This is a genomic window from Parasphingorhabdus sp. (assembly GCF_036964565.1).
Taxonomy (GTDB): Bacteria; Pseudomonadota; Alphaproteobacteria; order Sphingomonadales; family Sphingomonadaceae; genus Parasphingorhabdus.
In genome coordinates, this window is sequence record NZ_JBALTN010000011.1 from 57,672 (window position 1) to 113,604 (window position 55,933).

General features: G+C 61.7%; 56 protein-coding genes and 1 tRNA gene (2 of these 57 only partly in view). 20 read left to right on the top strand and 37 right to left on the bottom strand.

The window, feature by feature from the left end:
- From hflX to dusB, 7 genes are all read right to left on the bottom strand, one after another.
- On the bottom strand, window positions 1-913 hold the 5' portion of the coding sequence (gene hflX / locus V7650_RS14995) for a GTPase HflX (protein ID WP_335657054.1). The gene continues 386 nt to the left of window position 1, outside the view; only the first 913 of its 1,299 coding nucleotides appear in the window; it begins with the start codon at window positions 911-913; the stop codon falls past the left edge of the window.
- Window positions 910-1,404, bottom strand: coding sequence for an RNA chaperone Hfq (hfq, locus tag V7650_RS15000; protein ID WP_335657055.1), 495 nt, complete (start codon window positions 1,402-1,404; stop codon window positions 910-912). The genes hflX and hfq overlap by 4 nt, the downstream gene beginning before the upstream one ends.
- A gap of 136 nt (window positions 1,405-1,540) precedes the next feature.
- Window positions 1,541-2,923 carry a nitrogen assimilation response regulator NtrX gene (ntrX, locus tag V7650_RS15005; protein ID WP_335657056.1) on the bottom strand — a complete coding sequence of 461 codons (1,383 nt, stop codon included), beginning with the start codon at window positions 2,921-2,923 and terminating at the stop codon, window positions 1,541-1,543.
- Window positions 2,924-2,939: 16 nt separating this feature from the next.
- Window positions 2,940-5,231, bottom strand: a complete 2,292-nt coding sequence (locus V7650_RS15010; RefSeq protein ID WP_442955313.1) for a sensor histidine kinase — start codon at window positions 5,229-5,231, stop codon at window positions 2,940-2,942.
- Between the two features lie 96 nt (window positions 5,232-5,327).
- On the bottom strand, window positions 5,328-6,749 hold the full coding sequence (locus V7650_RS15015; protein WP_335657057.1) for a sigma 54-interacting transcriptional regulator: 1,422 nt from the start codon (window positions 6,747-6,749) through the stop codon (window positions 5,328-5,330).
- Window positions 6,750-6,764: 15 nt separating this feature from the next.
- On the bottom strand, window positions 6,765-7,838 hold the full coding sequence (locus V7650_RS15020; protein ID WP_335657058.1) for a two-component system sensor histidine kinase NtrB: 1,074 nt from the start codon (window positions 7,836-7,838) through the stop codon (window positions 6,765-6,767).
- The gene (gene dusB / locus V7650_RS15025) at window positions 7,838-8,833 is read right to left on the bottom strand and encodes a tRNA dihydrouridine synthase DusB (protein ID WP_335657059.1); all 996 of its coding nucleotides are present in this window, start codon (window positions 8,831-8,833) and stop codon (window positions 7,838-7,840) included. The genes V7650_RS15020 and dusB overlap by 1 nt, the downstream gene beginning before the upstream one ends.
- A gap of 92 nt (window positions 8,834-8,925) precedes the next feature.
- On the opposite strand from dusB, the gene V7650_RS15030 reads away from it, so the two are divergent.
- Genes V7650_RS15030 through V7650_RS15040 form a run of 3 tightly spaced genes read left to right on the top strand, consistent with a single transcriptional unit; the run spans window position 8,926 to window position 11,154 of the window.
- Window positions 8,926-10,104 (top strand): bifunctional 2-C-methyl-D-erythritol 4-phosphate cytidylyltransferase/2-C-methyl-D-erythritol 2,4-cyclodiphosphate synthase, encoded by a 1,179-nt coding sequence (locus V7650_RS15030; RefSeq protein ID WP_335657060.1) that lies wholly within the window; start codon window positions 8,926-8,928, stop codon window positions 10,102-10,104.
- Window positions 10,101-10,619, top strand: coding sequence for a hypothetical protein (locus V7650_RS15035; protein ID WP_335657061.1), 519 nt, complete (start codon window positions 10,101-10,103; stop codon window positions 10,617-10,619). The genes V7650_RS15030 and V7650_RS15035 overlap by 4 nt, the downstream gene beginning before the upstream one ends.
- A 19-nt stretch (window positions 10,620-10,638) precedes the next feature.
- Window positions 10,639-11,154: a CinA family protein gene (locus V7650_RS15040; RefSeq protein WP_335657062.1), complete on the top strand. Its 516-nt coding sequence runs from the start codon at window positions 10,639-10,641 to the stop codon at window positions 11,152-11,154.
- Here V7650_RS15040 and V7650_RS15045 read toward each other — a convergent pair.
- Window positions 11,103-11,588, bottom strand: a complete 486-nt coding sequence (locus V7650_RS15045; protein WP_335657063.1) for a type II toxin-antitoxin system RatA family toxin — start codon at window positions 11,586-11,588, stop codon at window positions 11,103-11,105. The two genes, V7650_RS15040 and V7650_RS15045, sit on opposite strands and share 52 nt — an antisense overlap.
- A complete protein-coding gene (gene lipA / locus V7650_RS15050; RefSeq protein ID WP_335657064.1) occupies window positions 11,575-12,528 on the bottom strand; it encodes a lipoyl synthase in 954 nt (317 codons plus the stop codon). The genes V7650_RS15045 and lipA overlap by 14 nt, the downstream gene beginning before the upstream one ends.
- A gap of 64 nt (window positions 12,529-12,592) precedes the next feature.
- Between lipA and V7650_RS15055 the strand changes: the two genes are divergently transcribed.
- From V7650_RS15055 to putP, 4 genes are all read left to right on the top strand, one after another.
- A complete protein-coding gene (locus tag V7650_RS15055; protein ID WP_335657065.1) occupies window positions 12,593-13,234 on the top strand; it encodes a carbonic anhydrase in 642 nt (213 codons plus the stop codon).
- 32 nt (window positions 13,235-13,266) lie between these two features.
- The gene (locus V7650_RS15060) at window positions 13,267-13,857 is read left to right on the top strand and encodes a pyridoxamine 5'-phosphate oxidase family protein (RefSeq protein WP_335657066.1); all 591 of its coding nucleotides are present in this window, start codon (window positions 13,267-13,269) and stop codon (window positions 13,855-13,857) included.
- Between the two features lie 85 nt (window positions 13,858-13,942).
- On the top strand, window positions 13,943-14,704 hold the full coding sequence (locus V7650_RS15065) for an NYN domain-containing protein (RefSeq protein ID WP_335657067.1): 762 nt from the start codon (window positions 13,943-13,945) through the stop codon (window positions 14,702-14,704).
- A 436-nt stretch (window positions 14,705-15,140) separates the two neighbouring features.
- Window positions 15,141-16,616, top strand: coding sequence for a sodium/proline symporter PutP (gene putP / locus V7650_RS15070; RefSeq protein WP_335657068.1), 1,476 nt, complete (start codon window positions 15,141-15,143; stop codon window positions 16,614-16,616).
- A 15-nt stretch (window positions 16,617-16,631) separates the two neighbouring features.
- Here putP and V7650_RS15075 read toward each other — a convergent pair whose 3' ends face one another.
- Entirely contained in the window at window positions 16,632-17,027 is a 396-nt protein-coding gene (locus V7650_RS15075; protein WP_335657069.1) for a metallopeptidase family protein, read from the bottom strand.
- 279 nt (window positions 17,028-17,306) lie between these two features.
- Between V7650_RS15075 and V7650_RS15080 the strand changes: the two genes are divergently transcribed.
- Window positions 17,307-17,654, top strand: coding sequence for an endonuclease domain-containing protein (locus V7650_RS15080; protein WP_335657070.1), 348 nt, complete (start codon window positions 17,307-17,309; stop codon window positions 17,652-17,654).
- Window positions 17,655-17,852: 198 nt separating this feature from the next.
- Here V7650_RS15080 and ettA read toward each other — a convergent pair whose 3' ends face one another.
- A complete protein-coding gene (gene ettA, locus V7650_RS15085) occupies window positions 17,853-19,532 on the bottom strand; it encodes an energy-dependent translational throttle protein EttA (RefSeq protein ID WP_335657071.1) in 1,680 nt (559 codons plus the stop codon).
- A gap of 186 nt (window positions 19,533-19,718) precedes the next feature.
- Between ettA and V7650_RS15090 the strand changes: the two genes are divergently transcribed.
- Window positions 19,719-21,095 carry a M28 family peptidase gene (locus V7650_RS15090; RefSeq protein WP_335657072.1) on the top strand — a complete coding sequence of 459 codons (1,377 nt, stop codon included), beginning with the start codon at window positions 19,719-19,721 and terminating at the stop codon, window positions 21,093-21,095.
- On the top strand, window positions 21,092-21,334 hold the full coding sequence (locus V7650_RS15095; protein ID WP_335657073.1) for a hypothetical protein: 243 nt from the start codon (window positions 21,092-21,094) through the stop codon (window positions 21,332-21,334). The genes V7650_RS15090 and V7650_RS15095 overlap by 4 nt, the downstream gene beginning before the upstream one ends.
- Here V7650_RS15095 and V7650_RS15100 read toward each other — a convergent pair.
- From V7650_RS15100 to V7650_RS15110, 3 genes are all read right to left on the bottom strand, one after another.
- On the bottom strand, window positions 21,331-22,734 hold the full coding sequence (locus V7650_RS15100) for a sensor histidine kinase (protein WP_335657074.1): 1,404 nt from the start codon (window positions 22,732-22,734) through the stop codon (window positions 21,331-21,333). The two genes, V7650_RS15095 and V7650_RS15100, sit on opposite strands and share 4 nt — an antisense overlap.
- Window positions 22,731-23,450, bottom strand: a complete 720-nt coding sequence (locus tag V7650_RS15105; RefSeq protein WP_335657075.1) for a response regulator — start codon at window positions 23,448-23,450, stop codon at window positions 22,731-22,733. Before V7650_RS15105 ends, V7650_RS15100 begins: the two co-directional genes overlap by 4 nt.
- Before the next feature lie 109 nt (window positions 23,451-23,559).
- Window positions 23,560-24,147 carry a hypothetical protein gene (locus V7650_RS15110; protein WP_335657076.1) on the bottom strand — a complete coding sequence of 196 codons (588 nt, stop codon included), beginning with the start codon at window positions 24,145-24,147 and terminating at the stop codon, window positions 23,560-23,562.
- A gap of 621 nt (window positions 24,148-24,768) precedes the next feature.
- Between V7650_RS15110 and V7650_RS15115 the strand changes: the two genes are divergently transcribed.
- The 3 genes from V7650_RS15115 (at window position 24,769) to V7650_RS15125 (ending at window position 27,592) form a co-directional block, all read left to right on the top strand.
- On the top strand, window positions 24,769-25,005 hold the full coding sequence (locus V7650_RS15115; protein ID WP_335657077.1) for a hypothetical protein: 237 nt from the start codon (window positions 24,769-24,771) through the stop codon (window positions 25,003-25,005).
- Window positions 25,006-25,707: 702 nt separating this feature from the next.
- A complete protein-coding gene (locus tag V7650_RS15120) occupies window positions 25,708-27,180 on the top strand; it encodes a sensor histidine kinase (RefSeq protein ID WP_335657078.1) in 1,473 nt (490 codons plus the stop codon).
- Between the two features lie 19 nt (window positions 27,181-27,199).
- The gene (locus V7650_RS15125) at window positions 27,200-27,592 is read left to right on the top strand and encodes a response regulator (RefSeq protein ID WP_335657079.1); all 393 of its coding nucleotides are present in this window, start codon (window positions 27,200-27,202) and stop codon (window positions 27,590-27,592) included.
- Window positions 27,593-27,677: 85 nt separating this feature from the next.
- Here the strand turns inward: V7650_RS15125 and V7650_RS15130 are convergent, their stop codons facing one another.
- The 4 genes from V7650_RS15130 to V7650_RS15145 form a co-directional block, all read right to left on the bottom strand.
- Window positions 27,678-28,763 (bottom strand): helix-turn-helix transcriptional regulator, encoded by a 1,086-nt coding sequence (locus tag V7650_RS15130; RefSeq protein ID WP_335657080.1) that lies wholly within the window; start codon window positions 28,761-28,763, stop codon window positions 27,678-27,680.
- 519 nt (window positions 28,764-29,282) lie between these two features.
- Window positions 29,283-30,197: a DUF6538 domain-containing protein gene (locus tag V7650_RS15135; RefSeq protein ID WP_335657081.1), complete on the bottom strand. Its 915-nt coding sequence runs from the start codon at window positions 30,195-30,197 to the stop codon at window positions 29,283-29,285.
- 133 nt (window positions 30,198-30,330) lie between these two features.
- Window positions 30,331-30,404: transfer RNA gene (locus tag V7650_RS15140), tRNA-Gly, on the bottom strand.
- A gap of 55 nt (window positions 30,405-30,459) precedes the next feature.
- A complete protein-coding gene (locus tag V7650_RS15145) occupies window positions 30,460-31,971 on the bottom strand; it encodes a glycerol-3-phosphate dehydrogenase (protein ID WP_335657082.1) in 1,512 nt (503 codons plus the stop codon).
- Between the two features lie 115 nt (window positions 31,972-32,086).
- On the opposite strand from V7650_RS15145, the gene glpK reads away from it, so the two are divergent.
- Window positions 32,087-33,556 carry a glycerol kinase GlpK gene (gene glpK, locus V7650_RS15150; protein ID WP_335657083.1) on the top strand — a complete coding sequence of 490 codons (1,470 nt, stop codon included), beginning with the start codon at window positions 32,087-32,089 and terminating at the stop codon, window positions 33,554-33,556.
- Between the two features lie 69 nt (window positions 33,557-33,625).
- Here glpK and V7650_RS15155 read toward each other — a convergent pair whose 3' ends face one another.
- From V7650_RS15155 to petA, 3 genes are read right to left on the bottom strand one after another with little or no spacing between them, the layout of a single operon-like run.
- Complete coding sequence (locus tag V7650_RS15155) at window positions 33,626-34,480, bottom strand: cytochrome c1 (RefSeq protein ID WP_335657084.1); 855 nt, start codon at window positions 34,478-34,480, stop codon at window positions 33,626-33,628.
- Between the two features lie 19 nt (window positions 34,481-34,499).
- Window positions 34,500-35,768 carry a cytochrome b gene (locus V7650_RS15160; RefSeq protein WP_335657085.1) on the bottom strand — a complete coding sequence of 423 codons (1,269 nt, stop codon included), beginning with the start codon at window positions 35,766-35,768 and terminating at the stop codon, window positions 34,500-34,502.
- A 13-nt stretch (window positions 35,769-35,781) separates the two neighbouring features.
- Window positions 35,782-36,345: a ubiquinol-cytochrome c reductase iron-sulfur subunit gene (gene petA, locus V7650_RS15165; protein ID WP_335657086.1), complete on the bottom strand. Its 564-nt coding sequence runs from the start codon at window positions 36,343-36,345 to the stop codon at window positions 35,782-35,784.
- A gap of 175 nt (window positions 36,346-36,520) precedes the next feature.
- Here petA and V7650_RS15170 point away from each other — a divergent pair, with 175 nt between their 5' ends.
- Genes V7650_RS15170 through V7650_RS15180 form a run of 3 tightly spaced genes read left to right on the top strand, consistent with a single transcriptional unit; the run spans window position 36,521 to window position 38,423 of the window.
- Window positions 36,521-36,979 (top strand): tRNA (cytidine(34)-2'-O)-methyltransferase, encoded by a 459-nt coding sequence (locus V7650_RS15170; RefSeq protein ID WP_335657151.1) that lies wholly within the window; start codon window positions 36,521-36,523, stop codon window positions 36,977-36,979.
- A complete protein-coding gene (hemF, locus tag V7650_RS15175; protein ID WP_335657087.1) occupies window positions 36,976-37,833 on the top strand; it encodes an oxygen-dependent coproporphyrinogen oxidase in 858 nt (285 codons plus the stop codon). The genes V7650_RS15170 and hemF overlap by 4 nt, the downstream gene beginning before the upstream one ends.
- Window positions 37,834-37,844: 11 nt before the next feature.
- Entirely contained in the window at window positions 37,845-38,423 is a 579-nt protein-coding gene (locus tag V7650_RS15180; protein WP_335657152.1) for a GNAT family N-acetyltransferase, read from the top strand.
- On the opposite strand, the gene V7650_RS15185 is transcribed toward V7650_RS15180, so the two are convergent.
- Complete coding sequence (locus V7650_RS15185; RefSeq protein ID WP_335657088.1) at window positions 38,416-39,168, bottom strand: hypothetical protein; 753 nt, start codon at window positions 39,166-39,168, stop codon at window positions 38,416-38,418. The two genes, V7650_RS15180 and V7650_RS15185, sit on opposite strands and share 8 nt — an antisense overlap.
- Before the next feature lie 72 nt (window positions 39,169-39,240).
- Between V7650_RS15185 and lipB the strand changes: the two genes are divergently transcribed.
- Both lipB and V7650_RS15195 read left to right on the top strand, forming a co-directional pair.
- Entirely contained in the window at window positions 39,241-39,906 is a 666-nt protein-coding gene (lipB, locus tag V7650_RS15190; protein ID WP_335657089.1) for a lipoyl(octanoyl) transferase LipB, read from the top strand.
- Window positions 39,907-39,940: 34 nt separating this feature from the next.
- A complete protein-coding gene (locus tag V7650_RS15195) occupies window positions 39,941-40,213 on the top strand; it encodes a hypothetical protein (protein ID WP_335657090.1) in 273 nt (90 codons plus the stop codon).
- A gap of 4 nt (window positions 40,214-40,217) precedes the next feature.
- Here the strand turns inward: V7650_RS15195 and queE are convergent, their stop codons facing one another.
- Genes queE through V7650_RS15225 form a run of 6 tightly spaced genes read right to left on the bottom strand, consistent with a single transcriptional unit; the run spans window position 40,218 to window position 45,164 of the window.
- Complete coding sequence (gene queE, locus V7650_RS15200; protein ID WP_335657091.1) at window positions 40,218-40,862, bottom strand: 7-carboxy-7-deazaguanine synthase; 645 nt, start codon at window positions 40,860-40,862, stop codon at window positions 40,218-40,220.
- A complete protein-coding gene (queC, locus tag V7650_RS15205; RefSeq protein ID WP_335657092.1) occupies window positions 40,859-41,545 on the bottom strand; it encodes a 7-cyano-7-deazaguanine synthase QueC in 687 nt (228 codons plus the stop codon). The genes queE and queC overlap by 4 nt, the downstream gene beginning before the upstream one ends.
- A 57-nt stretch (window positions 41,546-41,602) precedes the next feature.
- Window positions 41,603-42,148: a DUF3617 domain-containing protein gene (locus V7650_RS15210; RefSeq protein ID WP_335657093.1), complete on the bottom strand. Its 546-nt coding sequence runs from the start codon at window positions 42,146-42,148 to the stop codon at window positions 41,603-41,605.
- A gap of 6 nt (window positions 42,149-42,154) precedes the next feature.
- Window positions 42,155-43,057: an Hsp33 family molecular chaperone HslO gene (gene hslO, locus V7650_RS15215; RefSeq protein WP_335657094.1), complete on the bottom strand. Its 903-nt coding sequence runs from the start codon at window positions 43,055-43,057 to the stop codon at window positions 42,155-42,157.
- The gene (gene argF, locus V7650_RS15220) at window positions 43,057-43,983 is read right to left on the bottom strand and encodes an ornithine carbamoyltransferase (protein ID WP_335657095.1); all 927 of its coding nucleotides are present in this window, start codon (window positions 43,981-43,983) and stop codon (window positions 43,057-43,059) included. The genes hslO and argF overlap by 1 nt, the downstream gene beginning before the upstream one ends.
- Window positions 43,980-45,164 carry an aspartate aminotransferase family protein gene (locus V7650_RS15225; protein ID WP_335657096.1) on the bottom strand — a complete coding sequence of 395 codons (1,185 nt, stop codon included), beginning with the start codon at window positions 45,162-45,164 and terminating at the stop codon, window positions 43,980-43,982. Before V7650_RS15225 ends, argF begins: the two co-directional genes overlap by 4 nt.
- Before the next feature lie 254 nt (window positions 45,165-45,418).
- Between V7650_RS15225 and katG the strand changes: the two genes are divergently transcribed.
- Window positions 45,419-47,626 carry a catalase/peroxidase HPI gene (gene katG, locus V7650_RS15230; protein ID WP_335657097.1) on the top strand — a complete coding sequence of 736 codons (2,208 nt, stop codon included), beginning with the start codon at window positions 45,419-45,421 and terminating at the stop codon, window positions 47,624-47,626.
- A gap of 81 nt (window positions 47,627-47,707) precedes the next feature.
- Here the strand turns inward: katG and V7650_RS15235 are convergent, their stop codons facing one another.
- The 9 genes from V7650_RS15235 to V7650_RS15275 all read right to left on the bottom strand — a co-directional run.
- The gene (locus tag V7650_RS15235) at window positions 47,708-48,082 is read right to left on the bottom strand and encodes a GFA family protein (RefSeq protein ID WP_335657098.1); all 375 of its coding nucleotides are present in this window, start codon (window positions 48,080-48,082) and stop codon (window positions 47,708-47,710) included.
- Window positions 48,079-48,621, bottom strand: coding sequence for a GDYXXLXY domain-containing protein (locus V7650_RS15240; RefSeq protein WP_335657099.1), 543 nt, complete (start codon window positions 48,619-48,621; stop codon window positions 48,079-48,081). The genes V7650_RS15235 and V7650_RS15240 overlap by 4 nt, the downstream gene beginning before the upstream one ends.
- On the bottom strand, window positions 48,618-49,787 hold the full coding sequence (locus V7650_RS15245; RefSeq protein WP_335657100.1) for a DUF2157 domain-containing protein: 1,170 nt from the start codon (window positions 49,785-49,787) through the stop codon (window positions 48,618-48,620). Before V7650_RS15245 ends, V7650_RS15240 begins: the two co-directional genes overlap by 4 nt.
- Window positions 49,788-49,877: 90 nt before the next feature.
- A complete protein-coding gene (locus V7650_RS15250; RefSeq protein WP_335657101.1) occupies window positions 49,878-50,318 on the bottom strand; it encodes an OsmC family protein in 441 nt (146 codons plus the stop codon).
- A 2-nt stretch (window positions 50,319-50,320) separates the two neighbouring features.
- Window positions 50,321-52,144, bottom strand: a complete 1,824-nt coding sequence (gene glmS / locus V7650_RS15255) for a glutamine--fructose-6-phosphate transaminase (isomerizing) (protein WP_335657102.1) — start codon at window positions 52,142-52,144, stop codon at window positions 50,321-50,323.
- Window positions 52,145-52,259: 115 nt separating this feature from the next.
- A complete protein-coding gene (locus V7650_RS15260; RefSeq protein WP_335657103.1) occupies window positions 52,260-52,901 on the bottom strand; it encodes a hypothetical protein in 642 nt (213 codons plus the stop codon).
- A complete protein-coding gene (glmU, locus tag V7650_RS15265; protein ID WP_335657104.1) occupies window positions 52,898-54,256 on the bottom strand; it encodes a bifunctional UDP-N-acetylglucosamine diphosphorylase/glucosamine-1-phosphate N-acetyltransferase GlmU in 1,359 nt (452 codons plus the stop codon). Before glmU ends, V7650_RS15260 begins: the two co-directional genes overlap by 4 nt.
- 112 nt (window positions 54,257-54,368) lie before the next feature.
- Complete coding sequence (locus V7650_RS15270) at window positions 54,369-55,400, bottom strand: nucleotidyltransferase domain-containing protein (protein ID WP_335657153.1); 1,032 nt, start codon at window positions 55,398-55,400, stop codon at window positions 54,369-54,371.
- A protein-coding gene (locus V7650_RS15275; protein WP_335657105.1) for an HprK-related kinase A crosses the window boundary here: on the bottom strand, window positions 55,400-55,933 show its 3' portion. It continues 339 nt past the right edge of the window; the window shows 534 of its 873 coding nt (coding positions 340-873); its start codon lies beyond the right edge, outside the window; the stop codon is at window positions 55,400-55,402. The genes V7650_RS15270 and V7650_RS15275 overlap by 1 nt, the downstream gene beginning before the upstream one ends.

Consider the following 55,933-nt stretch of genomic DNA (forward strand, 5'->3'; position numbering starts at 1 on the left):
GGGCCTGGGCATCGCTGGCTTCGTGCGAAATGTCGCGGACATGGATGACGATGTCGGCCGCCGTGACTTCTTCGAGCGTGGCGCGGAAGGCGGCGACCAGCTGCGTTGGCAGATCGGAGACGAATCCCACCGTATCCGACAGGATCGCCTTGTCGTAGCCCGGCAGCGAAATTTCGCGCATCGTCGGATCAAGCGTAGCGAACAGCAGGTCCTCGGCAAAGACATCGGCCCCGGTCAGACGGTTGAACAGGGTGGATTTGCCCGCGTTGGTGTAACCGACCAGGGCGATGACCGGCCACGGCGCACGCTGACGGCGGTCGCGGTGCAGAGCGCGGGTCTTGCGCAGATGGGCAAGGTCCTTGCGCAATTTGGCCATGCGGTCCCGGATCATCCGGCGATCCGATTCGATCTGGGTCTCACCGGGGCCGCCCAGAAAGCCAAAACCGCCCCGTTGCCGTTCAAGGTGGGTCCAGCTGCGGACCAGACGCCCGGCCTGATAATCGAGATGCGCGAGTTCGACCTGCAACCGGCCTTCGGCGGTGGCGGCGCGAGCGCCAAAAATCTCGAGAATCAGCCCGGTGCGGTCGATCACCTTGACCTTGAGCGTCTCCTCCAGATTGCGCTGCTGAATAGCGCTCAGACTACCGTCAACGATCAATATCGTGGCCGAATTGTCGACCATCATCTTGCCAATCTGCTCGACCTGACCGGATCCGAACAAAGTCGCCGGCTTGGCCTTGCGCACCGAAAAATAATGGGAAGCCGTTGCGACCAGGCCTATGGCCAGAGCCAGACCAACCGCCTCGGCCAGCCGATGCTCCAGCGCCGTCTGGCTGAGCGAAGCCATGTCGGGATGGACGATGACCGCCCGCCCGCTTTTGGAATCGATGTTTTCCTTCTCAAATGGAATCAATGCGCACCGTCGTCGGCATTGTTATAATCGGCGAGATTCAGCGGACCGCCGGGCTGAACGGTGGATATTGCGTGCTTGTAGACCAGTTGCGACAGACCCTCCCGCTCGAGCAGGATGCAGAACAGGTCATAGGCCGCCACTTCACCCTGCAACATCACTCCGTTGACCAGAAACATGGTCACCGGATCACCGCTATCGCGCACGGCGGACAGGAACACTTCCTGCAGCACCCCAGCGCGGGACTTGGCGTTGTTCATGAGCTCGGCGAAAGGCTTGGTGTCCAGAGCTTCCGACGGCATGATCGTCGAAATGGCATGCTTGTAGACCAGCTGGGACTGTCCGTCGCGGCGGAGCAATACCGAAAAATTGTCGAACCAGGTGACAATGCCCTGAAGCTTGACGCCCTTGACCAGAAACATCGTTACGGGGGTTTTTGATTTCCGGAGGGAATTTAGGAATAAATCCTGTAAATTGTTTGATTTATCGGTCATGTTTGACTCCTATTATTGGCGATCTTGACGATCGCATTTTATGATTTGCCGATGCCATCCCGTGTCTGTCGTCGATGGCCTGCCCCGATATATATATGGGATTTGTATCTCAACGACAACCGCTTAACCTTGTCCTTTATTCGCCGTCGGATTTCTTGCGACCCGCCAGGCCGAGTATCTTCAGTTTCCGGTGCAGCGCCGACCGTTCCATGCCGATGAAATTTGCGGTCTTGGAAATATTGCCGGAGAAGCGGCGGATCTGGACCTTCAGATATTCCCGTTCGAAACTCTCGCGGGCCTCGCGCAGGGGTGAACCCATCAGCGATGCAACGCCCTGATCGAGATCGTCGTTGTTGCCAAGCACCTCGGGAGGCAGCATTTCGACCTCAATGCGGCTGAAATTTTCCTTCGGCGCCAGGATGATGGTCCGTTCGACCACATTGCGGAGCTGCCGGACATTGCCCGGCCAGTCGCATGCCTGAAGCGCTGCCATTGCTTCGTCCGAGATCTCGGGCGGCTGCAAGCGCTGTTCCGCGGCAAAGCGGGCGGCATAATGGTCAACCAGCACCGGGATATCCTCACGCCGCTGATTCAGCGGCGGCAGCACCACCGGGACGACGTTGAGCCGATAGAACAGGTCCTCACGAAACCGCTTCTCGCGGATCTCAACCTCGAGATCGCGCGAGGTGGCGGAGACCACCCGTACGTCGACGCTGACCTTTTGCGAGCCGCCGAGCCGGTTAAAGCTCTGCTCCGTCAGAACCCGCAATATCTTGCCCTGCGTGTCGAGCGGCATGTCGGCGACCTCGTCGATGAACAGGGTCCCGCCATGGGCCTCTTCCATGAGGCCGGTTTTCTCGATCTTGCCGTCGCGTTCGGTCCCGAACAGCTCTTCCTCGACGCTTTCCGGGGACAATCTGGCCGCGCTTATCGTGACGAAGGCCGCATCTGCGCGCGAGCTCCAGTTGTGCATCAGCCGGGCGGCGACCTCCTTGCCGACGCCTGCCGGGCCGGAGATCAGCAACCGGCTGCCGGTTCCGGCAACTCGCTTGAGGGTCGCCCGGACATTGTTCACCGCGGCGGAATTGCCGGTCAGTTCATCGGCAAACCCGACCCGGGCCTTGAGGATCTCGTTTTCCCGGCGGAGCCGGTCGGTTTCGGTCGCACGGGCGACCAGATGCAGCAGATGTTCGGCCTCGAACGGCTTTTCGATGAAGTCGACCGCGCCCTGGGAAATGGCGGCGACCGCCGTATCGATATTGCCATGGCCGGAGATCACGATGATCGGCATCTTGGCATCAAGCTGCTTCAGTTCGGTGAGCAGTTCCAGGCCATCGAGGCGCGAACCTCTCAGCCAGACATCGAGCAGGACCAGCGAGGGGCGCCGCTCGTTGACCGCCGCCAGCGTCTCGTCGCTGTTGGCGGCGACGCGGGTGGTGTAGCCCTCGTCTTCCAATACGCCGGATATCAGTTCACGAATATCGGGCTCGTCGTCGACTACCAGGATATCTAACGCCATGCTGGACCTCTAACTCTCACTTATCGATTTCTGCCATATGTTCATCTGCGCCGTCGTCGTCTGGTCGCGACGGCCCCGCTTCTGTCGCCGAATCATGCGACAGCCGGGCCAGTTTCGCCGGATTGAGCCGGATCGTCACCCGCGTGCCGCCGTCCGCGGCGTCGCTGAATTTCATCTCCCCAAAATGTTCCTCGACGATTTTCTTGACGATCGCCAGGCCAAGCCCGGTGCCGCTGGCCCGGGTCGTCATATAGGGTTCGACGATCCGATCCCGCTCGATCGGCAGGCCGATGCCGTTGTCGGTCAATTCGATGACGACAAACTGGTTCTCTGTCCGCACCGCCAGGTTGATGCTGCCATCCGATACGTGAAAGTCGCTGCTGCTTTCCGCTTTCTGCTGAATGGCTTCGGCGGCATTCTTGATGATGTTGGTCAGCGCCTGCCCCAGTTGCCGCCGGTCGCACACCAGCGAGATGGGCTGGTCGTCCGATTCGAAGTTGAACGTTATCGCGGACCATGCGACGTCCTGCATGAACAGGGCCTGCTTCAGAATGTCGTGGAGGTTCTCGTCGCGGAAAACCGGCTTGGGCATCCGCGCGAAGGACGAAAATTCGTCGACGATATTGCGCAGGTCACCCACCTGCCGGACGATCGTGTTGGTGAGATTCTGGAACACGTCGACATCGTCGCTTATCCGCGGGCCAAAGCGGCGCTGCAGCCGTTCGGCGGCCAGCTGGATCGGGGTCAGCGGATTCTTGATTTCATGCGCGATCCGCCGCGCGACGTCCGACCAGGCCGCCCTGCGCTGGTCGAGCAATTGCTGGGTAATATCCTCGAAGGTGATGACGTGGCCGCTTGGCCCGCCGACGATCTTTACCGCCAGCGTCCGCATGTCGGAATCGGAGGCAAATTCGATGATGCTGTTCTCCACGCCCTCGGCGATCAGCGCCGCAAACTGGGGCGCCGCCTTGCCGATATCGGCTTCCAGAAGATCGTCGAGCGGTTTCGAAAGCAGCGACTGGGCCTGGGAATTGACCAGGCGGATCTCGCCCTTTTCATCGAGGCTGATGATCCCGGCGGTCACCGATTCGAGCACCGCCTCGATAAAGGCGCGCCTGCTGCCCAGTTGCTCGTTTGCCGTGATCAGCGCGGTGGTCTGTGTTTCCAGCCGTTCGGTCATTCGGTTGAACGCGCGTCCGAGCGTCCCGATCTCGTCATTTTCAAAGGTGGTCGGTACGCGCGTCGCCAGATCGCCCTCCGTGACCCGCTTGGCCGCGTGCACGAGGTCGCTGACCGGCCGCACCATGCGGTCCGCCACCAATAGCGCGATCCACAGGACCAGGCCGACAATCAGCAGCGAGATGACGAACAGGGCCACGTTGAACTGGAGCTGCAGGCTCCTGGAGCGGGAAAACAGCTCCTCATAGTCGGCGAGCACGGCCTGCGCGCGTTCCCACTGGCTGAGCGCCAGCATGTCGGAATCCCGCGCCGCGTACAGGAAGATTCGCGAACTCAGATCCAGAGCGGTGACGGCCTCGATCTTGTTGGGCCGGGCCGTGACCACGTAATTCTGGCCTTTCTGAAGCTGTTGCAGGACGGCTTCGGTGATCTTGGGGCGCTGGTCCGCATTGTCGGGGTCGACGGCGGCCGCGGTTCGGGCCACGCCGTCGGCGCCGATCTCGATGATCGCCGATTCGTTCAGCTTGCGCGACAACACCTGAAAGACATAGCCTTCGGCAAATTCCGGGCTTTCGAGATCCGCCTGCTGAAGATAGTTGCGCAGGTCGTTGGCCATGGTGATCGTTTCTTCACCGACTTCCCGCTGATTCTGTTCGTAATAGCCGCGCGCCAGATCATTGGCATTTTCCAGCATCCCCCTCGCGCGATCGGAGAACCAGAATTCCACGCCATATTGGAACAGCAGCGAGGCAAATATCACGACCAGCAGCATCGGTATGCTGGCGACCAGCGAGAACAGGGCGACCAAGCGGACGTGCAGCCGGCCCTTGCTGCCGATCGAGGACCGGGCTGCCCTGCCCTTTGCAATCCGCCGGCCGAACAGCACCAGCAGGGTCATCGCCGGGATCAGGTTGCCGACCAGCAGCGCTGCGGTCAGCGGCGGCGAGATGAAATCGGTCTGGTCGGACTGGCGGCTCAGCAGGAAATAGGTGCCGAGCATGATCGCGCCGAACAGCAGGATCACCACCCATTCCACCCGCCGCATCACGGCTTCCTTCTCCGCCATCAGCGACAGGCGTCGCAGCCAGTTGGGCACGCGCGGATCCGGGGGTTGGTTATACGCCGTCATTGTGCTTTCAATACAACAGTTTCGTTGCGGGAAAAGCACTTATATTGCAAAAATATCACGGTTCAGCCAACCAGACCGTCCGTTCATCGCGCGCGTCTATTTCGAACGGGTCGGATCGATCTGATATTCGTTGAGTTTCTTGCGCAACGTGTTGCGGTTGATCCCCAGCATCCGGGCCGCCTTGATCTGGTTGCCATGGGCGTGGTTCATCATCTCGACCAGCAACGGCTTTTCAAATTTCTCGAGCGCCTGGGCGTAGAGATTTTCCTTCTCCGGTGCCGCCATCAGGCCGAGGACGATGGCCTTGATATGGGCTTCGAACTCCATATTGGCCGATTCCGTCCGGTCCTCCCCGCGTTCCGCTGCCAGTATCTGGCGGATCGCGTCCTCGGACAGGGTTTCCTCCCGTCCGGTAACCACCAGCCGGTAGATCACGTTCTTCAGTTCCCGGACGTTGCCGCGCCAGTAATGGTGGCAGAGCAGGTTCATCCCTTCCTGCGAGATCTGCTTGCGGGGCAGGCCCTCGGTCACCGCCAGCTTGAGAAAATGGCTGGCGAGCGCGGGAATATCGCTGGCCCGCTCGCGCAGCGGCGGCAGCTCGATCGGCACCACGTTGATCCGGTAATAGAGATCCTCGCGAAACTTGCCCTGCTCGATCAGTTCGACAAAATCATGGTTGGTCGCGGCGATGATCCGCACGTCGAGTTTGACCGGCCCCTTGCCGCCGACCCGGTTAATCTCGCCGGTCTGCAGGGCGCGCAGCAGGCGGGTCTGGGCGTGCATCGGCATGTCGCCGATCTCGTCGAGGAACAGGGTGCCGCCCTGCGCCTGCTCGAACTTGCCGGAGGCGCTGGCGACGGCGCCGGTGAAGGCGCCCTTTTCGTGGCCGAACAGCTCCGCCTCGATCAGCTCGGAGGGAATGGCGGCCATGTTGACCGCGATGAACGGTCCGGACTTGCGGTGGCCGAGGCCGTGAATGGCCTCCGCGACCAGCTCCTTGCCGGTGCCGGATTCGCCGAGCACCAGCACCGACAGGTCGTTCTTCAGCAGCCGCGCGATCATCCGGTAGACGTCCTGCATAGCCGGGCTGCGGCCGACCAGCGGCAGGCTTTCCTCGTCCATTGCCGGTTCGGCCGGGTGCTGGCTTTTCGGCTTCAGCGCCTGGCCGACGACCTTGACCAGTTCGTCGAGGTCAAACGGCTTCGGCAGATATTCGAAGGCGCCGGTTTCGGACGCGCGCACCGCGGTGTTCAGCGTGTTCTGGGCGGAAATGATGATGATCGGGATGTCGGGATGGCTCGCCTTGACGCTGTCCAGCGAGGAAATGCCGTCGCCCTCGCCTTCGCCGAGGCCGACGTCGGTCAGCAGCAGGTCGTAGCGGCTGCTCGCCATCAGCGCGTCGCGCTCGGCGATCGACTTGCAATTCTCGACCTCGTAGCCCTCGGCGCGCAGCGCGGTGATGATGACATGGCTGACCGACAGGTCGTCTTCCACCAATATGATCTTTTCCTTGGCCATGCTGTTGTCCTGACGTCAGTTTTTCGGGGCTAGGGGGAGGAACAGGGTGAAGCGGCTGAGCTCCTCCTGGTTTTCGCGGTCGTAGCGGATGCGGCCGTTCATATCGCGCATCAGCTTCTTGACGAGGGCGAGGCCGAGGCCCTGCCCTTCCTTCTTGGTCGAGACGAAGGGCGAGAATATCTCGCGCTCGAGCTCGACCGGCACGCCGGGGCCATTGTCGCAGACCATCACCTGGATCGGCAGGCGGATCGCGGCATTCTCGCCCTGGGCGGAGAGCGAGGCGCCGAAGCTGTAGCGGGTGATGATGCGGATTTCCGGGTTGGCCAGATGGCGGGTGGCGTCGACGGCGTTGGCGAGCAGGTTGGTCAGCACCTGCATCATCGCGTCGGGGTCGATCAGCGCGTCGGGCAGCGACGGGTCGAACTTGTCGCGGATCCTGACCCGCTGGCCGCTCGCTGCCTCGGTCGAGCGGCGGGCGCGGTCGATCAGGCTGTGGATGTTGACGGCGCGGGTCTGGGCCGGCTGGGTCGAGGACAGGGTCTGCATGCGGTCGAGCAGGTTGACCACGCGCTCGACCTCGCCGGTGATCATCTGGGTCAGCGGCTTCTGCGATTCGTCGAGCTGCCGGTCGAGCAATTGCGCGGCGCCGCGGATCGCGGCGAGCGGATTCTTGATCTCGTGGCTGAGGATGTCGGGCGCGCGGATCGCGAGATTGGAGGGATCGCCGGCGTCGCTTTCGAGGATCGGGCCGTCCTGCGGCAGCAGCGACAGCGCGATCAGCCGCCAGGCGGAATCGGAGGCCAGCGGATGGATGTCGAAATCGGCGATGCCGAGCTTGCGCTCGTCGCTCGAGACGACGACGCTGCGGGCGGTGAGGCTGATTTCGGTGTCGGTCAGCGCGGCGTCCAGCCGCGGGTCGGAAAACTGCAATATCTCGCCGATCGGTCGCCCCACGAGATGCTTGGCGCTGGTCCCGAACAGCGCTTCGCCGGCAGGATTGACGCGGGTCACGCAATGCCGCGAATCGATGACGATCAGGGCGTGGCTGAGCCCGGCGAGGATCTGTTCTCCCGAAGGGATGCCGTCCATCAGGCCGCCGCTTTGTTCAGCCAGGGCGCGTAGAATTCCTCGAGCATTTCCAGCACGACATGGGGATCGTTGACGCTGTTGGCGCGGTTGCGGAATTCCGCCGAGCCGGTCAGCCCCTTGGTGTACCAGCCGACATGCTTGCGTGCGACCTTGACCCCGACATCCTCGCCATAAAGCTTCATCATGTCCCGGTAATGCTCGTTGAGAATCGCATATTGGGTGGCGATGTCCGGATCGGGCAGCCGCTCGCCGGTCTTGAACCAGTGCATGAACTGGCCCAGCAGCCAGGGCTTGCCATAGGCACCGCGGCCGATCATCACGCCGTCGGCACCGCTCTGTTGCAGCGCCGTCTCGCCGTCCTCCAGCGTGCAGATGTCACCATTGACGATCACCGGCAGCGACACCGCATCCTTGACCTTGCGGACAAAGGCCCAGTCGGCGCTGTCGCGGTACATCTGGCACCGGGTCCGGCCATGGACGACAATCATCTTGGCGCCCAGATCCTCGGCAATATGGGCCAGTTCCGGCGCGTTCAGGCTCTGGTGGTCCCAGCCCATCCGCATCTTGACCGTGACCGGCACCCCGACCGCCTCCACCGTCGCCTTGATCAGCGACGCGGCGAGCGGCAGATCGCGCATCAGCGCCGATCCGGCATCGCCATTGACCACCTTTTTCACCGGGCAGCCCATGTTGATGTCGATGATCTGCGCGCCGCGGTCCTCGTTGAGCCGCGCGGCCTCGGCCATGGTCACCGGATCGCAGCCGGCCAGCTGCATCGACACCGGTTCCTCGCTCGGGTCCCAGGCGCATTTCTGCAGCGACTGCCGGGTTTCGCGGATCATCGCCTGGCTGGCGATCATTTCGGTGACGTTGAGGCCCGAGCCGAAGCGACGCACGAGCTTGCGGAACGGCAAGTCGGTCACGCCGGTCATCGGTGCCAGCAGCACCGGGCTGTCGATCTTCAGGTCGCCGATAAATATGGGGTCAATTTTCATAGATACTGCCTAAAATTTAAGCAGCCTCTATCGCCAAATCAATTGCGAGGCAAGAATTGCTTCATCTCCATTCTCGGCGTAGATCGCGTGTCATGGACGAAGCCCGCGATCCCTCCGAACAAAATCACGCGCTGATCGTGGCGGCAGGCGCTGGCGCCCGGGCCGGACTGGACCGGCCGAAGCAGTTTGAGCCGGTCGGCGGCAAGCCGATGGTCCGGCACAGCGTCGAGCGGCTTGCCTCCCATCCCCGCATCGATCAGCTGTGGGTGGTCATCGCCGAGGGACAGGAGGATGAGGCCAGGGCCGCCCTGCCCCGTCATCCGACGCTCAACCTTGTCACCGGCGGGGCGACCCGCCGGCAGTCGGTCCGCAACGGCCTCGAGGCGATCCGGCGGGCTGGCGGCGCCAGAAATATTCTAATCCACGACGCGGCGCGGCCCTTTCTTTCCCCGCAGGTGATCAGCCGGCTCCTCGACCGGCTCGAATCCGCATCGGCCGCGATCCCGGTGCTGCCGAGCGTCGACACGATGGTGCAACTGGCGGATGATCATGTGGAGCGCACGGTTGACCGAACCAGTGTCTGGCGCGTGCAAACGCCGCAGGCGTTCGATTTTCACAAGCTGCTGGCGGCGCATGATGCCTTTCCCACCGATCTGGATGCCACGGACGATGCGCAGATATTCCGGGCCGCCGGTCATGTGGTGACGGTGGTCGAGGGCGACGAAGCCTTGAAAAAATACACGCTGCCAGCCGATTTTGGCGGAAAAGGACCGGATAAAATGCGCGAGATACGCACGGGGATGGGATTTGATGTGCACCGGCTTGCCGCGGGCGAGGAATTGTGGCTTGGCGGCGTGAAGATCGAACATGATGCGGGGCTTGTCGGGCACAGTGATGCCGATGTGCTGCTGCACGCGCTGACCGACGCCTTGCTCGGCGCTGCCGCAGCCGGTGATATTGGCGACCATTTCCCGCCGTCCGATCCCCAGTGGCGCGGCGTCGCTTCAGCCCGGTTTGCGGAATTTGCCGTCTCGCTCATCCGCGAGAAAGGTGGCGTGATCCATAATGTGGACATGACCGTGATTTGCGAGGCACCCAAGATCAAACCGCATCGCGATGCGATCTGCGCAACCGTGGCCGATATTCTGGCGATCGATCTCGATCGGGTCAGCATCAAGGCCACGACGACCGAGCGGCTTGGATTTGCCGGTCGCGGCGAAGGCATCGCGGCACAGGCCATAGCCACCATCTCTCTGGAGCAAGAACAATGAAAACCCATTTCGCCATCGGTCTCGCCATGATCGGCCTGACCCAGTCCGCCGTGGCCCAATCCGCCGAAACCGCAGCCTGTCTCAGCGTCGTCCAGGCCGAAGCGCTGGTCACCTATCTTCTGCCCAAGGCGATTGATGCCAGCCGCACGAAATGCGCGGCCAGCCTGACCGCGACGTCGCCGCTGATGGTCCAGAATTCCCGTCGCCTCAGCGAATACCGGGCGGCTTCCGACACGGCATGGCCGCAGGCGAAGCAGGCGGTCAACGTGCTGGCGGGTGAGAGACTTCCTGCCAACATGGACGACGCAATGCTGCGACCGATCGCCGACGCGATGTTCACGCAGCTGATAGGCAATGAGATCAAGCCCAAGGATTGCTCGGTGATCGACAAGATATACGGCGATCTCGAACCGATGCCCTCATCCAATGTGGCGAGCCTGTTGGTGACGATCGTCCAGGTTGCGGCGAAAGACGGCAAGAAGCAGAATATTCCCGTTTGCAAAGCACCAGCCTGATACGCTAACGCGCGGGTCTATGGAAAATCTCCTGCCCCGTGAAATCGTCGATCTGGCTGCAAAGGTGATCGAGAGGAATCGCGCCGCCGGCCGCCGGATCACCGTTGCCGAAAGCTGCACCGGCGGGCTGGTCGCAGCGGCGCTGACCGAGGTTGCCGGCAGCAGCGATGTGTTCGATTGCGGCTTTGCCACCTATTCAAACGGCGCCAAGCAGAGCCTGCTCGGGGTCAGTGGCGACGTGCTGGAGACATTCGGCGCGGTATCGATCGCGGTGGCCTGGGAAATGGCCCAAGGCGCGCTGGCCAAATCCGGCTGCGATGTCGCGGTGGCGGTCACCGGTGTCGCCGGACCGGGCGGCGGAAGCGAAAAGAAGCCGGTCGGAACCGTGGTTTTTGCCAAGGCAGAAAAGAACAAGAGCGCCGAAGATGTGGTTGCCGACCGCAAGGTTTTCGGCGAGGACAAGAGCCGGGCCGAGATCCGCTATCAGGCGGTGCTGGTCGCGCTGGAATTGCTGCTGCCCGAGGACAGCGAGTAGCTGGTTCCGTAGATTTCCTCGGCGCGATCCACGAAGGCGCTGGTCATCTTGTGCAGCGCCTTGGCAAACATCTGGCCGGCCAGTTTTTCGAACATGCGGTTCTTGAACGTGAATTCGACGTAGAAATCGACATGACAGCCGCCGCCATCGCGGGCGCGGAAGCGCCATTCGTTGTGCAGCTGCTTGAGCGGGCCGTCGAGATAGTCGACGTCGATCGACTGGTCCTGCACCTTGAGGACGCGGGAGGAAAATTGCTCCCTCAATCCCTTGAAGCCGACCAGAACGTCGGCCAGCATCTCGGTTTCGCTGTCCGAGCGAACCCGCGTGCCGACCACCCAGGGCAGAAATTCCTGGTAGCGACCGACATCGGCCACCAGCGCGAACATCTGCGCAGCGCTGTACGGGAGGTCCCGGGTTTCCCTATGAACCGGCATTCAGGGCACCCGAACGCGCCAGCTTTTCTTCGCGCGCCTGCCGCATTTTCGCGAAATCCTCGCCGGCATGATAGCTGGAACGGGTCAGCGGACTCGACGCGACCAGCAGAAAGCCTTTTGCCCGGGCGACCGAAGCATAGGCGTCAAAGGCCTGCGGCTTGACGAATTCGTCGACCTTCACATGCTTGGTCGTGGGTTGCAGATATTGGCCCATGGTCAGGAAATCGACGTCGGCGCTGCGCATGTCGTCCATCACCTGATGCACTTCCAGGCGCTGTTCGCTGAGGCCGAGCATGATGCCGGACTTGGTGAAGATCGACGGATCCAGACGCTTGACCTGTTCGAGCAGGCGCAGCGAGGCATAATAGCGCGCGCCGGGACGAATCGTCGGGTAGAGCCGGGGCACCGTTTCCAGATTATGATTGTAGACGTCCGGGCGCGCCGCAACGATCGCCTCGACCGCCGCTTCCGTCTTGTTGCGGAAATCGGGGGTCAGGATCTCGATCGTGGTGTTCGGGGTGGTACGACGCAGCGCCTCAATCACCTTGACGAACTGGCTGGCCCCGCCATCGGCGAGATCATCGCGGTCGACCGAGGTTATCACGATATGCTCCAGCCCCAGCTTGGCGGCGGCGTCGGCCGTATGCTGCGGTTCCAGCGGATCGACGGGCATCGGCATGCCGGTCTTGACGTTGCAGAAGGCGCAGGCCCGGGTGCAGACGTCGCCGAGAATCATCACCGTGGCGTGTTTCTTGGTCCAGCATTCGCCGATGTTCGGACAGGCGGCTTCCTCGCACACGGTGTTGAGCTTGTGTTCGCGCATCAGGGCGCGGGTTTTTTCAAACTCGGTCCCCATTGGCGCCTTGACCCGGATCCAGTCCGGCTTGCGCAGGCGTTCGGGTGGGCTGTCGGGCGGTGCAATTCTGGTGATTTCGTTCATGCCTGCCAAATAGGGTAAGAAAACCACTCTTGCCACCCCCAAAGTCGATGATAAGAACGCAAGCATGACAAAATTCTCCGACCTGCTCGACGGCTATCGCCGCTTCCGTTCCTCCCAGTGGCAGACCCAGCGCGCGCGCTGGGACGAACTGAAGGAAGGCCAGAGTCCCAAGGTGATGATCATCGCCTGCAGTGACAGCCGCGTCGATCCGACGCAGATTTTTGATACCAACCCCGGCGAGACCTTCATCGTCCGCAACGTGGCGGCGCTGGTGCCGCCGTTCGAGACGACGCCAGGCCAGCATGGCGTCTCGGCGGCGCTGGAATTTGCCGTCCAGTTTCTCAAGGTCGACGAGGTCGTCGTCATGGGCCATGGCAGTTGCGGCGGTTGCCAGGCGGCGCTGTCCGAGCAGATGAAGGACATGCCGCACGGCAAGGGCGGCTTTATCGCCGACTGGATCACCCTGCTCGACGATGCCCGCGCCAAGGTCGCGCACGACCATGGCGACCTGAGCGGTCCCGCGGCGCAACTGGCGATGGAACATGAAGGCGTCCGCACCAGCCTGGCCAATCTGCGAACCTTCCCGTGCATTCAGGAAAAGGAAGCCAGTGGCTCGATTCGCCTGATCGGGGCCTGGTTCGCGATTGCCGAGGGCCGGCTGCACGTGCTTGACGAGGCCACCGATGCCTTTTCCGTCGTGGAGTGACCGGAATCACGGACGATCCTTTTTTCAATGACTTGAATCTTTCTCTTGAGGAAGCATGGAAATTGTTGCGCGAGGGGGCGAGCGACCGCCATTCGCCGCTGCACACCCCTTCGGTCGCAACCGTGACCGGCGACGGCGTCCCGAGCCAGCGGGTGATGGTGATGCGTGCGGTCGATCAGCCCGGCCGCCTCCTGCGGTTCAACTGCGATTCGCGCGGTTCCAAAGTCGCCGAAATATCCCGGAAACCGGCCGTGTCCGTGCTCGGCTATCACCCGCAAGCCAAGGTCCAGCTCCGCCTGTCGGGGACAGGCCGGATCCAGTCGTCGGGGCCCGAGGCGGATTCGGCCTGGGAGCAGGCCTCGCTCTATGGCCAGCGCTGCTATCTCGCCGACCCGGCCCCGGGCAGTCCGGTGGCGGCGCCGACCTCGGGCCTTGATCCCGCCATGGAAGGCGTGAAGCCGACTCCGGAGCAGGTTGCCCCTGCCCGTACCCATTTTGCCATATTGCAGATCGCTGTGGACAAGATCGAATGGCTCTATCTCGCCCATAGCGGACACAGGCGGGCGCTGTTCGAATGGAACGGGACCGCGAATCACTGGCACGGGCGCTGGCTGGTCCCCTAGCGCGCCTGGCGGCGACCGGGTCACCGTCGTGCGCGGCGCGCGATTTCCGCTTGAACACCTTCCGCTGTCGGTCCATCTACGCGCGATGAACCAGAATAATGACAATATCGCCCTGCTGATCGATTCCGACAATGCCAGCCACAACGGGATCGACCCGGTGCTGACCGCGCTGGCCGAACTCGGCACCGTCAATATCCGCCGCGCCTATGGCAACTGGCGCAAGCAGTCGCTGAAGGGCTGGGTCGACATCCTGCACAAATATGGCATCGAGCCGCAGCAGCAGTTCGACCTGACCAAGGGCAAGAATGCCACCGACATGAAGATGACGATCGACGCCATGGACCTGCTGTTCCGGGGCAATGTCGGCGGCTTCGGCATCATGTCGAGCGACAGCGACTTCATGCCGCTGGCGATGCGGATCCGGCAGGAGGGCCTGCCGGTCTACGGCTTTGGCAGCGCCAAGACGCCGGAAGGATTCAAGCAGGCGTGCAGCCGCTTCATCGACGTCGACGCGCTGATCCAGGCGGACAAGCGCAACCGCGGCGGCGGCAAGAGTGACGTCAAGGCGGCATCCCGGCCGGAAAGTTCCGGCAACGGCAATGGCGACAGCCGCGGCAAGGTCGACGACGAACTGCTCAACCTGCTGATCGACGCCTATCAGGCGACGAAACGCGACGCGGAGGGCTATGCCAGCCTCAGCGAGGTCGGCAAGATCGCCGGCAACCGGTCGAGCTTCGATGTCCGCAACTATGGTTTCTCCCGGCTGTCCGAGATGTTCGAGACGGTGCCGAATTTCCAGACCAAGCGCGACGACCACGGGCATCTGTTCGTGAAGCGGTTGCGGTAGGTTTTTTCTTCTCCCGTGCGGGAGCCTGGATTGAAGAAGCAGCGTTCCATCGTTCGAGCCTTCTCCCTTGAGGGAGAAGGACGCGCAGACTTGGCAGCTTGCTGCCTGGTCGTAGCTGGATGAGGGTGTCCTGTGCTTCGGGGTGCGGAACACCCTCATCCAAGCGCGGCTAATTCGCTACGCTCATAAGCCTCCCTATCCTTCTCCCTCACGGGAGAAGGGGCATGCGGCAACATCACAGCTCTGCGTCATTGCGAGCGCAGCGAAGCAATCCAGGGCGGCGAGCGACGCTCTGGATTGCCGCGTCGCTTCGCTCCTCGCAATGACGGCGGAAAACGGTGCCTCCCCTTTCATTGCTGCCGAGCGCAGGTCGTTCGATTTTCCTGTCAGAAAACGCAAAAGGTGACTCGCGCGCCAAAATCGCTATGTATGCCGGATGCAGACCGGAGCCCTGATTTCACTCGCCCTTTATTTCATCCTGATGCTGGCCATCGGCTTTTACGCCTGGCGCAAGTCGACCGACAGCAGCGAAGGCTATCTTCTGGGGGGCAGGAACCTCCATCCGGCGGTGGCGGCGCTGTCCGCCGGCGCTTCCGACATGTCGGGCTGGCTGCTGCTCGGCCTGCCGGGCGCGCTCTATGCGGCGGGGCTGGTCGAGGTGTGGATCGGGATCGGGCTGTTTCTCGGCGCGCTGGTCAACTGGATCGTGGTGGCGCCGCGGCTGCGCGAGCAGACCGAACGGATGGGCAACGCGCTGACCATCCCGCAATTTCTGGCCAACCGCTTTCCCGACCGGGCGCTGGCGCTGCGGGTGACCTCGGCGATCATCATCGTCCTGTTCTTCGCGGTCTATACCGCGGCCGGCCTGGTCGGCGGCGGCAAATTGTTCGAGACCAGCTTTGCCGGGCTGTTCGGCGATACCGGGATGAGCGACTATATGACCGGCATCTGGATGACCGCGGGTGTGGTTCTGGCCTATACGATGGTTGGCGGGTTTCTGGCCGTCAGCCTGACCGACTTTGTCCAGGGCTGCATCATGGTGGTGGCGCTGGTGCTGATGCCGATCGTGGTGCTGACCGACGACGGCGGGGCAAGCGCGGTGGCGGCGACGCTGGCCGCGGTCGATCCCGATTTTCTCAGCCTGACCGCGGGGATGTCGGCGATCGGCTTTCTGTCCGCGATCACCTGGGGGCTCGGCTATTTCGGGCAGCCGCACATTATCGTCCGGTTCATGGCGATCCGCTCGGTACCGCAGGTGGCGACGGCGCGCAATATCGGGATGAGCTGGATGGGCGTGGCGCTGCTCGGGGCGATCGGCGTCGGCATCACCGGCCGCGCCTATGTCGAGCGCAACGGGCCGGTGCTCGAGGATCCGGAGACGATCTTCATCCTGCTCGCCAATGCATTGTTCCATCCGCTGATCACCGGATTTCTGCTGGCGGCGCTGCTGGCCGCGATCATGAGCACGATCAGCTCGCAGTTGCTGGTCTCGTCGAGCTCGCTGACCGAGGATTTCTACCGGCTGTTCCTGCGCAAGCAGGCGAGCGAGCGGGAGCTGGTTAATGTCGGGCGGGTCGCCGTCGGTCTGGTGGCGCTGGTCGCGATCTATATCGCGCGCGATCCGGACAGCCAGGTGCTGGGGCTGGTGAGCAACGCCTGGGCCGGCTTTGGCGCCGCCTTCGGGCCGCTGATCCTGCTGTCGCTGACCTGGCCGCGGATGACCGGCACCGGCGCGGTCGCCGGGCTGGTGACCGGGGCCGGCGTGGTGATATTCTGGATTACGATGGGCTGGAACAGCAGCTTCCTGGGCGGGCCCGGGGTCTACGAGATCATTCCGGGCTTCATCGCGGCGATGGCCGCGATTGTCGGGGTCAGCCTGGCGGGCAAGGAATCGCCGACCTACCAGGCCTGATCCGCCCCGGCGCCTTCAGTCCTCGACGCTGTCCTCGATCGCGTGCATGTCGGCATCGCTGAGCCCGAAATGATGGCCGACCTCGTGGATCACGACATGGCGGATCAGTGCGTCGAGCGTGACGCCGGTCTGCGCCATCTCGGCGAGCAGCGGCCGGCGGTAGAGCGTGATCGTGTCCCCCTCCCCGCTCGGCGGCGCCCATTGCGATTTTTCCCCGATCGGTATGCCCTGATAGAGGCCGGTCAATTGATAGGGACTGGTCATTTCGAAATGGTCCAGGATCTCCAGCGCCGGCCAGTCCTCGATCCGCAGCACGATGTCGCCGAGATGCCCGGCGAACGGCGCCGGGATGGTTTCAAACACGCGCCGGGCGATGGTTTCGAAATCGGTGATGGTGGGTGGGTTGGTCATGGTCCTGATATAGGGGTTGTGCTGCTCCGGGAAAAGGGCGGGTTTGGCCTCTTGGAAGCTTGATAGCATCGGACTCTGATCCGAGAAATTATTGCACCCCTGTCCTTCTCCCCTGAGGGAGAAGGATGCGAAGACTTGGCAATTTATTGCCTAGTCGCAGCTGGATGAGGGTGTTCTGCGCTTCAGAGTTCAGAACACCCTCATCCAACGCCGCCTAATCGCTAAAGCGATAAGGCTCTGTATCCTTCTCCCTCACGGGAGAAGGCGAAGGAGGGAGCAGTGGGAGAAAAACGGCTGACCCAGCGAGCCCGCACTCTGCGCCGTGATATGACCGAGGCCGAGCGTGTGCTCTGGTCCCGTCTGCGCAACCGGCAGCTGGAAAATGTGAAATTCCTCAAACAATTTCCCATTGGCTCTTATGTCGCCGACTTTGCCGCGCGGAGTCTCAGGTTGATTATCGAACTCGATGGCGGGCAGCATAGTGAGGCCAAGGATGCCACCCGCACCCGGGTCATCGAGGAGCACGGCTATCGGGTCATCCGGTTCTGGAACAATGAAGTGATGGAGAATATCGACGGCGTGCTGGAAGTTATGATCCGGGAAATAAGAATAGCTCGCGGTGAATAGCCCCTCTCCCTCAAGGGAGAGGGTTGCGCAGACTTGGCAGCTTGCTGCCTAGTCGCAGCTGGGTGAGGGTTTACTGCTGCTAAGGATGCGCGCCAAACTACGCTCAGAACACCCTCATCCAACTCCGGCTAATGCCCCCGGACCAAGTCCGGGGTCATAAGCCTGCGTATCCTTCTCCCTCACGGGAGAAGGAGCGTATTACCTGGTCAGCTTCTTATAAGCCACCCGTGTCGGCCGATCCGCGGCATCGCCCAGACGCCGCCTTTTGTCCTCTTCATAGCTCTCGAAATTGCCTTCGAACCATTCGACATGGCTGTCGCCTTCGAACGCCAGGATATGCGTTGCCAGCCGATCGAGGAAGAAGCGGTCATGGGAGATGACCACGGCGCAGCCGGCGAAGCTTTCGAGGGCGTCTTCGAGCGCGCGGAGGGTTTCGACGTCGAGATCGTTGGTCGGTTCGTCGAGCAGCAGCACGTTGCCGCCCTCCTTCAGCATCTTGGCGAGATGGACGCGGTTGCGTTCGCCGCCGGACAGCTGGCCGACCTTCTTCTGCTGGTCGACACCCTTGAAGTTGAACGCGCCAACATAGGCGCGGGTCTGGACCTCGTTCTTGCCGAAGGTGAAGAAGTCGTGGCCGCCGGAAATTTCTTCCCAGATATTCTTGGATGCGTCGAGCGTGTCGCGGCTCTGGTCGACATAGCCGAGCTTGACCGTTTCGCCGAGTTCGAGCGAACCGCTGTCGGGGGTTTCCTGGCCGGTGATGATGCGGAACAGGGTGGTCTTGCCGGCGCCGTTGGCGCCGATGATGCCGACGATGCCGCCCGGTGGCAGCGAGAATTCGAGGTCCTCGAACAACAGCTTGTCGCCATAGGCCTTGGTCAGGCCCTTGGCCTCGATCACCTTCGATCCGAGCCGTTCGGGCGTCTGGATCAGGATCTGTGCCTTGCCGATCACGCGGTTTTCCTGCGAGGCGACGAGATCGTCGAACGACTTGATACGCGCCTTTGACTTGGTCTGCCGCGCCTTCGGACTCTGCCGCATCCACTGCAGTTCGTTTTCGATCGCCTTCTGGCGGCTCTTGTCCTCGCGTTCTTCCTGCTCCATCCGCTTGGCCTTGGCTTCCAGCCAGTTGGAATAATTGCCTTCGAACGGCAGGCCCTTGCCGCGGTCGATTTCGAGCACCCAGTTGACGACATTGTCGAGGAAGTAGCGGTCATGGGTCACGAGTATGACATTGCCGGCATAGTCGATCAGATGCTTTTCGAGCCAGGCGACGCTTTCCGCATCGAGATGGTTGGTCGGTTCGTCGAGCATGAGGATTTCCGGCTTGTCGAGCAGCAGCCGGCACAAGGCCACCCGGCGCTTCTCGCCGCCTGACAGGTCGGTCACCGGGCTGTCGCCGGGCGGGCAGCGCAAGGCCTCCATCGCGATTTCCAGCTGGTTGTCGAGGGTCCAGCCATCGACGGCATCGATCTTTTCCTGCAGCGTGCCCATTTCCTCCATCAGCGCTTCAAAATCGACGTCTTCCGGCGGATCGCCCATGATGTTCGAGATTTCGTTGAAGCGGTCGACGAGGTCGGCGACGTCGCGGACGCCGTCCATGACATTTTCCTTGACCGTCTTGCTCTCGTCGAGCTGGGGTTCCTGTGCCAGATAGCCGACGCGAATGCCCTCGCCTGCCCAGGCTTCGCCCTGAAACTCGTCATCCTGACCGGCCATGATCTTCATCAGCGTCGACTTACCGGCGCCGTTCTTGCCGATGATGGCGATCTTCGTGCCAGGCAGGAACTGCAGGTGGATATTGTCGAGCACCGGCTTGGGGGCTCCGGGGAAGGTCTTGGTCAGACCCTTCATGACATAGCTATATTGGACGGCCATAGATTCTGCTTTCTTGTCTTGTTGCGCGAGCCCTGAACCTGTCGAAGGGCGCGGTTTGCGGAACCGGCCTCGACAAGCGCAGCATTCACGGAAAATGGGGCTTGTTTGATGGTCCATGTAGCTATTCCGCCCGCCACCCGCAAGAGACCATTGGCAAAGCGCAAAAGGCGGGTTAGTCACTTGATCATGAGAAAAACATCCCAACTGCTCGCTGGCGCGACCGCGCTGTTTCTGTCCACCTCGGCCCTGGCCAATGATCATGATCCGGCCGCGCTGCAGGCCAAGGCACTGCAGGACGATATCGCCTGGGATATCACCGAGGGCCTGACGACCGAAATCGGGCCCCGCCAGGCCGGAACCGAGGCAGAAGCGCGGGCGAGAGCCTGGGCGGTTGCCAAGCTGAACCGGCTGGGCTTCAGTAATGTGCGCAACGAGCCCTATATGATGCCGACCTGGGTCCGCGGACAGGAAACGGCGGTGGTGACCAGTCCGTTTCCGCAAAAGCTGGCGGTGACCGCGCTCGGCAACAGCGCCAGCACCGGCGACAAGGGGCTGACCGCCGAGGTCGCCTATTTCCCGACCCTGCAGGACCTGATCGCGGCGCCGGACGGCAGCCTGGCTGGCAAGATCGCCTTTGTCAGTCATGCGATGAAGCCGACACAGGACGGATCGAGCTACGGTGCCTTTGGCTCCGCCCGGTTTGTCGGACCGAATATTGCCGCGAAAAAGGGCGCTGCGGCGATCGTCATCCGCTCTGCCGGAACCGATTATCATCGCAATCCGCACACCGGCAACACCAATTTCGACGAAGGCGTGACGCCGATTCCGGCGGGCGCGCTATCGATCCCCGATGCGGAAAATCTGGAGCGGATGATCGAGCGCGGCCAGCCGGTCCAGCTCAAGCTGGTGTTGACGCCGAAGAATATCGGCCAGCAGGAATCGGGCAATGTCATCGCCGAACTGCCCGGCAGCGACCCTTCGCTGGGCATGATCGTGATCGCCTGTCATCTCGACAGCTGGGACCTGGGTACCGGCGCGATCGACGACGCGTCGGGCTGCGGGATCATCACCGCGGCGGCGAAACATATCATGACGGCCGGGCAGCCGAAGCGGACCATCCGGTTGCTCTGGGCGGGCGCCGAGGAGGTCGGCATCTGGGGCGGCAAGGCCTATGGCGAGGCGCGCAAGGGCGATCATCATGCGCTGGCGATGGAATCGGATTTCGGCGCGGGCCGGATCTGGCGCGTCGAGTTCAACCTGCCGGAAGCCGCCACGCCGCTGGCGGACGAGATCGCGCAGGCGCTGCAGCCGCTCGGCATCGGACGCGGCCAGCAAAAAGCGGGCGGCGGCGCGGATGTGCAGGCGATCATCAAGAACAACAATCTGGCGATCATCGACCTGCAGCAGGACGGCAGTCGCTATTTCGACCTCCACCACACGCCCGATGACACGCTGGACAAGGTCGATCCGGAAGAATTGCGCCAGAATGTCGCGGCCTGGACCACGGTGCTGTCGATTGTCGGCAATGATGACAGCGACCTGAGCATGCCGGCCCCGGAATGAGGATCGCCGCCCTTTTTGCGCCGCTTGCGCTGATCGTAGCGGGCTGTTCGGAAACCCCTGTCGAGGAGAAGGGCGAAGAGGCGATCGCGGCGCACGAGGAGCAGATCGAGGCAGACGCGCGTACGATGGAGGAGGTCGCTGACGAGGCGGTCAGGGCGCGGGAAGCGGACATCGACGCCGAACTGGCCGCCGATGGCGTCGGCGTACCGGTGGCGGCGCCGGCAAAGGACGAAAACTAGCCCGCGGGCAATACCAGCGTAGCGCGCAAGCCTCCGCCTGCCCGGTTCTTCAGGATGATATCCCCGCCATGGTCGCGCGCGATGGCGCGAGCCAGCGTCAGGCCGAGGCCGGAACCGCCGGTTGCCCGGTTGCGCGAGGCCTCGCCGCGCAGAAATGGTTCGAACATCGATTCGATGGTCGCTTCGGGAATGCCCGGCCCGCTGTCGTCGATATGTATCATCAGCCTGTCACCGGAGTTTTCCACAGAGATATCCGCAGCCTTGCCATATAGCGTGGCGTTTCCGACCAGGTTGCGCAATGCGCGCCGAACCAGCGTCTCGCGTACCAGGGCGCGTTGCTTGTCGCCGCGCTGATAGCGGACGATGTGCCCGAGATCGGTGAATTCATCGACGACGGTTTCGATCAGCGAGCGGATGTCGACCGGCTCGGCCTGGTCCTGTGACCGTCCGAGACGGGCCAGCGAGAGAATGTCGTCCAGCATATGGTCGATATCCTCGATGCCAGCGATCATGCGCTCGCGTTCGGTGGCGTCCTCGACATTCTCGACGCGGACGCGCAGCGCCGCCAGCGGCGTCCGCAGGTCGTGACCGATCGCGCCAAGCATGACATCCTTTTCGCTGATCATCGTGCTGACGCGCGCGCCCATCGCGTTGAACGCGCGGATCAGGTCGCGGGTGTCCGGCGGGCCCTGCTCGGGCAGCGCCGGGGTTTCTCCCGGCCGGAAATCGAGGGCCGTGGCGGTCAGCGATTTCAGCGGGCGGGACACGTAGCGGCCGAGCAGGAACAGCGGGATCAGCATCAGCAGATAGATCATGACCGTCTGGAGCAAGAGCGTCCGCACCATCAGCGGCGAGCGGCCGCGAACGGTGGAGGCGATGCTGACCCATTGACCGTCGGCTTGCCGCGCGGAGATGATCACATAGCCGCGGATTGCGCGCGGTTCGAGCCGACCGCCCATCGAGCGGTTGATCGGACCCTTGCGCCATTCGCCCCGGTTGGCACCGATCAGGTGGCCGGCCATTGCCGGGTCGAGATCGCGGTTGAAGCTCGCCCGGATTTCGGAAAAACCGGTGCCCATATTGGCGAAGGCCTGACCGGCACGGCTTTCCAGCTCAGGCAGGCGCTGCATGTCATCGGTGACGGCGCTTTCGGCGCTGTATTTGAGCTGGCCCCAGCGCCGCGCCCGCATCGAGCCAGCGCGGCGAGCCGGTCGGTCGCTGGCCTGGCGCTCGAGTCCGAAGGCGATCCGGGCAACGGCACCGGTCGAGGCCTCGACCAGATTCTGGGTCTGGGCACCCCGATAGAGGAGAAAGCTGTTGATCGCCTGCGCCAGCAACAGCATCAGCGCGACGAGCAGCAACAATTGGCCGACCAGGCTGCGGGGCCACAGGCGCTTCACAGCGACAGGACCTCGCCGGCCAGCACATAGCCGCCGCCCCACACCGTCTTGATGATCTCGGGGTTTTTCGGATCCGCCTCGATCTTGCGGCGCAGGCGGCTGATCTGGTTGTCGACGGCGCGGTCGAAGGCATGGGCCTCGCGCCCCTGGGTGATGTCGAGCAGCTGATCGCGGTTGAGCACCTTGCCGGCGCGCGAAACCAGCGCCAGCAGCATCTGATATTCGCCGGTGGACAGCGAGATGGTATCGCCATCCGCGTCGACCAGGCTGCGCTTGTCGCATTTCAGCGTCCAGCCGGAAAAGCGGTAGCCGCCCTCCGAGGTGCCGACCTGCCGCGGCGCGCCCTTCTCGGCTCGGCGCAGGACCACCTTGATCCGCGCCACCAGTTCGCGCGGGCTGAACGGCTTGGTGACATAGTCGTCGGCACCGAGTTCCAGACCGATGATCCGTTCGGTTTCCTCGGTCCGGGCGCTGATGAAGATCACGGGGATCTCGGTCTTGTCGGTGACATGACGGCAAAAACTCAGGCCATCCTCGCCTGGCATCATGATGTCGAGCAGGATGATGTCGAAATCATAGGCGTTGAGCAGTGACCGGGCGACGCTGGCGTCGCTTGCCTGCTGGACCTTGTAACCCTGCTTGACGAGATAGTCCGCCAGCGGCTCGCGCAGCGAGGCTTCGTCATCGACCAGCAATATGTGAATCTTGTGCGTCATCCGTTCGCCCTATCACAGGAATTCCAAAAAGAAACGGACCGCCAGCCATCGGGAGGGAGGGGAATGGCTGACGATCCGTTCGCAAAACAGGGGATTCAGGGATTGGCCCCTATTTTTTCCACTGGGCGCGCATCGCCTTCCAGGCCGCCTGACGCTCTTCGCTGGTCAGCTTGCCGTCCTTGTTGGCATCGGCCTGGTCGAAGCGGGCGGTCGCCATCGATGTGAATTCGGCCTTGCTGATCTTCTGGTCGCCATTGCTATCGGCCTTGGCCAGCATTGCCATGCCGCGACCACCGCGGTGTCCGCGCATGCCCTTGCCTTTGCCCTTCTTTGCCATGGCTTCTTCCTGGCTCAGCGTGCCGTTGCCATCCTTGTCGCGACGCTCGAAATGGCGGGCCTCGCGGGCGGCGCGAGCGGCATCCATCTCGGCTTGCGAGACCTGGCCGTCGCCGTTGCTGTCCATCTTGGCGAAACGCTCGGCCTGCTTCGCTTCACGATCTTCCTTGGACAGGAAGCCGTCGCCGTTGACGTCCATGCGGGCGAAGCGCTGGTCGAGCGACTGGGTCAGTTCCGAGCGGCTGACCGCGCCGTCGCCATTGGTGTCGGCGCGCATGCCGCGGTCGCCGGGAGCGGCAACGGCGATGCCGCCGGCCATCAGCATGGCGGTGGCGGTGGAGAATAGGATTGTCTTTTTCATGTCTGTGTTCCTCTTGGTTCAGGCAGACGGTCTTTTTTCCGTCCTGGATGTCCTTCTAGTGGCGACTTGTCGCTGAACTTTGTCAGAACGGCCGAAAATTGTCGCAAATTGTAACGGACGGGCGCGGCGGTTCATGCGCATGACAGGCCGGGGCCGGTGCGGAGTGGCGTGGCGGGCGGGACGGGCGCGGGAATGATATTGTTCTTGTTTGCCGTCCCCTCCTGTCCGCGATCTCTGGCGGCGATGGCGTTGCGCGGGGCGAACGGCCCGACAGGAGGGGGCCGGCCGGCATTGATCTAGGCGAAATACCGGATGGCAGGCTTGTTGTCTGCCGGCAAAACGCGGGCCGGACAAGAACGCTGCCGTTCGCTGGCTGCACTGCGCATTTCGGCGGGATAGCGCGGAAATATGGGGTTGAGGCGAAACAAGAAAGCTGTGGTCTACCGGACTGGGCGGGGCTTATGTCGCTGCGCCGGTGGCGAAATTGGCGGAGCGGCCGACATGGCTGCGGCGGAACAAGAACGTCCCTGTTCTGCTGCCGGTTTCGGCTTGCGACGGGCTGCCAGGGAGGTGTTTTGAGCCGTCCCGGTATCTCGTCGCGAGCGTCGATCACGGGGGAACATGGCCAGGCGCACGCTGACGGGCGGAATCCGGAACAAGAAGCCTGCCGTCCGGGAACAGCAGCTTTGCGGTTCAGGCGGCCTGGCGACCTGCGGGGTGGCGGACGCGCTTGTCCGGGCCGAGCTGGAGGGCCATGGCGATCTGGATGGCGCGGCCCCTGCTGCCCGCCGGGTCCGGATGGAGGGATGGCAAGCCGCTCCCCAAGGGTCCCCGAAAAGCGCAGAAAACTGCGGGTAGTAGCGGTGCTGGCGTCATGATTGCGAGCCGGATGCCGGGCGTTCGTGGCGAGACAAGAGTTTTGCCATTGCCCGCAATGGGACGCGAACAGCAGAATTCTTGTTTGGCTTGGCGGTGCCGGTGCGGGTTCGTGGAAGCGCACCTGGCAGATGCCAGCGGCATTTTTGGCGGATTTGAGCCATTGTGGTTCCCGAACGCCGGGAATCGACGTCGACGGCCCTGGCCGGAGCGTCATGGCCGCATGACGTCACTATGCGCGGGCAAATGGGGGGCCGGGGGCCCTGTCCGGCGGGCTCGAGATCGTGCCGGGCGGCGGGTGAGTGGATGGAGGTCATGCCGGCTGGTGACAATCATACCGGCGGGTCTTCAATATTATATCGCAAATATTACAGATAATATCGCGAATACAACAGGTTGAAAGAGATTAATAATATTTAATCCGAATTCATTGCCTAGGGTGTTTTGAGCTGACGTATCCGCCATATTCTGACGCCAGACCAGCTCCTTAGCGGCTGTTAATCAGTTTTTAACGGAGGATATGGGGCTATTGCAGTATGATCCCTGCCCGCAATCATGTCGCGGTCTGCCTCAGCGGGCGCGCGGTCTCCGCCACTGCGCCCTGCCCTCAGGCCTCTATTAACCCAATGGAATATTGTTATAATTCATGATAGCGGTGACGAATCACGCGAAGAAAGAATCCCGATGTCGAAATTGCAGTCCGGTGAACAGGCACCGGATTATGGGTCAGATCCCCTGATTTTCAAGGAAATGGCCAATAATCTGCCGGTGCTGTGCTGGATGGCGGACAGCGATGGCTATATCACATGGTATAACGAGCGCTGGCACCGCTATTGCGGGACGACGCCCGCCGAGATGGAGGGATGGGGCTGGCAATCGGTCCATGATCCGCAGCGTCTGCCGCATGTCATGGAGGCCTGGACCGGTTCGATCGCGTCGGGAGAGGCGTTCGATATGACCTTCCCGCTGCGCGGCGCGGATGGCGTCTATCGCCCTTTCCTCACCCGCATCACGCCATATCGCGATGCCACAGGCGAGATCACCCACTGGTTCGGCATCAACATCGATGTTACGGAACAGGACGAGACCGCCAGGCGCCTGAAGATAAAAAGCTATGCGCTGGAGCGTGTTCTGGCCGAACGGCAGGCGATCCTGGACCAGCTCGGCGAAGGCGTGATCATCACCGATGCGGGAGGCGAAATCGTCTACATGAACGAACGCGCCCAGATCCTGCACGGGCAGGAACAGCTGGGCGTGTCGCCGGATGACTATACCGCGGCGTTCCAGCTGCTGACGGTGGACCGGGAGCCCTATCCGGTCAATGACCTGCCGCTGACCCGTGCCGTGCGGGACAATGTCACCACGGCCGACAGCGAATGGGTCATCCGTCGCGGGGACGGCTCGGAAATATTGGCAAAGGGCAATGCCAAGCCGGTCTATGACGACAACGGCGAGAAAATCGCGGCGGTGCTGACGATTCGCGACGTCACCAAGAACCGGGCCAACGAGCGCGCGCTAAAGGAAGCGCTCGAAGCGAAGGAAATGCTGCTTTACGAGGTCAACCACCGGGTCAAGAACAGCCTCCAACTGGTAACCTCGCTGTTGTCGCTGCAATCCGGACAGGGTTCGCCAGAGCTGCAGAAGAGCCTGGAGAATGCCCGGGCCCGGATCGGCGTCGTGGCGCGGCTGCACGGCCAGCTCTATCTTACCAGCAGCCATGACCGGATCGCCGCGGGCGCATTTCTCGAAAGCCTGGTCACGGAGACCGTCGATGCGCTGAAACCGAGTGACGGGGTGCGCTGCCACACCGACATTGTTGATGAAGTGGTTCTGCTGCTGGATCAGGCGATACCGCTGGCGATCGTGGTCAGCGAACTGGTTACCAATGCGCTGAAATATGCCTTTGACGAAAAAGCGGAAGGAACCGTCTCGTTATCAGTGCGTAGAATGGATGATGGAAAGATCAGGATCGAGATTGCGGACGACGGCCACGGGTTGCCTTCCGGCTTTGATCCGGCCGCTTCGTCCGGCTTGGGAATGCGCGTTTCCTACGCGCTCGTCCAGCAATTGAGAGGGGAATTGACCTTCTCCTCGTCGGATCAGGGCACGATCTTCTCGATCATGTTTGAACCGATGCCGTTAAAGGCGGAACAGTAAATTGAGTTGGTGTAATACTATGCGTGTCCTGATTGTAGAAGACGAGTTTCTGGTTGCGATGGAAATGGAATCCATCCTCAAAAGCAATGGAATTGCGGTTTCCGGATGTGCCAGCAACATATCCGAAGCGCAGCGAATCGTCCGCGAACAGGAGTGCAATTTTGCCCTCGTCGACATCAATCTAGCAGACGGTGACAGCGGTCTTTCGCTATCGCAATGGCTGGCGGAACAGAAGATACCCTCGCTTCACGTCAGCGGCAATTGCCCGGCTGACCGGGACGCCACGGCAGCGGTAGGATGCCTCAGAAAGCCATTCAGCCCGCACGATCTTATCGGATCGCTCAAAGCCGTACAGGCCGTGCTCGTCGATACGCCTCCCAAGACCCTGCCTTCCGGCCTAGCGCTGTTTTAATCTTAATCAGTCAACGCACGTGAGCCGCCGAACCGCTGTTGCGGTGGTCGGCCGCAGGGTACTGCCAAAGAATGGCAGCTTGTCCTCAACCAGGAATGATCGACCGGACCACAGAGGCAATCTGCGACTGGCGGTTGCAACCCATTTTCGAAGTGATCTGCTTGAGCTGAGTGCGAATGGTTGACAGGGACACCTGACGCGCCTCCGCAAGCTCCTGCAGCGACCTATCGCCACCAATGCCGGCAGCAATTTCGGCTTCGGCAGGGGTAAGTCCAAACAGGCTCGACAATCTTTGCACGAGAACCTTGTCGGGCGGGCGATTCACCCTGAGAAGAAGCATCGCGGCGCGCGTCCCGTTGGGCAGCTTGAGTGGCGATACGGTCGCAATCGCCGGACGGCCGTCGTGATAACCCAATATTATCGCGTCCGCACTCGGCGAGCTTCCTGCCGCTGACGCCAATGCGATTCTCAGCTGCTTTGTCGCCGTTCCCACTGCCTCGATCCGACCATGGGAATGGACGAGCAGCCGATTCTGCCGGATGTAATTTTCCGCGGCAGCATTCATCTGGAGAACGCGGCCTTCTCCGGATACCAAAAGGGCGGCATCTGCCATGGCGTCGATCATGCCCTGCAGAGTCAGGTTTTCACGCTCGAAAGAGGAGAAGCGACCCTGAATTGAAAGCATTCTCCGCAGATGAACGGCATAGTCATCGAGGGCTGCGACATTCGATTCTTCGAAACGATCCTGTGATAGGCCACGATGGACAACCGCCATTCCTGTCCCCCAGGCCGTCTGTATCCGAACACCGACCCCGCGACATGTATCGTCGCCGGACGACCGGATAAAATCATTATAATAGGCTGATTTCTGGTAGGTTTCCAAGGACACGAGATTTTCCATATCCATCGCTGAATTGACGGGCTGGCGCGTCTCTGCAGCCTTGATCCACGGGTCGACCGGAGCGAATTCGGTCGCATAGGCCATCAGTTGCTGATCGGAAAAATAGCCGCAATGCGTAAGCACCTGCATGGATCCGTCATTATGTTGCCACTGGACAAGAGCGGAGCGACCGCCGAGCGCTTCTGCCAAGCGCCGGGGCAATCCTGCCAGGCTTTCGGAATCCAGTGCCGCATCGTAAATTTCTTCGGTACAAAAACCGCGATTTTCCATGAATGCCCCCCTGCATGGTTCATCGGTCGGTACACAAACCGCACAGGGTTCCTGCCTGCTAATAGAGACAGTATCCGGATCAGACTGCGCATCACCCGCCTACCCCAAATGGGGGATGCGAATCGAGATAAAAGCTTTAAAGTCAGGTCACTAGAAGTCAATTAAGCCATTCCCGAAACAGGAAGATACCAGAGCAGCCGCGGCGATTTGTCGCGCGCGATTGCTGTGGCGTGGGACGTTTCGGGAGCGGATTGGTCAGGCTGACGGTCAATATCTTCGGGCAATTTTATACTTCAAGGGACAGATTTTGATGAGCGTGACGGGCATCACGGGTGATGAGCCAGAAGGTGCCGCATTGAAGATCTGCAATTGGGGCCTTCGCTTTATCTAACGAACGCGCGGAACAAAGCGCAATTTGGGGAAAAATTATGAAAAAAATGAATCTGATCGCAGTCGCTGTTCCAGCGTTGCTGCTCGCTGGTTGTGCAACCATGCCTGCCATGCAGAATGTTGCGACCGTCACGGATCCGGTCGCCAGAGAAGCGGCATAACCCAGGCAAACCGCTCCGCGATTGCATCTCGCTGCCCCCTGTCCGGCTTCCATTTTTTCTGGATGAACAGCGCCTGGAGGGTCGGCTTGATAATTTCGCTAAATTTCAAGCTGCTGGGGTTTAGATATTCGTTTCCACAACCGATTTTAGCAGCAGCTTGCCCTGGCGAAGGATCGATCGTTTCTTTCTCGCTCAGCTGCTGCAAAACAAGCGATACAATATCATCATCGAGGAGAGCCATAACACCCCGTCCGGATGTTTTTATAACGGGATGATCGAGCAATGCCGCTCGATCGTGCGCCTCTGCAAATCCGCGCAACTTTTGGTAGCGCGCATCGCCAAGGATTGTCTGGTTGTGAGATATACCGAGTTCATCCAGTGCATCTATTGCATCAGACAAGCTGACGCTCATTGGCGTAACCATGATCTCAAGTGTTTTGATCAACCGCATAAAATCGGCATCTGACCAGCTATCGTCAATTACGGATTCGACGATTTCTGCTTCAATCCCTATTGCATCATGCGGCACCTGCCGGAGGATCCGGTAAGCTGCTGCCATTATTTTATGCAGAGATGGTGGAGTTAAGGTGCTTCCTATTGGAGAATCTTTATGAGCGGTCGCGTGCGCCAGTTCTTCTTTGAGAGCATTTTTGAAGATTGCTTCGCGCTCTTCGATCGTCAATGTGCCGCGCTGGAAATTTGATTGCATGTCCATTTCTGTCTCATCCCATATCACGGCAAGCCGGCTGGCAAGACGGCGCGCCTCGCCTGGATCCGCTGTGCCCAGTGTTATGCTTATAGGACGTATGGACAGTTTTGATTCACAACGCCGACGAAAATGATATCTCGCGCCCTTTCGGATCAGATAGGTCTGCTTACGCATCTCCCCGTCCTGCATAATGAACGCGACCAGTGAACGCACCAAACACGGGGTATTGGATGTGTGAGAAGCTATGGAATACGTCATCGCGAGGCCGCCTTAAAAGTAGCGGTTTTCTGCGGCTAATTGAAAAATGTGGAGCGGGTGAAGGGAATCGAACCCTCGTCGTAAGCTTGGAAGGCTTCTGCTCTACCATTGAGCTACACCCGCATGTCCGGCATCGACCGGATGGGCCGCTATTGCCACCGCTTTTGCGGCTCGTCAATCAGGAAAGGTCGCGGCCGGGCGTGTTGTGCTGTTCAAGCCATGTCGCGACATCCTGCTGCTCGGCATCGCTCATGTGCAGACCCAGCTTCGAGCGCCGCCATAGGATATCTTCGGCGCTACGGGCGAATTCATGTTCGATCAGCCAGCCTATCTCGATTTCATGGAGACCGGCGCCAAAGCACCGGCCGAGGTCGGCAAGATTTCGTGCCCCGTCCAGCATGATCGCCGTGTCGGTGCCGTAGGCGCGGACCAGGCGATGGATGAGCGGGCGATCGAGAAACGTCCACCGGCCCGCATATTCGTCGACCAGCGCCGCGAAGCCGCCGGGCGCAAAATCACCGCCCGGCAGATGCGCGTCCCTGGTCCAGTCGTCGCCGTCGATGGCGAGCGCGTCGGACAAGGTCCGCATCGCCTGCAGCGCCAGCACCCGATAGGTGGTGATCTTGCCGCCGAAGATCGACAGCACCGGGGCACCCTTATCATGGTCATAGTCGAAGACGAAGTCGCGGGTGACGGTGGCGGCGCTGCGGCTGTGGTCGTCGAACAGCGGGCGGACGCCGGAATAGGTCCATTCGACATCGTCCGGGGTGACGGCCACATCGAAATATTCGCTAGCGGCGTCGCACAGATAGCGGATTTCGCCGTCGCTGATCCGTGCGTCGCCTTCGGCATAGCTCCTCGGCTCGTCGGTGGTGCCGATCAGGGTATGATCGCCTTCGTAGGGGATGGCGAAGATGATCCGGCCGTCGCGGTTCTGGAAGATATAGCTGTGGTCGCCCTCATATTTGCGCTTCACGACGATATGGCTGCCCTTGACCAGGCGCAGCTTGGCCGCGTTGCTGCTGCGGTCATAGAGGGCCGTCACCGGGTCGACCCAGGGGCCGGCGGCGTTGACCAGCACCCTCGCCTGCTCGGTCTGCTGCCGGCCATGCTGGCGGATGTGCAGGTCCCAGTGGGCGTCGGCGCGGTCCAGCCCGGTGCATTCGGCGCGGGTCCGGATATCGGCCCCGCGGATGGCGGCGTCGCGGGCGGTCAGCGAGACGAGGCGGGCATCCTCGACCCAGCAATCGGAATAGGCGAAGCCCTTTTTCAGCCGCTTCTGCAGCGGGTCGCCGCGCGGATCGCCTAGCAGATCGACGCTCTTGGTGCCGGGCAGGATATCGCGCCCCCCGAGATGATCGTAGAGGAACAGGCCGAGCCGCAGCAGCCAGGCCGGGCGCATGCCCTCGTCCACCGGCAACACGAAGCGCATCGGCCAGATGATATGCGGGGCGGCGCGCAGCAGCACCTCGCGCTCCTTGAGCGCCTTGCGCACGAGATTGAACTCATAATGCTCGAGATAGCGCAGGCCGCCGTGGACCAGCTTGGTGCTGGCGGAAGAGGTGTGGGAAGCGAGGTCGTCGCGCTCGACCAGCAGGACCTTGAGCCCCCTGCCCGCCGCATCGCGCGCAATTCCGACGCCATTGATGCCGCCGCCGATTATCGCCAGATCATACATGGCCGCTGTCATAAGCCGTCCGGCGATTTGCGCAATGCTGCAATGCAATATAAATGGCTTTCGCTTGCCTTTTCGAAGCGAGCTTTTAGCGTGACTTGCAGGAAACAGGCGGGGCGGGAGCAGGACCATGGCGCAGAATATACTGGTGATCGACGAGGGCACGACCTCCACCCGCGCGATGCTGTTCGACCGGCACGGCAAGCTGCACGGATCGCAGCAGGAAGCCTTGCGGCAATATTATCCGGCCCCGGGGCTGGTCGAGCATGATGCCGCGGAAATCTGGGACAAGACCCTGCGGTGCTGCCAGAAAATGATCGAAAAGGCCGGCGGTGCCGACAAGATCGCGGCGATCGGGATCACCAACCAGCGCGAGACGGTGGTGGCCTGGGACAAGCGCAATGGCGAACCGCTGGCCAAGGCGATTGTCTGGCAGGACCGGCGAACGGCGGCCAAATGTGAGGCCCTGAAAGCGGATGGGCTGGAGCCGATGGTGCAGGCCAAGACCGGATTGCTGCTCGACCCCTATTTTTCCGGCAGCAAGATCGGCTGGATGCTGGAAAATTGTCCCGAAGTTCGCGCGGCCGGCGACAATCTGGCGTTCGGCACGATTGAATCCTACCTGATCTACCGGCTAACCGGCGGCCAGCATGTCACCGACGCCAGCAATGCCAGCCGAACGATGCTGATGGCGCTCGATGCCGAGGACTGGGACGACGAGCTGCTGGTGCTGTTCGATATACCAAGAACGACCCTGCCGGCCATCGTCGATTGCGCCGGAGCGCTGGGCGAGACGGCCGCCGGCCTATTTGGCAGCGCCATTCCGATCTCCGGTTCTGCCGGAGACCAGCAGGCGGCCACCCTCGGCCAGGCCTGCCTGTCGGTCGGGGAAACGAAGGCGACCTTCGGCACCGGTGCCTTCATCCTGACCAATAGCGGCGAGACAGCACCCCGGTCGGAGAACCGGTTGCTCGCGACCGTGCTCTATCAGCATGCCGGCAAGCGCGTCTATGCGCTGGAGGGGTCGGTGTTCGTGGCCGGCAGCCTGATGCAATGGCTGCGCGACGATATCGGCCTGCTGGAATTTGCAGGCGAGAGCGAGGAACTGGCGCGCTCGGTCGATGACAATGGCGGCGTCTATCTGGTCCCCGCCCTTTCGGGCCTAGGGGCACCCCACTGGCGCGCCGAGGCGACGGCGAGCATTCTCGGGCTCAGCTTTTCGTCGAAGAAGGCGCATATCGCCCGGGCGGCGCTGGAATCCATGGCCTATCAGTGCCAAGATCTGAAGACCGCCTTTTCCGCCGACGGCATCGACTGGCAGAAACTGCGGATCGATGGCGGCATGGTGGCCAATGACTGGATGGTGCAGGATCTGGCCAATATCCTGGATATCCCCGTCGAACGGCCGGAATTTTTCGAGACCACGGCTCTCGGCGCGGCGATGCTGGCGGCGGTGGGAGCCGGTATCTATCCGTCGCTCGAGGCGGCGTCGGTGATGCTGTCCGAACTGGATGCCTATCATCCGGACATCGATCCCGAGGTCAGGTCCGCAAGACTGGCGGGGTGGAAGGCCGCCATCGACTCCGTCCTTTCCCGCTAGAGCACGGCCAGACGAAAAAAAGCCCGCGAGAGGCGGGCTTTTCAATTCGCTGAAAACAGGCAAGCCGGACTAGGCGGCCTTCTTTTTCTTCTCGGCCTTCACGTCGGCCCAGATCGTCCGGTAGGACAGATAGGCTAGGATCGTCGCGATCAGCAGGAAGGCGAGTACAGCCCAGCCAGCCTGATGCCGTTCTTCCAGTTTCGGCTCCGCGGTCCAGATCAGGAAGGCGGATACGTCCTTGGCCATCTGGTCGATGCTGGCCTTTGTGCCATCGGAGTAGGCTACCTGGTCGTCCACTGCCAACGGCGGCGCCATCGCCAGGTTCAGGTTAGCAAAATAGGGGTTATAGTGCAGCCCCGGACCAGGCTGGCTGGCTTCGGGGAGGTCGGCTGGCGGATTGGTATAGCCGGTCAGCAGCGAGTAGACATAGGGTGCGCCACCTTCGCGCGCCTTGGTCATCAACGAGAGATCCGGCGGGATCGCGTTGTTGTTGGCAGCGCGGGCAGCAATATCGTTGGCGAACGGCTTCGGGAACTTGTCCGCAGCCAAGCCGGGCCGCGTGGTCATTTCGCCGGTATTGGGGTCGGCATCGGGAACGCCGATTGGCCAGTTGGCAGCAATCGCCTTTACCTCGTCCTCGTTATAGCCGATTTCTTCCAGATTGCGGAAAGCAACCAGCCGGATCGAATGGCAGGCGGCACAAACTTCCTTGTAGACCTGGAAGCCGCGCTGCAGCTGCTGGCGGTCGAACTTGCCGAGCGGGCCGTCAGACGTAAACGACACGTCCTTGGGTTCCTCGTGGAACGCATATTCCACCGGTTTCACCGGAGGGTTGGTGGCATATTCAACCGCGCCCATTCCGAATGAGATCAGGAGCCAGCCCGAAAAGAACAGGCCAATCAAGATTCCGATAATTCTTACCATTACGACGGGTCCCTAATTCTTAGCTGGCAGTTGTTAGTGGCTTGCCGGTCACGGATTCCGTGATGCTGTTCGGCAGCGGCTCTGGTTTTTCCAACCGCGACAGCAGGGGCAAGATGATGAGGAAATGCGCAAAATAGTAGGCCGACGCCACCTGGCTGATCATCACGAACGGCTCCTCAGCCGGCGCGCCGCCGCAATATCCGAGGATCAGGACGTCAAGAACCAGGATGCCGAAGAAGATCTTGAACTTGGGGCGGAACAGACCCGAGCGGACCGGTGACTTGTCGAGCCAAGGCAGGAAGAACCAGACCAGGATCGCCGAGAACATCGCCAGCACGCCGAGCAGTTTTGCCGGAACGAAGAAGAAGTCGACGGTGAAGGCGCGCAGGATCGCGTACCAGGGCCAGAAATACCATTCCGGAACGATATGGGCCGGGGTCGAAAGCGGGTTGGCGGGAATATAATTGTCCGCGTGGCCGAGTGCGTTTGGCAGGAAGAACATCATTGCGGTGAAGAAGATCAGCGCAACGCCCAGCGTCCAGCCATCCTTGGCGGTGTAATAGGGGTGGAAGGGAACGGTGTCCTGTGGGCCCTTTACGTCCACGCCGGTTGGGTTGTTTGAACCCGGGATATGCAGCGCCCAGATGTGCATGATGATCACGCCGGCAATCACGAACGGCAGCAGATAGTGAAGCGAGAAGAAACGGTTCAAAGCCGCGTTGTCAGGAGCAAAGCCGCCGAGCAGCAGTTCCTGGATCGGCTTGCCGACCAGCGGGATTGCCTCGAACAGGCCGGTAATGACCTTGGCGCCCCAGAAGCTCATCTGGCCCCATGGCAGCACATAGCCCATGAACGCGGTTGCCATGGCGAGCAGATAAATGACCACGCCGAGCAGCCAGATCATTTCGCGTGGCGCCTTGTAGGAGCCATAAAACAGGCCGCGGCCGATATGAAGATAGATGGCGATGAAGAAGAAGCTTGCGCCATTGGCATGGGCATAACGGATCATCCAGCCGCTGTTGACGTCGCGCATGATATGCTCGACCGAGTCAAAGGCAATATTGGCGTTGGCGGCATAATGCATCGCCAAGATGATACCGGTAACGATCTGCACGACCAGGAAGATGCCGGCCAGCGAACCGAAGTTCCACATGTAGTTCAGATTGCGCGGGGTAGGATAACCGGCACCGAGGCTGTTGTAGACGAGACGCGGGACGGGAAGTTTTTCGTCCATCCAGCGGCCAAATTCGGTGGTTGGCGCATATTGGTTTGCCCAAGGAAAGCTCATATTCTTCTGCCCTTTAGCCGATTTTCACGACGGTATCTGATAGAAATTCATATTCCGGAACATCGAGGTTCCGAGGCGCCGGGCCCTTGCGGATCCGGGCTGCCGTATCATAATGCGAACCGTGGCAAGGGCAGAAATAACCGCCGAACTCGCCCTTGTTCTCGCCTTCGGCCGCGCCGAGCGGAACACAGCCAAGATGGGTGCAGACGCCCATGGTGATCAGCCAGTTTTCTTTCCCGATGGCAGTGCGTTCCGCCAGGGTCTGCGGGTCGCGCAGGGCGGCAGCATCGACCGCATTGGCTTCGCTGATTTCCTTGTCGGTGAGGTTGCGGACAAATACCGGCTGCTTGCGCCACAGGATCTTGATCGCCTGACCGCGCTCGATCGCCGCAACATCGACATCAACCGATGCGAGCGCGAGCACGTCGGCGCTGGGATTCATCTGGTTGACCAGCGGGAAGACCGTTGCCACCGCCCCTGCACCAGCGAAGCTCACCGCCGCGATATTGATAAAGTCCCGGCGGCGAACGCCGCTTTCTTCTGCGACTGCCGTTTCAGCTGTTTCAACCGTTGCCATGCAAACAAGCCCTATAGAATAGTTAGACCCCTGCACTGCCCGGATGTTCTGAACTGCTTGCCAACAGCCTGAACGGGCAGTGATTTGCGCGCCTGATAGCCGCGAAGGACAGGGTTTGCCAACAGGGAATTTTCGATTGACCAAACATTCACTTCCCGCGCATGGTGACGAGCCCATGAGGATAGCATTGTATCAACCCGAGATAGCGGGAAATTTAGGAACGATATTAAGGACTTGTGCCTGTCTGGATGTCGAAGTTGATATCATCGAACCGTGCGGATTTCCGTTCAGCGACCGCAGTCTGAAACGCGCGGGGATGGATTATTTCGAGCATGTTCGCTATACCCGTCACGCCGACTGGGATGCGTTTCGTGCAACCTGCGATTCCCGCAAGGCGCGGATCATCCTGCTGTCCAGCAAGGCCGATCAGCCACATTATGGATTCGGCTATCGGGCCGACGATATCCTGCTGTTCGGCTCGGAGGGATCAGGAGTTCCCCTTACTGTACATAACCAGTGCGATGGCAGAATCACCATCCCCATGAGGCCCGGCATGCGCAGCTTGAATCTCGCGGTTTCCGCTGGCATGGCCCTGGGCGAGGCGCTTAGACAGACAGGACAATTTCCAGAATGACGAAAATATTGGACGACCAGCAGCAGACCGCCCAGACATGGTTCCAGCAAATGCGCGACGACATCTGCGCTGAATTCGAGGCGATCGAGACGGAAGCGGGCAGCGAAGCCAGGTTCGACTATATCCCCTGGGATCGCGAGAATCCGGATGGCAGCCCTGGCGGCGGCGGCGTCCAGGGCCTGATGAAGGGCAAGATATTCGAGAAGGTCGGCGTCAACATCTCCACCGTCGACGGCACGTTTAGCGAGGAATTCCGGGCGCAGATCAACGGCGCTGCCGAGGATCCCCGGTTTTTCGCGACCGGGATCAGTCTGGTCGCGCACATGGCCAACCCGCATGTCCCGAACGTCCATATGAACACCCGGTTCCTGTGCACGACCAAGCGATGGTTCGGCGGCGGTGCGGATCTCAACCCGGCGCTGCCCTATGACGAAGACACCGAGGCGTTTCACGCCCGCTTCCGTTCGGCCTGCGCGCCGCACAACCCGGAATATTATCCCCGGTTCAAGAAATGGGCGGATGACTATTTCTATATTCCGCATCGCAAGGTGCACCGGGGTGTCGGTGGAATCTTCTATGATCATCTCGAACTCGACAAGGAATCCGACTTTGATCGCCATTTTGCCTTCACCCAGGACGTCGGGCGGGCGTTTCTGGACATATTCCCGCAGCTCGTCCGCAAGCGGATGGCCACCGAATGGAGCGCGGAAGACAAGCAGCAGCAGCTGGAATGGCGCGGCCGCTACGCCGAGTTCAATCTGGTCTATGACCGGGGCACGACCTTCGGCCTGAAAACCGGAGGCAATGTCGACGCGATCCTGATGAGCCTGCCGCCCGAGGCCAAATGGGTCTAGGCCGCCCGGAGATGTCGGTGGAGGATGTGCCCAAGGGGAAGGTCGCGACGATCATCACCCATCTGGAAATGCGGGAGAGGCCGCAGCTGCCGGACACCCGCTGCGATTTGGAGCTTACCCGCTGGCGCGATCCGTCAACCGCGGAATATCGAGCCCTGTTCCGGCAAGTCGGCGAACCGTGGCTGTGGATTTCGCGGCTGCTGATGGCGGAGGAGGAGCTTCAGGCGATCCTGGAGCATCCTGCCGTCGAGATATCGGTCGTCCGGGACAAGCAGCAGCCGGCCGGATTTATCGAACTCGACTTTCGGGTGCCGGGCGAATGCGAGATCGCCTTTTTCGGACTGGTGCCGGAGCAGAACGGCAAGGGCCGGGGGCGCTGGCTGATGGCCGAGGCCCTGAAAATGGCCTGGCGCGACGGGGTCGAGCGCGTGTGGCTGCACACCTGCACCCAGGACTCGCCGCGTGCCCTGCCCTTCTACCAGCGGTGCGGTTTTCGCATTTTCCGGCAGCAAAGCGGCCAGATGGACGATCCGCGCCTTTCCGGTCACCTGCCGCGGACCGCCGCCCCGCATATCCCGATACTCAGCTGAAGACGTTGCTGACGTCGCTATTCTTGCCGGTGAGCGCGATATAGAGCGAAACGATCACCGCAATCAGCACCAGCTGAAACGCCGTGCCGGTAAACGATGCGACGAGATTCTCGATAAACGGCCAACCCGCTCCGCCGGTGGCGAGGCCGGTGATGACACCGGTTACCGTTTCCAGCACGCCGATGGTGATGATCCCGACAATGCCGATCATCAGCAGGAACAGCAGGATGGCGAAGCCGTTGCCCCTGGTCAGCGACCAGCTGTTGCGGAGCAGATCCACCACGTTCCGTTCGCCTTCATCGGCGATCAGCGCCGGCACCAGAATCAGCCGGCTGGTGATATAGAAGCCGGGGATCACAAACAGCAGGAAGCCCGGCAAGGCGACCAGCCCGCTCAACAGCTGGGCCAGCAGATAGACGAGAAACAGTTTCAGCGCCGCGGTCAGATCCTCGGCGACGGTAGAATGGCGGGACGGGGCCAGGGCAAAGTAAATGGCGAGGCTGCCGAAGCTCATCACCAGATTGGACGCCAGAATCGCGATCGCATTGTCGTTGAAATAGGCGGAATAGACGGCCAGCACGGCATTGCCGTCCTCGTCGCCGGTGAGAACCGGCGGGGTGACGAACTGGGCGAACAGCAGCGTCGGCAGAAAGACGAATACGCCGGCGATCGCGATAACGGCTTCCTTGTTGGCCAGAAGCAGGGCCATCGCGCGATTCCAGCTTTGCATGTAGTTCAGCTTCATATTTTCGGTTCCGGATCGGTTTCTGTCCCGCAAGCCCTTGCCACCCGGCCGGCAAAAGTGCACGAAATTTCTATGAACAGTCCGAATGACATCGAATGGCGAATTTCCAACGGGCAGGTCGCCTATCCAGAAGCGCTGGCCGAGATGGAACGGCGCAATGCGGCGGTTCAGGGCGGCGAGGCGAAGGAGCTGATCTGGCTGCTCGAGCACCCGCCGCTCTATACCGCCGGCACCAGCTCCGATCCTGCGGAACTGCTCAGCCGGGACTTTCCGGTCTATGAGACGGGGCGCGGCGGTCGGCATACCTATCATGGTCCCGGGCAACGCGTCGGCTATGTCATCCTCAACCTCCGCAAGCGCAATGCCGACGTCCGCGGATTTGTCCATGCCCTGGAAGACTGGGTGATCGCGGCGCTCGCCGAATTTGGCGTGGCCGGGCGCGCAGTGGACGGGCGGGTCGGCATCTGGTGCGACACGCCGAGCGGGCAGGAGGCAAAGATCGGCGCGATCGGCATCCGGATCCGCAAATGGGTGACGATGCACGGTTTTTCGGTCAACATCGATCCGAACCTCAGCCATTTTGGCGGCATCATCCCCTGCGGCATCAGCGAATATCCGGTGACCAGCCTGGCGCAGATGGGGATCGCGGCGACGCTGGCGCAATTTGACGAAGCGTTGCAAAAAACCGCCGGGCATTTCCTGAAAGCGATTGATCCCGATCCGGCGGGGTCTATGTAGGTCCGATCCGACCGTGACGAGAAGAGGACAAGACATGATCAAATTTTCCACAATCGCCGCCGCCGCGCTGATCGCCTCTAGCGTTGCCGGCTGTTCCGGAAACGAAGCCCCGGATTCCGAAGACGTGACCGAGACCCGCATGGATGACGTCGATGTCATCGATGGCACGATCAGCGACGACATGGTCGATGTCGACACGATCCAGCAGACCGATCCCACCGGGACCGAAGAAGCGGAAAAGGCAGATGCCGAGAAGGAAGCTGGTGGGGGCGAAGCCGCCGAGCCGGCAGAACCACCGGCGGAATAACCGGTCAGGCGAGCCCGAGAATCTTGTGAGTCTGTAGTGACAGGCGCCATTTCGGATGGGCCTGGACAAAGCCGATGGCGGATTCGAGATGCGCCTGGCTGGCGGCCTGATCGCTGATCGCATCCTTGGGCTGCAGCAGCAAATGGGCGAAGTCCCAGCCCTGCATGGCCTGCCAGTCGCTGCCGTCCTGTGGCCAGACCAGCTTGAGCTCGTCCCCGGATCGCTGGACAGTTTCGCTCCGCGCCTTGGGGCTGATGCAGATCCAGTCGATCGCGCGGGGCACGGCCAGCGTCCCGTTGGATTCGATGGCAATGAAAAAGCCCTGGTCGTGCAGCGCCTGGATCAGCGCCTCGTCGACCTGCAGCATCGGCTCGCCGCCGGTCAGCACCACGAAGCGGGACTCCCGGTCGCCGGCCCAGACGGTGGCGGCTGCCTCGGCCAGAGCGGCAGCGGTCCGGAAGCGGCCACCCCCCTCGCCATCCATGCCGATAAAGTCGGTATCGCAAAACCGGCATATCGCGGTGGAGCGGTCCCGTTCCAGCCCGGACCAGAGATTGCAGCCGGCGAAGCGGACAAATACCGCGCGTCGGCCCGCGTGCACCCCCTCCCCCTGCAGGGTCAGGAACATCTCCTTGACCGCGTAGCTCATGGGATCGCGTAGGGCGTCGGGTCGGTAATACCCGCCTCGGCAAAGCCCTTCTGCCGCAGCCGGCAGCTGTCGCAGAGACCGCAGGCCAGTTCGCCGTCGACCGGATCGTAACAGGACCAGCTCCATGCAGGATCGAGTCCGAGGCGGATGGCCTCTTTGGCAATGTCGGCCTTGGTCATGTCCTGCAAGGGCGTGCGGATCCGAAATCCGCTGCCCTGATCGCCGGCCTTGGTCGCAAGATCAGCCAGCCGTTCGAAGCCCTGGATGAATTCCGGGCGGCAATCCGGATAGCCGGAATAGTCGAGCGCATTGACGCCGATGAATATGTCGCGCGCGTCCCTCGCCTCGGCCAGCCCCAGGGTCAGGGACAGAAAGATCAGATTGCGGGCGGGCACGTAGGTCACCGGAATATCGTCGCCGACACCGGTCTTGGGGACGTCGATGTCGTCCGTCAGCGCCGAACCGCCGAAACGGCTGAGGTCGAGCGGCAATATGATATGCTCGGCGACATCAAGACGGGCGGCGATCCTCGCGGCAGACTGCAGCTCGACCTTGTGCCGCTGGTTGTAGTCGATGGTCAGCGCGATCAGCCGATAGCCCTGCTCCGCGGCGATTGCCGCGGACACCATGGAGTCCAGCCCGCCGGACAATAAGATGATCGCTGATCGTGATTCGGATGTCATGGTGCGTCCCGCTAATCGCGTTCGAGCCACGGCGCAAGTTTTGCGGCTATGTCAGGCCTAGCAGCTGCCCGTCCGGCGACCTTCCATCTGCAGAGAAAATGGCGCGTTGTTGCGAATTCCCTGCGTCGAGATCTGGATGAGGCTGCTCGACTCCTTCTTGATCTCGGTGACGCCCTGGCCACTGCGGCCACATTTGTAGCTGACCCGCAACTTATTCGGGCTATTTTCAATGACGTAGCGCGTGCACGCGGAACCGCCGTGCTGGATTTGCAGCAAAAGCTCGGGATTGCCCAGACATATCTTTTGGCCCGGCTCGTTGGCGCCGCGTTCACGCAGCGTCCATTCGCCAGACGACAGTCCGTTCAGCAGCAGCATCCCGGGAGTCTGTGCCGGGGCGGCAATCGCAAATCCCGACAGGACTGCGGCCGTTGCGCTGACAAATTTGATCAGTTTCAAGCCTTTCATTGATGGGTCCTGTCTCGTTGGTGGCCGGAATGGCAGTGTGAGAATAACTTCTAGTCTTGAATGATGGCGATTATTGTCGCCAAATGCGGCAATCGATAGGAAATATTCGACGTTTTCGCCGATCTGCCCCATTTCCAACAGAATTCAATTGTTGAGGCTGGTGCCTGTAATCGTGAACGTCTTGCTGCAAAAGGCGCAGTCAATGGCGATATTTCCGTCTTCGTTGACCATATCTTCCTTGTCTTCCTTCGGGAAGCGGGCGATCACGTCCCGAATATGGTCTTCATTACATCGGCATCCCTTAACGCACGGTTTACCGCTCAGAACCCTCACTTCGTCGCTCTCGCTGAACAGCCGCCACAATATGTCTTCCAGCGGCAACGCACTGTCCGTCAGCTCCTCTGGAGTGATGGTGCCGCCCATGATCTCGACATGTTCCCATTCCGGATGATCCAGCTGGACATGCAGCCGTTCCCGGCCCTGCTCACCCTCGGGAAGATGCTGGACGAGCAGGCCACCCGCCGAAATGCCGCCGGCAGACTGCTCGATGGCAACCCGGATCAGCGTGGGAATCTGTTCCGACTGGAAGAAATAATTCTGGACCGCTTCGGCCAGGCTGGCGCCTTCCAGCGGCACGATGCCCTGATTGCGGCCGCGCGGGGCCGGCTGGTCAAAGGTAATGGCGAGATATCCCTTGCCGAACAGCGCCATAAGACTGGGGGCAACGGGCTGGGACAGCAGCCGCTCGCGATCGAAATCGACATAGCCGCGCAGCGCCCCGTCCCGATAGTCGCAGGCAAGCAGATTGATGACCCCTGCTTCGGTCTGGGCCTGCAGGGTAAGCTGCGAGCCTTCGTCCTTCAAGAGCGCGCCGAGCATCGCGGTAAGGCAGACCGCTTCCGCCAGTATCTCGCGGATGAGCGGAGGGTAATCATGCGATGCCAGGATATCGTCGAGCGCGGGGCCCAGACGAACGACGCGGCCGCGGCAATGCTTCCCGGGAATGGCAAAGGACATGATGCTGTCGGTCAGGGAGACGTCCACCATCAGATCTGGCCGAAACACCAGCGCAGCACGGATTTCTGAGCATGGATCCGGTTCTCGGCCTCGTCCCAGATGACCGACTGCGGACCATCGATTACCGATGGCATGACTTCTTCGCCGCGATGGGCGGGCAGGCAATGGAGGAACAGCGCATCGGGTTTCGCCTGTTCCATCAACGTATCGTTGACCTGATAGGGCATCATGGCCGCCAGCTTGTTGTGGACATGCTCCTGACCCATCGACACCCAGGTGTCGGTGACAACGACATCGGCTCCGGCGACCGCTTCATTCTCGTCGCGATGGACCGAAATCCCAGCGCCACCAGCCTGGGCCGTGCGGATGAAGTCAGGGTCGGGATCATAACCCTGAGGACAGCCAATGCGCACGTTGAATTTCATCAGGCCCGCTGCTTCGACCAACGAATTGAGAACATTGTTGCCATCGCCGAGCCAGGCAACCTGAAGCCCGGGAAGCGACTTGCCATGCTCGACCAGGGTGAGCAGGTCTGCGACAATCTGGCAGGGATGGGACAGGTCGGTCAGCCCGTTGATCACGGGTACCGTGGCATTTGCAGCCATTTCCTCTATTTTCGCATGATCGTCGGTGCGGATCATGATCGCGTCGACCATCCGGGACAGCACCTGCGCGGTGTCGGCAACCGTTTCGCCCCGGCCCAGTTGCATCGACCCGCTGTCCATTACGATACTGGCCCCGCCTAGCTGGCGAATCCCGATATCGAAGGATACGCGGGTGCGGGTGCTGCTCTTGTCAAAGATCATTGCCAGCACGTGATCGGCCAGCGGTCGGTCGGCATCGGGTCTGGCCTTGGGCCAGTCGAGCCGTGCCGCCTTCCGGTCGATCGCGTCGGCGATCATCGCGGCGATCGCATCTCCGCCGGCATCGGCGAGATTGAGAAAATGCCGGGTCATGACGCGGGCGCCTGATAATCGGCAGCGCCGGCCGACAGCTTTTCGATGAAGGTGGCGATATGGCTGTCGTCGATATTCAGCGGCGGCAGCACCCGCAGCGTATTGTCTCCGGCGGCAACGGTCAGCAGGCCGCGGTTGTCGCGCAGATGGGCGACGAAGGACCGGGTTTCCTGGGTCATCATCAGGCCGAGCATCAGGCCCTTGCCGCGGACGCCGATGAAGAGGTCGGGATAATTTCCGATGAACTGCTCGATCGCCGCGCGCAGCTTGTCGCCAGTGTCGCGGACTTGCTCGAGAAACTCATCGTTGGCGACCACATCCCAGACGGCGCTGCCAGCGGCCATCGCCAGCGGGTTGCCGCCATAGGTGGAACCGTGAGTGCCGGGCACCATGCCGCGTGCGGCTTCCTCGGTTGCCAGACACGCGCCGAGCGGGAAGCCGCCGCCGATGCCCTTTGCCGAGGCCATGACGTCTGGCTTCACGCCGTAAAGTTCATGCGCATAGAGCGCGCCGGTGCGGGCGACGCCGCACTGCACCTCGTCAAGGACAAGCAGGATGCCATGCTCGTCGGCCAGTTCGCGCAGTCCCTGCATGAATTCCTGCGACGCAGGCCGTACGCCGCCTTCGCCCTGGATCGGTTCGACCAGAAATGCCGCTGTCTTGTCGCTGATCGCGGCCTTCGCGCCCGCGAGATCGTCGAAATCGACATATTTGAATCCGGCGAGCAGCGGCGAGAAGCCGTGGTGCATCTTTTCCTGGTTGGAGGCGGAAATCGTCGCCATCGTCCGCCCGTGGAACGCATTTTTGAAGGTGATGATCTCGAAGCGGTCGCTGCCGGCGGACTGGTGATAGGCGCGCGCGGTCTTGATCGCGCATTCCACCGCTTCGGCTCCGCTATTGGTGAAGAAGACAGTATCCGCGAAGGTGGTGTCGACCAGCCGCTGGGCAAAGCTCTCGCCCTGCGGGCTGCCGTAGAGATTGGAGACGTGCATCAGGGTTGCTGCCTGCTCCTGGATCGCCTTGGTCAGATGCGGATGGCCGTGCCCGAGAAGGTTGACGGCGATGCCGCTGGCGAAGTCCAGCGCCCGCGATCCGTCTTCCGAAATCAGCCAGGCGCCCTCGCCTCGCACCGGACGAAAACCACAACGCGGATAAACGGGCATCAATGGTGTAATCGTCATGGTCGGCTTCCTTTCGCGGAAAACAGAAAAGGCGACCCGAGTGGCCGCCTCTTGAATGGAGGCTTCTTATATGCGGGATGATCAGGGTGGTCAATCATGCTGAATTTCCAGTCGATTCTGCCCTTCTCGACGGGAACTGATTGACCGAGTTGGTCACAGAGACAGGGTAAATTCGTTTATTCAGGGGCAGAATTGGGCTATAAGCACCGCAGGTGACTGACCGCAGAAATTTGCACCACAAAGGAGAAATTCAGATGGACATGAAAACAACCGGATCCCCCGAAGGTTGCCCGATGGGCTTTGATGGCGAGGTACGCTCGCTGCTCGGACGCACCAACCGCGACTGGTGGCCTGACCAGTTGCAGCTCAATATCCTGACCCAGGGCGGCGCCTCCCCCGACCCGATGGGCCCTGACTTCGATTATGCCAAGGCGTTCAATGAACTCGACTATCAGGCGCTCAAGGAAGATCTGAAAGCGCTGATGACCGACAGCCAGCCATGGTGGCCCGCCGACTATGGCCATTATGGACCGTTCTTCATCCGCATGGCCTGGCACGCAGCCGGCACCTATCGCACCGGCGACGGACGCGGCGGCGCTTCCAGCGGACAGCAGCGCTTCGCGCCGCTCAACAGCTGGCCCGACAATGGCAATCTCGACAAGGCCCGTCGTCTGCTCTGGCCGATCAAGAAGAAATATGGCGAGCATATCAGCTGGGCCGATTTGTTCGTGCTTACCGGCAATGTCGCCATCGAGTCGATGGGCGGGCCGGTGTTTGGTTTCGGCGGAGGACGCAAGGACGTCTACGAGCCGGAAAATGATGTCTACTGGGGATCCGAAGAGCAGTGGGTGAATGAAGGCGTGCCGACGCGGATCAATCCCGACGAAGGCAAGGCAATGGAAAACCCGCTGGCGGCGATCCAGATGGGCCTGATCTACGTCAATCCCGAAGGACCCGGCGGTAATCCGCACGATCCGGAAGGCATGGCGCGCGACATGAAGGAAACGTTCCTGCGCATGGCGATGAACGACGAGGAAACGGTGGCACTGACCGCCGGCGGGCACGCGTTTGGCAAATGCCACGGCGCCGCCCCGTCCGACAGCTTCGGCCAGGCACCAGAAGGCGAATCCCTGCACCGCATGGGCTTTGGCTGGCTGACCGATCCGGAAGAGATCGGCCAGGGCCATATCACCACCTCCGGCATCGAGGGCGCGTGGACGCCCAACCCGACGCAATGGGGTGGCGACTATTTCCGGCTGTTGTTCAAATATGAATATGAGCTGGTGCAGAGTCCCGCGGGAGCCAGCCAGTGGACCCCGATCAACCCGGATGAAGCGGACATGGCACCGGACGCGCGGGATCCGGGCAAGAAGGTTCCGACAATCATGACCACCGCCGACATGGCGTTGAAGCGTGATCCGGACTATCGCAAGATATCCGAACGCTTCCGCGACGATCAGGCGGCGCTCGACGATGCCTTCGCCCGCGCATGGTTCAAGCTGACCCATCGCGACATGGGGCCCAAGGTTCGCTATCTCGGCCCCGAGGTTCCGGAAGAAGACCTGATCTGGCAGGATCCGGTTCCCGCCGGCAAGCAGGCCTCGGACGGCGATGTCTCTGCTTTCAAATCGAAGATACTGGACAGCGGTCTTTCGGTGGCAGAGCTGGTCAAGGCGGCATGGGCGTCGGCTTCCACCTATCGCAAGAGCGACCATCGCGGCGGGGCCAATGGGGCCCGGGTGCGGCTCGCGCCGCAGAAGGACTGGAAGGTCAACGATCCGGAAGAGCTTGCCAGGGTGCTGGCGAAGATCGACGAGTTGCGCGGGTCGCTGTCAATGGCCGACGCGATCGTCATTGCCGGCAGCGCTGCCGTGGAAAAGGCCGCGACGGACGCAGGCTTCGAGGTCAGCGTTCCGGTGACCACCGGTCGCGGCGACGCCACCGAGGAACAGACCGATGCCGAAAGCTTCGAGCCGCTTGAGCCCTTTGCCGACGGCTTCCGTAACTATCTGCAAACAAAGGCGAGCGTGAAGACCGAGGACATGCTGGTTGATCGCGCCAGCCTGCTCGGCCTGTCGATTCCCGAGATGACGGTATTGGTCGGCGGAATGCGGGCGCTGGGTGCGGTCAGCACGCATGCCGAGCATGGCAACCGCATCGGCGTCTTGACGGACAGGCCCGGGCAGCTGACCAACGACTTTTTCGTCAACCTGCTGCACATGGGCACGGTCTGGGATGTGGTGGACGAAAGCGGCGACGAGGAATTTGTCGGCAAATGCCGCCTGAAGGGCGAGGAGAAATGGCGCGCGACGCGCACCGATCTGGTCTTCGGATCCAATTCGCAGCTGCGCGCCGTGGCCGAGGTCTATGCCGAGGATGGTCACGAACGCAAGTTCGTCGACGATTTCATCGCGGCCTGGACCAAGGTCATGAATGCCGGACGGTTCGATCTCGCCGCCTGACCGCTGGCCATTATAATTTGCGCAGGAACGGCCCGCAGGAGAAATTCGGCGGGCCGTTTTCGTGGCGAAATCGGGCCATGTCTAGGACAGCGCGGCCCTGGCCTTTTCCCAGTTCTGGCCGTCAAATCTCGTGATTCGGGGATCGAGGCCATGGCCATCATCCAGACAATTATAGTTCACGCTCCAGCTGTCGGGGTGGGATCGCGGCTGATAGAAGCTTTTGACGCCGCAGTGGCGGCAGAACAGATGCTCGGCCTGGCCGCTGCCAAAGCGATAGCGCGTCAGATAATCACCGCCCTGCACCAGCGTAAAATCCACGTGGTCCATGATCAGGTGCAGGAAGCCGGTCCGCCGGCAGATCGAGCAATTGCAGTCCAGCAGTTCGGGTGCGTCGACCGCCTCCGCCCGGAAGCGCACGGCACCGCAATGACAGCCGCCCTTGACGATGACCTTCACTCTGCCTCCACCCGCACGCTGCCTTGCGGCACGCGCCGCCGAAAGGTCAGTGATTGCGGCGTGATGAACCCGGAGCGGTTGATCCGGATGCGGACGATGCCCTGCCATCTCGGATCCTGCAACCTGGCCTGATAGTCCACGGCATCTCGCTGGGGCACGTAAATCCGGTCGCGGACCAGGCCATCGGCGCCTTCTTCGCTCCAAGGGTTGGGCTTTGCCACGGCATCGCAGCGGCCTGGCGAAGAACGGCCCGGCCGGAGGACTGCCACCCGGTCGACCCTGGGTGCGGTGCCGATGAGGCACAGGCTGGCTCGGGTGCCGGGCCAGGAGGAGATATTGCCCTCGACCGGGGTCGGCCAATCGTAGCGAAACTGTACATAATGCCCGCGCAGCAGGTCACGCGGATCATAGCCGGTGACCGGGACGTTCCACTCGGTTCCTTCCCGCGATTCCGCCTCTGTCCATATCCACGTCAGGCAAAGCCCGGCCAGCGGCAGAGCCAGCGCAAGGGGAAGGACAAGGCGGCGATAGCCGGTCATGGTTCGCCGTCCGGTTCGACTGGATCAGCGGTTGCCGACCTGGCGGGCGCAAAAGCGCGGGAAAAGCGATAGGCGACGACAGAAATGCCGATGGTGATCACCCCGGCCACGATCAGCCCGAGGCCGCTGTTCAGCAGGTTGGATGCCAGTTCCAGGCTCAGCGCGATAAGGCGCAGCGCAATGATCGCGACAACCACCTGGAAGACGTTCCGCCAGCCGGAATAGATCGCGCTCCAGCCAATCGCGGCCCAGAAGGCCATGAACAATATCGCCCCTGCCAGGGGTTCCGTAAACGGGCCGATGCTGCCGAGAAAATTCGCGCAGGCGGCAGCCGCCAGAATGGCTGTGATACTGGTCCCGGTGGCGGAGCGGTCGAGACGGTAAGCGGCCGATGCCGCGGCCGCCCATATCACTAGTTGCATGATCGCGATTTTTCCGGCGTCGGCTTGCGCACCGAACGGGTTACCGTTCGACACGCCGTCGGCGATCAGCTTCAGCGAAACGCCGGCGACAAATGAGGCCAGCGCAAATTGCCCGATCTGCGTCCAGAACGGCTCGCGCGAACTGTTTCCGCGACAAGCCAGGGCGGAAAGCAGCGCGACCAGGGGGATGCTGGTGACCAACGCGATATACAGGGATGGCGGAGCGTCACCCTGTTCGGCCAACCAGCCCCAATGGGCAATCGCCGTGCCGAGCAGCGCGACGACCCACAGCAGCGAGATCAGCCAGCCCCTTCCCGCGAGCAGCAACAGCGGGGAAAACAGCACCAGCCAGATTGCCATTGGCTGCCAGATCGGCGAGCTGGTCTGGTAGACCTGGCCGAGATGGCCGAAAAACGTGGCGCCGAGAATGGCGAGGATGAACAGCAGCACATCCTTGAGATAGAGGCCGAGAAAACCGTTGTGCGGGCGGAGGACGAAAATGGCCGCCGAAATCGCTGCGATCGTCAGGATGTGGACCGCGAGGCGAACGGTTCCGGGAATGGCGTCCCAGTTGGCCGCGACCAGCGAGATGATGCCGAGACCGATCGCCAGGGTGCCAAGACCGATCAGCGACCACAGGCCGAGGGGCCGGGACTGGTCGGCCTCATAGGCGCGCAGGCGCTCGGCTGTATCGGAATCGATCAGCCCCGCATTCACCCAGTGGTTTATTTTCCTGTCAGACAAATGCGCATCCCGGTTGGAGCAGAAAAGCTACGCGAGACCGGCGCGCATGGCAAGCGCTGCACGGGCAGCGTCGATCCCCGATCGAGTGGCCTAGGCCCGCACCTCGGTGGTGTGAATGTCGATCCGGTTTTCCAGCGTCCTGTGAACCGGACATTTCTCGGCGATCTCGATCAGTTTCCGGCGCTGCTCGGCGGTCAGGTCCCCCTCCATGATGATCGACCGGTCGATCACGTCGATGCGGTTGTCCTCGTTGTTGCAGGTGCGGCAGTCCTCGACATGTTCGCGGCTATGCTCGAGCAGGATATGCACGCCGGTCAGCGGAATGCCCTTGCGATCGGCGTACATTTTCATGGTCATCGACGTGCAGCTGCCGAGAGCCGCCAGCAGCAGGTCATAGGGCGAAGGACCGCTGTCCGTGCCGCCGAACGATTCCGGTTCGTCGGCAAGGAACATGTGCTTGCCGACCCGCACCGTCTGCTGGAACTTGCCCGATGCGGTTTCGACAGAGACGAGCGACGGGTTGGTGGCCATGTCTATTCGACCGTGACCGATTTCGCGAGATTGCGCGGCTGGTCGACATCGGTGCCCTTGGCCACCGCGACATGATAGGCGAGCAGCTGCACCGGCACGGCATAGACCAGCGGCGCGATCAGCGGATGCACCTTGGGCATTTCGATGGTCGCCACGCAGCCGTCGCTGGCTTCGGCCAGCCCCTCGGCATCGGAGATCAGAACGACCTTGCCGCCCCGCGCCATCACTTCCTGCATGTTGGAGACCGTCTTTTCGAAAAGCGGACCCGACGGTGCCAGCACGATCACCGGAACGGCATCGTCGATCAGGGCGATCGGCCCATGCTTCATCTCGCCCGAGGCATAGCCCTCGGCGTGGATATAGCTGATTTCCTTAAGCTTCAGCGCCCCTTCCAGGGCCAGCGGATAATCCGGTCCGCGCCCGAGATAGAGCACATCGCGGGCCGGGGCGATGAGATGCGCCATCGCGGCAATATCGTCGTCATGGGCGAGCGCCGCATTGAGCGCAGCCGGGGCTTCGGTCAGATGCTTGACCACTTCGCGTTCCTCGTCGCGGGTCATCCTGCCCTTGACCACCGCGAGATGGGCGGCAAGCGCCGCGAGAACGGCGAGCTGGCAGGAAAAGGCCTTGGTCGAGGCAACCCCGATTTCCGGTCCGGCGTGGGTCGGCAGCAAGAGATCGGCTTCGCGAGCCATGCTGCTGGTCGGAACGTTGACAACCACGCCAATCTTCTGGCCGTTTTCCTTGCTGTGCCGCAGCGCGGCCAGGGTATCAGCGGTTTCCCCCGACTGGGAGATGAACAGGGCAAGCCCGCCGGGCTCGAGTACCGGATCGCGATAGCGGAATTCCGAGGCGAAATCGAGATCGACCGGCACCCGGGCAAAGCTTTCGAACCAGTATTTCGCGACCATGCCGGCATAATAGCTGGTGCCGCAAGCGACGATCGTGACGCGCTTGATGTCACGCAGGTCAAAATCCATTTGCGGTAGGGCCACCTGCTGTTCGAGCGGCCGGATATAGCTGCGCAGAGTCTGGGCAACCACGGTCGGCTGCTCGAAGATCTCCTTCTGCATGAAATGCCGATAATTGCCCTTTTCAATCGTTGCTGCCGAGACGCCGGACGTCGTGGTTTCCCGCTCGACCGGGTTGTTGTCCTGATCAAAAATGGTTGCGCCCGCACGGCTGATGACCACCCAGTCCCCTTCCTCCAGATAGGCGATTTTCTGTGTAAGGGGGGCAAGCGCAAGGGCATCGGAGCCAAGATAGGTTTCGCCGTCGCCATAGCCGACGACCAGGGGCGATCCGAGCCGTGCGCCGATCAGCAGGTCGGGATGCGAGCGGAAGGCGATGGCCAACGCAAAGGCGCCCCGCAATAGCGGCAGCACTGCCTGCACGGCGGCTTCGGGCGATTTGCCAGCCTCGATCTGCTCGCTGACCAGATGCGCGACCACCTCGGTATCGGTCTCGCTTTCAAACGTTCTCCCGCGGGCGCTGAGCTGTTCGCGGAGGCTCCGGAAATTCTCGATGATGCCATTGTGGACAAGGGCGACTTCGCCGGTGGCATGCGGGTGCGCGTTGCTCGTGGTCGGTGCGCCGTGGGTGGCCCAGCGGGTGTGGGCGATGCCGATATTTCCCGGCGCATCGTCCTCTTTGAGCACTGCCACCAGATTGGCAAGCTTGCCCTCGGCGCGGCGGCGGACCAGCTGCCCGTCGTGGACGGTGCAGACTCCGGCGCTGTCATAGCCCCGATATTCCATGCGCTTGAGCCCATCGACCAGTCGGTCCGAGACCGGTTCCCTGCCAACTATTCCAATGATTCCGCACATGATTTTCAGGTCTTTCGATTCTATAGTAAAACGGTTAGGCGCGTTGCCGGCAGATTGGCAAGGTTGCCCTCGCTATTCCGGACAATCGGGATGGGATCATTCATCCGGAATTCCGTCAATAGTCGAGTGGGATGATATCGCCGGCCTTCTCGGCATAGCGTTCGGCCTTGTCATAGCTGATCGGCACGACAGCGGGGTCGTCGCAGCGGTGCCGGGCGACCACGTCTTCTCCCTTGCGCACGAAAACGCCGTCTTCCATCGCCGGATCATTTGGTTCGCCGGCGGTGAAATTGGTGCGGATGACCCGGCTGTAGACGACATATTGATTGTCGCCCCGCCGGAATTGCAACTGGGCCTCACCGCCACCCGAATAGGGGACGGAGGCAAAGGCCAGCCGGTCGGCGCTGTCGGTGTTCGGCCAGCTGAGTTCGGGTTTCTGCCCCGCCGCGCCGTAGCGATATTGCGCGACCGTGACGCCTACGGGGTTCTTGACCCCGCAGACCGACGCAATCTTCCGGTTTTCGAGCTGGCAGGAAAACACGACGTCCTCCTGAGCGGTGCATAATCCGGTGCCCGCAGGCGCGGCAGCGCCGTCCTTCTGCGGACCCGGTGCGGCCGGTGATACTGACGCCAACTGCTTTGAAGCGGGAGCAAGCTCGGCGTCGGAGCGCGCCGGATCGGGGGCCGGTTGACTGTCACATCCTGTCAGCAGCAGGGCCGCTGCTGTGGCCGCACCGAGCGCAAACTTGGGGGTCATGTCCGTTTCTCCCCGGCTTTCTTTTTCTGCATGGCCTCGCGAAATTTCTTTGCCCACCCCGGCTTCGCCTTCTGGTCCGCCCGGACCAGCGCAAGATCGTCAGCTGCGACATCCCTGGTCAGCGTGGCACCGGCGCCTACAATCGCGCCATCCCCGATGGTGACGGGCGCGACAAGGGCGCTGTTCGATCCAATGAACGCGCCCTTGCCAATCACCGTCTTGTGCTTGAAATAGCCGTCATAATTGCAGGTGATGGTGCCCGCGCCGATATTGGCCCCCTCGCCCACCTCGGCGTCGCCGAGATAGGTCAGATGATTGGCCTTTGCGCCCTTGCCCAAGATGGTTTTCTTCATCTCGACGAAGTTGCCGACCTTCGAACCCTCTTCCATCACCGCGCCGGGACGCAGCCGGGCGAACGGGCCAACCTTGACGTCCGCGCCGATGGTAGCACCCTCGATATGGCTGTGGCCATGGATGGTGGTGCCGCTGGCAATGGAGACGCCGGGGCCGAAAATCACGTTGGGTTCTATCACAACGTCTGAAGCAATTTCCGTATCATGCGAAAACCAGACGGTCCCGGGCGCAATCAGGCTGACACCAGCGGCCATCGCCCGGTCGCGGCGTCGGGCCTGCCATTCGCCCTCGACGGCGGCCAACTCGGCCCGACTGTTGACTCCAGCAACCTCGGCCGGATCATCGACCTCGATCACCGCGCTTTTCTGACCCGGCAACATGACGATGTCGGGCAGATAATATTCGCCGGCGGCATTGTCGTTGCTGATCTGGTCGAGCAGGATGAACAGGTCGGTCGAGCGCGCCGCCATCAGGCCGCTGTTGCACAAAGTGACCTGGCGTTCGGCATCGCTGGCGTCCTTATATTCGACCATTTTCTCGATTTCGCCCTGCTCGTCGGCGATGATCCGGCCATAGGCGCCAGCGTTGTCGGGGCGGAAACCGAGGATGACGGCGCGCGGATCGCTGCCGTTGTTGAGCCGAAAGATCATGTCGCGCATGGTGTCAGCGCTGACCATCGGAACATCGCCATAAAGGATCAGCACATCGCCGGCGAAGCCTTTCAGCGCGTCATGCGCCTGGGCCACGGCGTGACCGGTGCCGAGCTGGTCATCCTGCACCGCGATCGCCACGTTGCGGCCCGCGACGCTGGCCTCGATCTGCTCCCGGCGCGCGCCGACGACGACGACGGTGCGTTCGACACCGATCGAATCGACGGTGTCGAGCAAATGGTGCAGCATCGGCTTGCCGGCGATCGGGTGCAGCACCTTGTGCGTCTCCGACTTCATCCTGGTGCCCTGTCCGGCGGCCAGGATGATTGCGGCGAGCGGGCGATCTGTCATCGGGTTACTCCAGAACAAATTGGGTCATTCGGGCCGTGGTCCGGCCATTTGCAGCGGCTAATGCCATGCGAAGCGCGCCGAGGCCAGCCTGTTTGTCGGCGCGCGGCACGCATCATTTTGCCGCTTTGCTGCCTTTGCGCCATTTGGTCCACAAATGCCGGGCCAGCATGAGCGGCGGCATCCGCAGCCAGTGGGAGCGGACGTAGAAGGCAAAGCGGGTGAGCTTGCGGGTTTCCCGGCCGAAGCCGTCGCGCGCGAGCATCCGCCGGGCATAAAGATAATCGGCAAATTCGGTCTGGCCGGCCCGATATTTGTAGACCGGTGTATGGTAGAGGCGTGCCGCAAGCCGCAACGCGCGCTCCATTTCGCGAACCAGACCATGGGTTTTGGCGCGCACGGCCAGCTCCGTCCAGAATTCCTCGTCGGCTTCGGAAAATTCCCGGATCAGCCGGTCGATGTCCCACAGGTTGCGCAATCCGCCTGCGAGGTCGCCGTCAGCAAACAGGTGCGCGATCGAATGCAGGACCATGTCGGTCGGGGCCATGACGTGCAGGCCGCTGTCCAGCGCAACGGCATTGTTGAGCATCGCCTGCGCATCCGGGTCCGGGCGCGCCGTCAGCGGCAATATCGTGTGATGCACGTCGATCATCCGGTCCCGCTCCCGGTGGATCATCGGCGGCAGTTCATGCATATGCTGGCGATAATATTCGTCGTCATAGGGGTCGGGCTTGACCCATTCCCATCCGGCATCGAGCAAAGCCGTCTCGACGGCGGGCAGGTCGTCGCGGTCCACCATGATATCCAAATCGCCGATGCTTCGCCCCACGCCGGCGGAGAGATTCGCTGCAACATAGGCGGTGCCTTTCATCAGCACGATCTTGCCCGGATAGCCGGCCAGTGCACGGCGAGCGCAATCGGCTTCCCACAGGGCTTGCCGGCGGGCCAGGTCGTGGGCACCGACCGCGTCCTGCAGAACCGCGCGCACCCGATCCGGAACCGCGACATACTGCAGCCGGTGGGCCAGCGCTCCGATCAGCGATTCGGCGCGGGCGATGCTGATCAGTTCGGACCACTGGTGGCTTGCCAGCGTCGCGACGCTGGCCGGATCACGCAGTGCATCAACCAATATCCGCGCATCGTGCATCATGGCGCCTCGCTCCAGAGGGCCTGGATCAGCTCTTCCGCCTGTTCGGTGGACTGGTAATCCATCGCCTTGACCGGAACCGTGCCGACAAATCGCGTCAGCGCACGAAAGCCGGGCTCGCCCAGCGCAACATAATTGGTCGAGGCCTGAGTCAGTCGCACGAATATTTCGGACTGTCCCATGTCCCGCAAGGCAGGTGCGTAACCGAAGCGGGGAAACAGCAGCAGCGCCGGGCGGGCGGACTGGTCCATCCGTTCGATCGCGCCCAGAGGCGGTACCAGATGGCGGATATCGCCCTTGGGCGTCTGCTTCATATCCGGACCGAAACGGTCGGCGGATACAACCGCCTGCATGGCGGCAATCGCCTGATTCTTAAGGCTGATCAGACGGGGAAAGGGAAATATGTCGCCGGTATCAAGGCTGAGCAGGGCAAATTCGTCACCCATGAAGCGCCATCCGCGTTCCGCCAGCATCGCGGACAGGGTCGACTTGCCCGATCCCGACAGGCCGGTCATGACCAGTGCCCTGCCGTC

Bases quoted from the DNA above. Each gene is read 5' to 3' on its own strand.
- hfq (WP_335657055.1), bottom strand. From the start codon at position 1,404: ATGACCGATAAATCAAACAATTTACAGGATTTATTCCTAAATTCCCTC.
- ntrX (WP_335657056.1), bottom strand. From the start codon at position 2,923: ATGGCGTTAGATATCCTGGTAGTCGACGACGAGCCCGATATTCGTGAA.
- V7650_RS15010 (WP_442955313.1), bottom strand. From the start codon at position 5,231: ATGACGGCGTATAACCAACCCCCGGATCCGCGCGTGCCCAACTGGCTG.
- V7650_RS15015 (WP_335657057.1), bottom strand. From the start codon at position 6,749: ATGGCCAAGGAAAAGATCATATTGGTGGAAGACGACCTGTCGGTCAGC.
- V7650_RS15020 (WP_335657058.1), bottom strand. From the start codon at position 7,838: ATGGACGGCATCCCTTCGGGAGAACAGATCCTCGCCGGGCTCAGCCAC.
- dusB (WP_335657059.1), bottom strand. From the start codon at position 8,833: ATGAAAATTGACCCCATATTTATCGGCGACCTGAAGATCGACAGCCCG.
- V7650_RS15030 (WP_335657060.1), top strand. From the start codon at position 8,926: ATGGACGAAGCCCGCGATCCCTCCGAACAAAATCACGCGCTGATCGTG.
- V7650_RS15035 (WP_335657061.1), top strand. From the start codon at position 10,101: ATGAAAACCCATTTCGCCATCGGTCTCGCCATGATCGGCCTGACCCAG.
- V7650_RS15040 (WP_335657062.1), top strand. From the start codon at position 10,639: ATGGAAAATCTCCTGCCCCGTGAAATCGTCGATCTGGCTGCAAAGGTG.
- V7650_RS15045 (WP_335657063.1), bottom strand. From the start codon at position 11,588: ATGCCGGTTCATAGGGAAACCCGGGACCTCCCGTACAGCGCTGCGCAG.
- lipA (WP_335657064.1), bottom strand. From the start codon at position 12,528: ATGAACGAAATCACCAGAATTGCACCGCCCGACAGCCCACCCGAACGC.
- V7650_RS15055 (WP_335657065.1), top strand. From the start codon at position 12,593: ATGACAAAATTCTCCGACCTGCTCGACGGCTATCGCCGCTTCCGTTCC.
- V7650_RS15065 (WP_335657067.1), top strand. From the start codon at position 13,943: ATGAACCAGAATAATGACAATATCGCCCTGCTGATCGATTCCGACAAT.
- putP (WP_335657068.1), top strand. From the start codon at position 15,141: ATGCAGACCGGAGCCCTGATTTCACTCGCCCTTTATTTCATCCTGATG.
- V7650_RS15075 (WP_335657069.1), bottom strand. From the start codon at position 17,027: ATGACCAACCCACCCACCATCACCGATTTCGAAACCATCGCCCGGCGC.
- ettA (WP_335657071.1), bottom strand. From the start codon at position 19,532: ATGGCCGTCCAATATAGCTATGTCATGAAGGGTCTGACCAAGACCTTC.
- V7650_RS15090 (WP_335657072.1), top strand. From the start codon at position 19,719: ATGAGAAAAACATCCCAACTGCTCGCTGGCGCGACCGCGCTGTTTCTG.
- V7650_RS15095 (WP_335657073.1), top strand. From the start codon at position 21,092: ATGAGGATCGCCGCCCTTTTTGCGCCGCTTGCGCTGATCGTAGCGGGC.
- V7650_RS15105 (WP_335657075.1), bottom strand. From the start codon at position 23,450: ATGACGCACAAGATTCACATATTGCTGGTCGATGACGAAGCCTCGCTG.
- V7650_RS15110 (WP_335657076.1), bottom strand. From the start codon at position 24,147: ATGAAAAAGACAATCCTATTCTCCACCGCCACCGCCATGCTGATGGCC.
- V7650_RS15115 (WP_335657077.1), top strand. From the start codon at position 24,769: ATGGCCAGGCGCACGCTGACGGGCGGAATCCGGAACAAGAAGCCTGCC.
- V7650_RS15120 (WP_335657078.1), top strand. From the start codon at position 25,708: ATGTCGAAATTGCAGTCCGGTGAACAGGCACCGGATTATGGGTCAGAT.
- V7650_RS15125 (WP_335657079.1), top strand. From the start codon at position 27,200: ATGCGTGTCCTGATTGTAGAAGACGAGTTTCTGGTTGCGATGGAAATG.
- V7650_RS15130 (WP_335657080.1), bottom strand. From the start codon at position 28,763: ATGGAAAATCGCGGTTTTTGTACCGAAGAAATTTACGATGCGGCACTG.
- V7650_RS15135 (WP_335657081.1), bottom strand. From the start codon at position 30,197: ATGCGTAAGCAGACCTATCTGATCCGAAAGGGCGCGAGATATCATTTT.
- V7650_RS15145 (WP_335657082.1), bottom strand. From the start codon at position 31,971: ATGACAGCGGCCATGTATGATCTGGCGATAATCGGCGGCGGCATCAAT.
- glpK (WP_335657083.1), top strand. From the start codon at position 32,087: ATGGCGCAGAATATACTGGTGATCGACGAGGGCACGACCTCCACCCGC.
- V7650_RS15155 (WP_335657084.1), bottom strand. From the start codon at position 34,480: ATGGTAAGAATTATCGGAATCTTGATTGGCCTGTTCTTTTCGGGCTGG.
- V7650_RS15160 (WP_335657085.1), bottom strand. From the start codon at position 35,768: ATGAGCTTTCCTTGGGCAAACCAATATGCGCCAACCACCGAATTTGGC.
- petA (WP_335657086.1), bottom strand. From the start codon at position 36,345: ATGGCAACGGTTGAAACAGCTGAAACGGCAGTCGCAGAAGAAAGCGGC.
- V7650_RS15170 (WP_335657151.1), top strand. From the start codon at position 36,521: ATGAGGATAGCATTGTATCAACCCGAGATAGCGGGAAATTTAGGAACG.
- hemF (WP_335657087.1), top strand. From the start codon at position 36,976: ATGACGAAAATATTGGACGACCAGCAGCAGACCGCCCAGACATGGTTC.
- V7650_RS15180 (WP_335657152.1), top strand. From the start codon at position 37,845: ATGTCGGTGGAGGATGTGCCCAAGGGGAAGGTCGCGACGATCATCACC.
- V7650_RS15185 (WP_335657088.1), bottom strand. From the start codon at position 39,168: ATGAAGCTGAACTACATGCAAAGCTGGAATCGCGCGATGGCCCTGCTT.
- lipB (WP_335657089.1), top strand. From the start codon at position 39,241: ATGAACAGTCCGAATGACATCGAATGGCGAATTTCCAACGGGCAGGTC.
- V7650_RS15195 (WP_335657090.1), top strand. From the start codon at position 39,941: ATGATCAAATTTTCCACAATCGCCGCCGCCGCGCTGATCGCCTCTAGC.
- queE (WP_335657091.1), bottom strand. From the start codon at position 40,862: ATGAGCTACGCGGTCAAGGAGATGTTCCTGACCCTGCAGGGGGAGGGG.
- queC (WP_335657092.1), bottom strand. From the start codon at position 41,545: ATGACATCCGAATCACGATCAGCGATCATCTTATTGTCCGGCGGGCTG.
- hslO (WP_335657094.1), bottom strand. From the start codon at position 43,057: ATGGTGGACGTCTCCCTGACCGACAGCATCATGTCCTTTGCCATTCCC.
- argF (WP_335657095.1), bottom strand. From the start codon at position 43,983: ATGACCCGGCATTTTCTCAATCTCGCCGATGCCGGCGGAGATGCGATC.
- V7650_RS15225 (WP_335657096.1), bottom strand. From the start codon at position 45,164: ATGACGATTACACCATTGATGCCCGTTTATCCGCGTTGTGGTTTTCGT.
- katG (WP_335657097.1), top strand. From the start codon at position 45,419: ATGGACATGAAAACAACCGGATCCCCCGAAGGTTGCCCGATGGGCTTT.
- V7650_RS15240 (WP_335657099.1), bottom strand. From the start codon at position 48,621: ATGACCGGCTATCGCCGCCTTGTCCTTCCCCTTGCGCTGGCTCTGCCG.
- V7650_RS15250 (WP_335657101.1), bottom strand. From the start codon at position 50,318: ATGGCCACCAACCCGTCGCTCGTCTCTGTCGAAACCGCATCGGGCAAG.
- glmS (WP_335657102.1), bottom strand. From the start codon at position 52,144: ATGTGCGGAATCATTGGAATAGTTGGCAGGGAACCGGTCTCGGACCGA.
- V7650_RS15260 (WP_335657103.1), bottom strand. From the start codon at position 52,901: ATGACCCCCAAGTTTGCGCTCGGTGCGGCCACAGCAGCGGCCCTGCTG.
- glmU (WP_335657104.1), bottom strand. From the start codon at position 54,256: ATGACAGATCGCCCGCTCGCCGCAATCATCCTGGCCGCCGGACAGGGC.
- V7650_RS15270 (WP_335657153.1), bottom strand. From the start codon at position 55,400: ATGCACGATGCGCGGATATTGGTTGATGCACTGCGTGATCCGGCCAGC.